At 73.9% G+C, this 55,476-nt stretch carries 54 protein-coding genes and 2 tRNA genes (1 of these 56 only partly in view); 30 read left to right on the plus strand and 26 right to left on the minus strand.

Going from position 1 to position 55,476, the window contains the following annotated elements; genetic code table 11:
• A protein-coding gene (locus G8D98_RS00520) for a hemolysin family protein (RefSeq protein WP_166097719.1) crosses the window boundary here: on the plus strand, positions 1 to 160 show its 3' end. It extends 1,133 nt beyond the left edge of the window; only the last 160 of its 1,293 coding nucleotides appear in the window; its start codon lies off the left edge, out of view; the stop codon is at positions 158 to 160.
• Entirely contained in the window at positions 157 to 1,086 is a 930-nt protein-coding gene (gene era, locus G8D98_RS00525; protein WP_166097721.1) for a GTPase Era, read from the plus strand. The genes G8D98_RS00520 and era overlap by 4 nt, the downstream gene beginning before the upstream one ends.
• Positions 1,087 to 1,105: 19 nt before the next feature.
• On the opposite strand, the gene G8D98_RS00530 is transcribed toward era, so the two are convergent.
• Together G8D98_RS00530 and G8D98_RS00535 are read right to left on the minus strand one after the other, a co-directional pair.
• A complete protein-coding gene (locus tag G8D98_RS00530; protein WP_166097723.1) occupies positions 1,106 to 1,792 on the minus strand; it encodes a helix-turn-helix transcriptional regulator in 687 nt (228 codons plus the stop codon).
• Entirely contained in the window at positions 1,789 to 2,475 is a 687-nt protein-coding gene (locus G8D98_RS00535) for a helix-turn-helix transcriptional regulator (protein ID WP_166097725.1), read from the minus strand. The genes G8D98_RS00530 and G8D98_RS00535 overlap by 4 nt, the downstream gene beginning before the upstream one ends.
• A 254-nt stretch (positions 2,476 to 2,729) precedes the next feature.
• On the opposite strand from G8D98_RS00535, the gene G8D98_RS00540 reads away from it, so the two are divergent.
• Positions 2,730 to 3,764 carry an aspartate-semialdehyde dehydrogenase gene (locus tag G8D98_RS00540; RefSeq protein WP_166097727.1) on the plus strand — a complete coding sequence of 345 codons (1,035 nt, stop codon included), beginning with the start codon at positions 2,730 to 2,732 and terminating at the stop codon, positions 3,762 to 3,764.
• 30 nt (positions 3,765 to 3,794) lie between these two features.
• On the opposite strand, the gene G8D98_RS00545 is transcribed toward G8D98_RS00540, so the two are convergent.
• A complete protein-coding gene (locus G8D98_RS00545; protein ID WP_205859659.1) occupies positions 3,795 to 4,748 on the minus strand; it encodes a GNAT family N-acetyltransferase in 954 nt (317 codons plus the stop codon).
• A gap of 231 nt (positions 4,749 to 4,979) precedes the next feature.
• On the opposite strand from G8D98_RS00545, the gene leuA reads away from it, so the two are divergent.
• Positions 4,980 to 6,722 carry a 2-isopropylmalate synthase gene (gene leuA / locus G8D98_RS00550; RefSeq protein ID WP_166097732.1) on the plus strand — a complete coding sequence of 581 codons (1,743 nt, stop codon included), beginning with the start codon at positions 4,980 to 4,982 and terminating at the stop codon, positions 6,720 to 6,722.
• Between the two features lie 6 nt (positions 6,723 to 6,728).
• Entirely contained in the window at positions 6,729 to 7,595 is an 867-nt protein-coding gene (locus G8D98_RS00555) for a PfkB family carbohydrate kinase (protein ID WP_166097734.1), read from the plus strand.
• Positions 7,596 to 7,603: 8 nt separating this feature from the next.
• Here the strand turns inward: G8D98_RS00555 and G8D98_RS00560 are convergent, their stop codons facing one another.
• A complete protein-coding gene (locus G8D98_RS00560) occupies positions 7,604 to 8,230 on the minus strand; it encodes an alpha-ketoglutarate-dependent dioxygenase AlkB (RefSeq protein ID WP_166097737.1) in 627 nt (208 codons plus the stop codon).
• 117 nt (positions 8,231 to 8,347) lie between these two features.
• Between G8D98_RS00560 and ctlX the strand changes: the two genes are divergently transcribed.
• The 4 genes from ctlX to G8D98_RS00580 all read left to right on the plus strand — a co-directional run bounded on the left by ctlX (position 8,348) and on the right by G8D98_RS00580 (position 11,588).
• Positions 8,348 to 9,310 (plus strand): citrulline utilization hydrolase CtlX, encoded by a 963-nt coding sequence (gene ctlX, locus G8D98_RS00565; RefSeq protein ID WP_205859660.1) that lies wholly within the window; start codon positions 8,348 to 8,350, stop codon positions 9,308 to 9,310.
• Between the two features lie 93 nt (positions 9,311 to 9,403).
• On the plus strand, positions 9,404 to 10,129 hold the full coding sequence (recO, locus tag G8D98_RS00570) for a DNA repair protein RecO (protein WP_166097739.1): 726 nt from the start codon (positions 9,404 to 9,406) through the stop codon (positions 10,127 to 10,129).
• The gene (locus tag G8D98_RS00575; protein ID WP_166097742.1) at positions 10,126 to 10,935 is read left to right on the plus strand and encodes an isoprenyl transferase; all 810 of its coding nucleotides are present in this window, start codon (positions 10,126 to 10,128) and stop codon (positions 10,933 to 10,935) included. Before recO ends, G8D98_RS00575 begins: the two co-directional genes overlap by 4 nt.
• On the plus strand, positions 10,932 to 11,588 hold the full coding sequence (locus G8D98_RS00580) for a maleylpyruvate isomerase N-terminal domain-containing protein (protein ID WP_166097745.1): 657 nt from the start codon (positions 10,932 to 10,934) through the stop codon (positions 11,586 to 11,588). The genes G8D98_RS00575 and G8D98_RS00580 overlap by 4 nt, the downstream gene beginning before the upstream one ends.
• Here G8D98_RS00580 and G8D98_RS00585 read toward each other — a convergent pair.
• The 5 genes from G8D98_RS00585 to G8D98_RS00605 all read right to left on the minus strand — a co-directional run bounded on the left by G8D98_RS00585 (position 11,575) and on the right by G8D98_RS00605 (position 15,120).
• Entirely contained in the window at positions 11,575 to 11,985 is a 411-nt protein-coding gene (locus G8D98_RS00585; protein WP_166097747.1) for a Fur family transcriptional regulator, read from the minus strand. The two genes, G8D98_RS00580 and G8D98_RS00585, sit on opposite strands and share 14 nt — an antisense overlap.
• Positions 11,982 to 12,968, minus strand: a complete 987-nt coding sequence (locus tag G8D98_RS00590) for a metal ABC transporter permease (protein ID WP_166097749.1) — start codon at positions 12,966 to 12,968, stop codon at positions 11,982 to 11,984. Before G8D98_RS00590 ends, G8D98_RS00585 begins: the two co-directional genes overlap by 4 nt.
• Positions 12,965 to 13,762, minus strand: a complete 798-nt coding sequence (locus tag G8D98_RS00595) for a metal ABC transporter ATP-binding protein (protein ID WP_166098827.1) — start codon at positions 13,760 to 13,762, stop codon at positions 12,965 to 12,967. Before G8D98_RS00595 ends, G8D98_RS00590 begins: the two co-directional genes overlap by 4 nt.
• Positions 13,759 to 14,700 (minus strand): metal ABC transporter substrate-binding protein, encoded by a 942-nt coding sequence (locus G8D98_RS00600; RefSeq protein ID WP_166097752.1) that lies wholly within the window; start codon positions 14,698 to 14,700, stop codon positions 13,759 to 13,761. Before G8D98_RS00600 ends, G8D98_RS00595 begins: the two co-directional genes overlap by 4 nt.
• Before the next feature lie 63 nt (positions 14,701 to 14,763).
• A complete protein-coding gene (locus tag G8D98_RS00605; RefSeq protein WP_308788807.1) occupies positions 14,764 to 15,120 on the minus strand; it encodes a DUF6703 family protein in 357 nt (118 codons plus the stop codon).
• Between G8D98_RS00605 and G8D98_RS00610 the strand changes: the two genes are divergently transcribed.
• Both G8D98_RS00610 and G8D98_RS00615 read left to right on the plus strand, forming a co-directional pair.
• Positions 15,119 to 16,525 carry a glycine--tRNA ligase gene (locus G8D98_RS00610; RefSeq protein ID WP_166097758.1) on the plus strand — a complete coding sequence of 469 codons (1,407 nt, stop codon included), beginning with the start codon at positions 15,119 to 15,121 and terminating at the stop codon, positions 16,523 to 16,525. The two genes, G8D98_RS00605 and G8D98_RS00610, sit on opposite strands and share 2 nt — an antisense overlap.
• 57 nt (positions 16,526 to 16,582) lie before the next feature.
• Positions 16,583 to 17,923 (plus strand): hemolysin family protein, encoded by a 1,341-nt coding sequence (locus G8D98_RS00615; protein ID WP_166097762.1) that lies wholly within the window; start codon positions 16,583 to 16,585, stop codon positions 17,921 to 17,923.
• Here the strand turns inward: G8D98_RS00615 and G8D98_RS00620 are convergent.
• Positions 17,920 to 20,193: a hypothetical protein gene (locus tag G8D98_RS00620; protein ID WP_166097764.1), complete on the minus strand. Its 2,274-nt coding sequence runs from the start codon at positions 20,191 to 20,193 to the stop codon at positions 17,920 to 17,922. The two genes, G8D98_RS00615 and G8D98_RS00620, sit on opposite strands and share 4 nt — an antisense overlap.
• A 79-nt stretch (positions 20,194 to 20,272) precedes the next feature.
• Positions 20,273 to 21,106: a sulfurtransferase gene (locus G8D98_RS00625; RefSeq protein WP_166097767.1), complete on the minus strand. Its 834-nt coding sequence runs from the start codon at positions 21,104 to 21,106 to the stop codon at positions 20,273 to 20,275.
• A gap of 42 nt (positions 21,107 to 21,148) precedes the next feature.
• Here G8D98_RS00625 and G8D98_RS00630 point away from each other — a divergent pair, with 42 nt between their 5' ends.
• The 7 genes from G8D98_RS00630 to G8D98_RS00660 all read left to right on the plus strand — a co-directional run bounded on the left by G8D98_RS00630 (position 21,149) and on the right by G8D98_RS00660 (position 27,443).
• On the plus strand, positions 21,149 to 21,898 hold the full coding sequence (locus G8D98_RS00630) for an alpha/beta fold hydrolase (RefSeq protein WP_166097769.1): 750 nt from the start codon (positions 21,149 to 21,151) through the stop codon (positions 21,896 to 21,898).
• A 14-nt stretch (positions 21,899 to 21,912) separates the two neighbouring features.
• Positions 21,913 to 23,124, plus strand: coding sequence for a tRNA dihydrouridine synthase DusB (gene dusB / locus G8D98_RS00635; protein ID WP_166097771.1), 1,212 nt, complete (start codon positions 21,913 to 21,915; stop codon positions 23,122 to 23,124).
• A gap of 92 nt (positions 23,125 to 23,216) precedes the next feature.
• Positions 23,217 to 23,531: a YdeI/OmpD-associated family protein gene (locus G8D98_RS00640; RefSeq protein WP_166097774.1), complete on the plus strand. Its 315-nt coding sequence runs from the start codon at positions 23,217 to 23,219 to the stop codon at positions 23,529 to 23,531.
• Positions 23,532 to 23,541: 10 nt separating this feature from the next.
• A complete protein-coding gene (locus tag G8D98_RS00645; protein ID WP_166097777.1) occupies positions 23,542 to 24,783 on the plus strand; it encodes a deoxyguanosinetriphosphate triphosphohydrolase in 1,242 nt (413 codons plus the stop codon).
• Positions 24,784 to 24,826: 43 nt separating this feature from the next.
• Positions 24,827 to 26,764: a DNA primase gene (gene dnaG, locus G8D98_RS00650; protein WP_166097780.1), complete on the plus strand. Its 1,938-nt coding sequence runs from the start codon at positions 24,827 to 24,829 to the stop codon at positions 26,762 to 26,764.
• A complete protein-coding gene (locus G8D98_RS00655; protein WP_166097783.1) occupies positions 26,761 to 27,291 on the plus strand; it encodes a hypothetical protein in 531 nt (176 codons plus the stop codon). The genes dnaG and G8D98_RS00655 overlap by 4 nt, the downstream gene beginning before the upstream one ends.
• 79 nt (positions 27,292 to 27,370) lie before the next feature.
• Positions 27,371 to 27,443: transfer RNA gene (locus tag G8D98_RS00660), tRNA-Asn, on the plus strand.
• A gap of 86 nt (positions 27,444 to 27,529) precedes the next feature.
• Here the strand turns inward: G8D98_RS00660 and G8D98_RS00665 are convergent.
• The 4 genes from G8D98_RS00665 to G8D98_RS00680 all read right to left on the minus strand — a co-directional run bounded on the left by G8D98_RS00665 (position 27,530) and on the right by G8D98_RS00680 (position 30,857).
• Positions 27,530 to 28,471: an amino acid ABC transporter permease gene (locus tag G8D98_RS00665; RefSeq protein WP_166097786.1), complete on the minus strand. Its 942-nt coding sequence runs from the start codon at positions 28,469 to 28,471 to the stop codon at positions 27,530 to 27,532.
• Complete coding sequence (locus G8D98_RS00670) at positions 28,468 to 29,133, minus strand: amino acid ABC transporter permease (protein WP_166097788.1); 666 nt, start codon at positions 29,131 to 29,133, stop codon at positions 28,468 to 28,470. The genes G8D98_RS00665 and G8D98_RS00670 overlap by 4 nt, the downstream gene beginning before the upstream one ends.
• 88 nt (positions 29,134 to 29,221) lie before the next feature.
• Positions 29,222 to 30,052: a glutamate ABC transporter substrate-binding protein gene (locus tag G8D98_RS00675; RefSeq protein WP_166097790.1), complete on the minus strand. Its 831-nt coding sequence runs from the start codon at positions 30,050 to 30,052 to the stop codon at positions 29,222 to 29,224.
• A gap of 64 nt (positions 30,053 to 30,116) precedes the next feature.
• Positions 30,117 to 30,857: an amino acid ABC transporter ATP-binding protein gene (locus tag G8D98_RS00680; protein WP_166097792.1), complete on the minus strand. Its 741-nt coding sequence runs from the start codon at positions 30,855 to 30,857 to the stop codon at positions 30,117 to 30,119.
• A 250-nt stretch (positions 30,858 to 31,107) separates the two neighbouring features.
• Between G8D98_RS00680 and G8D98_RS00685 the strand changes: the two genes are divergently transcribed.
• Positions 31,108 to 32,514, plus strand: a complete 1,407-nt coding sequence (locus G8D98_RS00685; protein WP_229661718.1) for an NAD(P)/FAD-dependent oxidoreductase — start codon at positions 31,108 to 31,110, stop codon at positions 32,512 to 32,514.
• A gap of 33 nt (positions 32,515 to 32,547) precedes the next feature.
• Here G8D98_RS00685 and G8D98_RS00690 read toward each other — a convergent pair whose 3' ends face one another.
• Positions 32,548 to 33,279 carry an ion channel gene (locus G8D98_RS00690; protein WP_166097795.1) on the minus strand — a complete coding sequence of 244 codons (732 nt, stop codon included), beginning with the start codon at positions 33,277 to 33,279 and terminating at the stop codon, positions 32,548 to 32,550.
• A gap of 344 nt (positions 33,280 to 33,623) precedes the next feature.
• Between G8D98_RS00690 and G8D98_RS00695 the strand changes: the two genes are divergently transcribed.
• The 4 genes from G8D98_RS00695 to G8D98_RS00710 all read left to right on the plus strand — a co-directional run bounded on the left by G8D98_RS00695 (position 33,624) and on the right by G8D98_RS00710 (position 38,858).
• On the plus strand, positions 33,624 to 34,760 hold the full coding sequence (locus G8D98_RS00695) for an amidohydrolase family protein (protein ID WP_166097798.1): 1,137 nt from the start codon (positions 33,624 to 33,626) through the stop codon (positions 34,758 to 34,760).
• Between the two features lie 175 nt (positions 34,761 to 34,935).
• Positions 34,936 to 36,978, plus strand: a complete 2,043-nt coding sequence (locus G8D98_RS15390) for a glycosyltransferase (RefSeq protein ID WP_166097800.1) — start codon at positions 34,936 to 34,938, stop codon at positions 36,976 to 36,978.
• A gap of 54 nt (positions 36,979 to 37,032) precedes the next feature.
• Complete coding sequence (locus G8D98_RS00705; protein WP_166097803.1) at positions 37,033 to 38,160, plus strand: sensor histidine kinase; 1,128 nt, start codon at positions 37,033 to 37,035, stop codon at positions 38,158 to 38,160.
• Positions 38,157 to 38,858, plus strand: coding sequence for a response regulator transcription factor (locus tag G8D98_RS00710; protein WP_166097806.1), 702 nt, complete (start codon positions 38,157 to 38,159; stop codon positions 38,856 to 38,858). Before G8D98_RS00705 ends, G8D98_RS00710 begins: the two co-directional genes overlap by 4 nt.
• A gap of 110 nt (positions 38,859 to 38,968) precedes the next feature.
• Here G8D98_RS00710 and G8D98_RS00715 read toward each other — a convergent pair.
• Positions 38,969 to 39,045: transfer RNA gene (locus G8D98_RS00715), tRNA-Ile, on the minus strand.
• Between the two features lie 134 nt (positions 39,046 to 39,179).
• Between G8D98_RS00715 and G8D98_RS00720 the strand changes: the two genes are divergently transcribed.
• Positions 39,180 to 39,749, plus strand: coding sequence for a PepSY domain-containing protein (locus tag G8D98_RS00720; RefSeq protein WP_166097809.1), 570 nt, complete (start codon positions 39,180 to 39,182; stop codon positions 39,747 to 39,749).
• A 186-nt stretch (positions 39,750 to 39,935) separates the two neighbouring features.
• Positions 39,936 to 40,451 carry a DUF3145 domain-containing protein gene (locus tag G8D98_RS00725; protein ID WP_166097811.1) on the plus strand — a complete coding sequence of 172 codons (516 nt, stop codon included), beginning with the start codon at positions 39,936 to 39,938 and terminating at the stop codon, positions 40,449 to 40,451.
• Positions 40,452 to 40,490: 39 nt separating this feature from the next.
• Here G8D98_RS00725 and fabF read toward each other — a convergent pair whose 3' ends face one another.
• The 6 genes from fabF to argG all read right to left on the minus strand — a co-directional run bounded on the left by fabF (position 40,491) and on the right by argG (position 46,866).
• Positions 40,491 to 41,732: a beta-ketoacyl-ACP synthase II gene (fabF, locus tag G8D98_RS00730; RefSeq protein ID WP_166097814.1), complete on the minus strand. Its 1,242-nt coding sequence runs from the start codon at positions 41,730 to 41,732 to the stop codon at positions 40,491 to 40,493.
• 114 nt (positions 41,733 to 41,846) lie between these two features.
• A complete protein-coding gene (locus tag G8D98_RS00735; RefSeq protein WP_166097816.1) occupies positions 41,847 to 42,092 on the minus strand; it encodes an acyl carrier protein in 246 nt (81 codons plus the stop codon).
• Between the two features lie 71 nt (positions 42,093 to 42,163).
• On the minus strand, positions 42,164 to 43,180 hold the full coding sequence (locus G8D98_RS00740) for a beta-ketoacyl-ACP synthase III (RefSeq protein WP_166097818.1): 1,017 nt from the start codon (positions 43,178 to 43,180) through the stop codon (positions 42,164 to 42,166).
• A complete protein-coding gene (locus G8D98_RS00745; protein WP_166097821.1) occupies positions 43,177 to 44,091 on the minus strand; it encodes an ACP S-malonyltransferase in 915 nt (304 codons plus the stop codon). The genes G8D98_RS00740 and G8D98_RS00745 overlap by 4 nt, the downstream gene beginning before the upstream one ends.
• 91 nt (positions 44,092 to 44,182) lie before the next feature.
• The gene (locus G8D98_RS00750; protein WP_229661717.1) at positions 44,183 to 45,370 is read right to left on the minus strand and encodes a PucR family transcriptional regulator; all 1,188 of its coding nucleotides are present in this window, start codon (positions 45,368 to 45,370) and stop codon (positions 44,183 to 44,185) included.
• A gap of 68 nt (positions 45,371 to 45,438) precedes the next feature.
• Positions 45,439 to 46,866, minus strand: a complete 1,428-nt coding sequence (gene argG, locus G8D98_RS00755; protein ID WP_166097824.1) for an argininosuccinate synthase — start codon at positions 46,864 to 46,866, stop codon at positions 45,439 to 45,441.
• Positions 46,867 to 47,065: 199 nt separating this feature from the next.
• Here argG and G8D98_RS00760 point away from each other — a divergent pair, with 199 nt between their 5' ends.
• Entirely contained in the window at positions 47,066 to 48,220 is a 1,155-nt protein-coding gene (locus G8D98_RS00760) for a glycerophosphodiester phosphodiesterase (RefSeq protein ID WP_166097828.1), read from the plus strand.
• A gap of 20 nt (positions 48,221 to 48,240) precedes the next feature.
• Here the strand turns inward: G8D98_RS00760 and G8D98_RS00765 are convergent, their stop codons facing one another.
• The 3 genes from G8D98_RS00765 to fdhD all read right to left on the minus strand — a co-directional run bounded on the left by G8D98_RS00765 (position 48,241) and on the right by fdhD (position 52,288).
• A complete protein-coding gene (locus G8D98_RS00765) occupies positions 48,241 to 48,543 on the minus strand; it encodes a thiamine-binding protein (protein ID WP_166097830.1) in 303 nt (100 codons plus the stop codon).
• A gap of 4 nt (positions 48,544 to 48,547) precedes the next feature.
• A complete protein-coding gene (gene aceE, locus G8D98_RS00770; protein WP_166097833.1) occupies positions 48,548 to 51,334 on the minus strand; it encodes a pyruvate dehydrogenase (acetyl-transferring), homodimeric type in 2,787 nt (928 codons plus the stop codon).
• A gap of 117 nt (positions 51,335 to 51,451) precedes the next feature.
• Positions 51,452 to 52,288 carry a formate dehydrogenase accessory sulfurtransferase FdhD gene (fdhD, locus tag G8D98_RS00775; protein WP_166097836.1) on the minus strand — a complete coding sequence of 279 codons (837 nt, stop codon included), beginning with the start codon at positions 52,286 to 52,288 and terminating at the stop codon, positions 51,452 to 51,454.
• A gap of 71 nt (positions 52,289 to 52,359) precedes the next feature.
• Between fdhD and G8D98_RS00780 the strand changes: the two genes are divergently transcribed.
• The 4 genes from G8D98_RS00780 (at position 52,360) to G8D98_RS00795 (ending at position 55,409) form a co-directional block, all read left to right on the plus strand.
• The gene (locus tag G8D98_RS00780) at positions 52,360 to 52,881 is read left to right on the plus strand and encodes a PH domain-containing protein (protein ID WP_166097838.1); all 522 of its coding nucleotides are present in this window, start codon (positions 52,360 to 52,362) and stop codon (positions 52,879 to 52,881) included.
• Positions 52,878 to 54,377 carry a PH domain-containing protein gene (locus tag G8D98_RS00785; RefSeq protein WP_166097840.1) on the plus strand — a complete coding sequence of 500 codons (1,500 nt, stop codon included), beginning with the start codon at positions 52,878 to 52,880 and terminating at the stop codon, positions 54,375 to 54,377. Before G8D98_RS00780 ends, G8D98_RS00785 begins: the two co-directional genes overlap by 4 nt.
• 37 nt (positions 54,378 to 54,414) lie before the next feature.
• Positions 54,415 to 54,855 (plus strand): DUF3052 domain-containing protein, encoded by a 441-nt coding sequence (locus tag G8D98_RS00790; protein ID WP_166097843.1) that lies wholly within the window; start codon positions 54,415 to 54,417, stop codon positions 54,853 to 54,855.
• A 74-nt stretch (positions 54,856 to 54,929) separates the two neighbouring features.
• On the plus strand, positions 54,930 to 55,409 hold the full coding sequence (locus tag G8D98_RS00795) for a peroxiredoxin (protein ID WP_166097845.1): 480 nt from the start codon (positions 54,930 to 54,932) through the stop codon (positions 55,407 to 55,409).
• Positions 55,410 to 55,476: the final 67 nt, after the last annotated feature.

Raw genomic sequence — 55,476 nt, forward strand, 5'->3', positions numbered from 1 at the left:
CGGGATGGTGCCCATCGTCGGCTCCTCGTGCGAGGTGGCCGGCCTGCGGCTGACCGCCGAGCGGATGTCCGGGCGCCGCCACCGGGTCGCCACCGTCGTCGTCGAGCGGGTGGCGCCGCCGACGCCCGCCGACCCCGAGCTCGAGGAGACCCTGGGATGAGCGCTCCGCCCACCGCCGGCTACGTCGCCGGCTTCGCCTGCCTCGTGGGCCGGCCGAACGCCGGGAAGTCCACCCTGACCAACGCCCTCGTCGGCCGCAAGGTCGCCATCACCTCGAGCAAGCCGCAGACGACCCGGCACACGATCCGCGGCATCGTGACCACCGAGAGCAGCCAGCTCGTGCTCGTCGACACCCCCGGGCTGCACCGGCCCCGCACGCTGCTCGGTGAGCGGCTCAACGACCTCGTGCGCGAGACCCTGCTCGAGGTCGACGTCGTCGGCTTCTGCCTCCCGGCCGACCAACGGGTCGGGCCGGGGGACCAGTTCATCGCCGCCGAGCTGGCCGAGCTGCGGCGCAGCCGCCGGCGGCCGGTGGTCGCGATCGCCACGAAGTCCGACACCGTCGAGCGCGGCCGGCTCGCCGAGCACCTCATCGCCGTCGACCGGCTCGGGGACTGGGACGACATCGTGCCGTGCTCGGCCACCCGCGGCGAGCAGGTCGACGACGTCGCCCGGATCCTCGCCGGCCACCTGCCGCCCTCGCCGGGGCCGCTCTACCCGGACGGTGAGCTCACCGACGAGCCGGAGGCCGTCCTCGTCGCCGAGCTGGTCCGCGAGGCCGCGCTCGAGGGGGTGCGCGACGAGCTGCCGCACAGCCTGGCCGTGGTCGTCGAGGAGATGGTCCCCCGGGAGGGGCGGCCGGCGCAGGACCCGCTGCTCGACGTGCGCGTGCACGTCTTCGTCGAGCGCGACAGCCAGAAGGCCATCGTCATCGGCCGCGGCGGCTCTCGGCTGCGTGAGGTCGGCTCCACGGCCCGGCGCGGCATCGAGGCCCTGCTCGGCCAGCGGGTCCATCTCGACCTGCACGTCAAGGTGGCCAAGGACTGGCAGCGCGACCCCAAGCAGCTGCAGCGCCTCGGCTTCTGAGGCGGCCGCGCCCCGCCCGTCAGTAGCTGCCGCCGCCGATGAGCGCGATGGCGTGGCCGCGGCCTCGGGCCCCGAGCCGGCGGGTGACCTCGGCGACGTCGGCGGACACGGTGCGCTCGGAGACCCCGAGGGTCCGGGCGATCTCGCGGTCGGTCGCGCCGTCGGTGAGCAGGAAGGCCACCTCGACCATCCGCCGGCTGAACCGGGGCTGCTCCCCGGGGCCGTGGACCGGGGTGGCCCCCGCCCACACCCGCTCGTAGCAGGTGACCGCGGCGGCGGCGACGTGCGGGACGGTGCTGACGAAGACCTGGCCCTCGAGGCTGTGCCCCCGGGGGGCGCCGACGAACACCGTGCGGCCGTCGACGACGAGCAGCGGGGCGACGACGGGCGCGACCCGCAGCCGTGGGTGGTGGCTGGCGAGCAGGGGGAGGCGCTCGAGGCTCGCCGGCGAGGTCACGTACCGGCCGTCGACACCGCGACGCGCCGCGACGGCCGCGAGCCCGCGCCCGGCCCGCACCTCGCTCCACGTCGGCGTGTGGGTCAGGTGCCAGACACTGGCCTGCACCGAGCCCGTGAGAGCGCCGAGGCCCGCGCTGAGGGACTCCTTGACCGTGCCCAGCGCCCGGAAGCGGTCGTCCCCGGCGACGACGAGCCCGTGGGCCCACCGGAAGAAGTCCCGCGGGTCGGCGAAGCGTTCGGCGGTCACCTCCCGACCCCGACGAGCAGCGCGATGGCGTGGCCGCGACCGCGGGCCTGGAGCCAGTCGATGACGGTGCGGACCTCGGCCGAGACGGTGCGCCGGCTGATCCCGAGCTCCGCGGCGATCTCCCGGTCGCCGGCGCCGTCGGCGAGGCGGAGCGCCACCTCGTAGGTGCGACGCTCCAGCACCGGGCGGTCGGTGGCCTCCTGCCACGGTCGAGCGGCCCGCCAGCACTCCTCGAACACCGCGGTGGCCGCCGCGAGGATGACGGGGTCCTGGCTGGCCCACACCGAGCCGGACACCCTCGTGCCCTCGGGGCCGGAGAGGAAGACGTGGGAGCCGTCGGTGAGCAGCATCGGGCCCGGGACGGGGCCGACGCGCATCGCGGGGACCGCCGTCGTGACGAGTGGGCAGGAGTCCACGCACAGGGGCGCGTAGAGGTCGCGGTGGGTCACCGCGTCGTGCTCGAGCCCGGCCGCCACCGCCGCCCCGCGGCGCAGGGCCCGCAGGCTCATCCGGTTCTGCATGTTCCACACCGAGTGCCGGACCTGTTCGGCGCGCCGTCGGAAGTGGTCGTCCGCGAGCCGGTGGGGGCCGAGGGGCGTCAGCCGCGGGTCGCCCCGGAGCATCAAGGTGGCGACGTCGTCGAAGAAGGCGCCCGGCGACGTGCGGACGTCCTCGGCGCCCATCCCCACCGCACCTCCCTCGGCGACCCGTTGCGAGTTCTCGCAAACCCGCTGGCACCCCCGGTGGTGCCGCTCCCACAGTAATGGGGCGACGACCGCCACCCGTGGTGGGTCGTCGCACCACGATGGGCCTCCGGGGCGGAGAGCAGGCGTGGTCGGGAGCACCATCCAGGGGTGGGGGTGCCCCGGCCACGCCACCGCGGGACCGCATCGTGGGCCCGGCGGCCGGCGGTGGACCGGCTCCCTAGACTGCTCCCATGCGAGTCGGAGTGTTCGGAGCCACCGGTCAGGTGGGCAGCGTCATGCGTACCCTCCTGCACGAGCGGAGCCTCCCGGTCGAGGAGGTGCGCTACTTCGCCTCCGCGCGCTCGGCGGGCTCGACGCTGCCGTGGGACGGCCGCGCCGTCACCGTCGAGGACACCGCCACGGCGGACTTCTCCGGCCTGGACCTGGCCCTCTTCTCCGCCGGAGGCGCCACCTCGACGCAGTGGGCGCCCCGGGTGGCCGAGGCCGGAGCCGTCGTCGTCGACAACTCCAGCGCCTGGCGCCGCGACCCGCAGGTCCCACTCGTCGTCGCGGAGGTCAACCCCGAGGACCTCGAGGACATCCCCCGGGGGATCGTCGCCAACCCCAACTGCACGACGATGGCCGCGATGCCGGTCCTGAAGCCGCTGCACGACCTCGCCGGGCTGCGGCGCCTCCAGGTGGCCAGCTACCAGGCGGTCTCGGGTTCCGGCGGCAAGGGGCTCACCGAGCTGGACGACCAGCTGCGCTCCGGCTACGCCGCCGGGGACCCGCGAGCCCTCGCACTGGACGGCGCGGCGCTCGAGCTGGCGGCGCCACAGGTGTACGCCGCGCCGGTGGCCTTCAACGTCGTGCCGCTGGCCGGATCGCTTGTCGACGACGGCACGCTCGAGACCGACGAGGAGCAGAAGCTGCGGCACGAGTCGCGCAAGATCCTCCACCTGCCGGACCTGCCGGTCGCCGGGACCTGCGTGCGGGTGCCGGTCTTCACCGGGCACAGCCTCGCCATCCACGCCGAGTTCGAGCAGGACATCTCGCCCGACGAGGCGGTCGCCGCGCTCGTGCAGGCACCCGGTGTCGTCGTGACGAACGTGCCGAACCCGCTGCAGGCGGCCGGTCGCGACGAGGTGTTCGTCGGTCGCGTGCGGCCCGACCAGTCCGCGCCCGAGGGCAAGGGGCTGGCCCTCTTCGTCGTCGGCGACAACCTGCGCAAGGGCGCCGCCCTCAACGCGGTCCAGGTCGCCGAGGAGATCGCCAGGCGCCGCTGAGCCCGAGGGTGGCGTGGTCGCTACGGCGGCCTACGCCGGGGCCGCTGCGTGGTCGTGACCGTGGCCGCGCACGAGGTGCACCCACGTCGCCGAGACGCGCATCCCGACCTTGCGGTACAGGTCCAGCGCGCCGGTGCGGCTGTCGGTCGACAGCTCGCTGCGCACCGCCCCGTGCTCGCGGGCGTTGCGGAAGCCGTCGGCGAGCAGCGCCTGGGCCAGCCCGCGCCCGCGGTGCGCCCGGGCGACCGCCACCTGGTCGACGAACCCGGCTCCCCGCTCGTCGACCACGGTGAAGCACGCCCCCACGACGACGCCGCCGGTCTCGACGACCCGCAGGTTCCACGGCGCGAAGCCGGGCCGCAGCACGACCCCGGGCGCCCACTCCTCGAACGGCTCGCGCTCCCGGTCGGCCCACTCGCCGAAGGCCGTCTCGATGACGTCGTGCGCGGCCCGGTGGTCGGCCTCGCCGCGGGCGGTGCGCATCCGGTAGCCCGGCGGGAGCGGCCGGTCGGCCACCTCCACCCCCGGGGGCAGCTCGAGCACCCAGGACGTGTGGCCCGGCCGGTAGCCCCGCGCCTCGAGCAGCCGCTGGGCCGAGGACCCTGCGGGCACCGTCTGGCCGACCGAGGGCGCGCCGGCCGCGTGCGAGCGCTCCTCGGCCCACCCCGCGAGCCACGTGCCGACGCCGGCGCCGCGGTGGCCCGGGTGCACCGCCGCCTCGGCGCGCCACCCGCCGCGCGAGACCTCGGCGGCACCGACGAGCCGTCCGTCCCGCAGGACACCGACGGTGTCCGTCGCGAGGTCCATGCTCGGGCGGGACCAGTCGGCCTCGATGTCCGCGCGTTCCATCGCGACGAGACCGCTGTCCTCCAGCTGCGCGAGCGAGTAGACCTCGAACGCGGGGTCGAGGTCCTCGTGGGTCAGCGGCCGGGCGGCGCAGCCCGCCGGGAGGCGCCCGGCGAGGGCGTGGACGAGAGCGCTCACGCCGCCAGCATGGCCGACGGCCGCCCGGCGCCGCACCCGCATTCCGGCCGGGCGCCCGTCCCGCCCCGTGGACGGGTGTCGACGGATCGCACGGTGCGTGGCATGCTGCACCCGTGCGAACCTCGCGCCTCCTGCTTCGCTGCCGCGACGGGGCCTGACACGGCCGCCCCTCGTCGCGGAGTCCCTGCTGCACCCGGTCGGACACCAGCAGACGAGGAGAGAGCGAAGCAGATGATCCACCCCCAGCAGCCCTCGGGCATGCCGACGGCGAAGTACGTCCCCTTCCAGGAGCAGATCCGGGTCGAGCTCCCGGACCGCACCTGGCCCGACCGCGTCATGACCGCGGCCCCGCGATGGTGCGCGGTGGACCTGCGCGACGGGAACCAGGCCCTCATCGACCCGATGGACTCCGAGCGCAAGATGCGGATGTTCAAGTTCCTGGTGAAGATGGGCTACAAGGAGATCGAGGTCGGCTTCCCGAGCGCCAGCCAGACCGACTTCGACTTCGTGCGCGAGCTCGTCGAGGGTGGGCACATCCCCGACGACGTGACCATCCAGGTGCTCACCCAGAGCCGCGACCACCTCGTCGAGCGGACCTTCGACGCCATCCGGGGGGCCAAGCAGGCGATCGTGCACTTCTACAACTCGACCTCGGTCCTGCAGCGCCGGGTCGTGTTCGGGATGAGCGAGGACGGCATCGTCGACATCGCCCTCCAGGCCGCCCGGCTGTGCCGCAAGCTCGAGGAGACCGTCCCGGAGACGACCGTCTACTACGAGTACTCCCCGGAGTCCTACACCGGCACCGAGCTGGAGTTCGCGGTACGGATCTGCAACGAGGTCATCGACGTCATCGACCCGACCCCGGACCACAAGATGATCGTCAACCTCCCGGCGACCGTCGAGATGGCCACGCCCAACGTCTACGCCGACTCCATCGAGTGGATGGTGCGCCACCTGCAGCGGCGCGACTCGCTCGTGGTCAGCCTCCACCCGCACAACGACCGCGGCGAGGGCGTCGCGGCCGCCGAGCTGGGCTACCTCGCCGGTGCCGACCGGATCGAGGGCTGCCTGTTCGGCAACGGCGAGCGCACGGGGAACGTGTGCCTCGTGACCCTGGGGATGAACCTCTTCAGCCAGGGCATCGACCCCCAGGTCGACTTCTCCGACATGGCCGAGATCCGGCGCACCGTCGAGTACTGCAACCAGCTGCCCGTCCACGAGCGGCACCCGTGGGGCGGCGACCTCGTCTACACGGCCTTCTCCGGCTCCCACCAGGACGCCATCAAGAAGGGGCTGGACGACATGGAGCGCCGCGCCACGAGCGCGGGGACGGGTATCGACGACCTCGACTGGGGGGTGCCGTACCTGCCGATCGACCCACACGACATCGGGCGCTCCTACGAGGCCGTCGTCCGGGTCAACAGCCAGTCGGGCAAGGGCGGGGTCTCCTACCTGCTCAAGGCCGAGCACGGCCTGGACCTGCCCCGCCGGCTGCAGGTCGAGTTCAGCCACGTCGTCCAGGCGCGCACCGACAGCGAGGGAGGCGAGCTGACCGGCGACCAGATCTGGGCGATGTTCGCCGACGAGTACCTGCACAACGAGGACCCCGCCGCCCGGTGGGGCCGCCTCGCGCCGGTCCGCTCGACGATCACCGGGTCCGACGACGGCGCGGACGTCATCGACTCGGTCGTGCTCGTCGAGGGCGTCGAGACCGAGATCCACGGCCGCGGCAACGGCCCGATCGACGCCTTCACCGCGGCGCTCGCGACCCTCGGCGTCGACGTGCGGGTGCTCGACTACCACGAGCACGCGCTCTCCGCCGGTGGTGACGCCCGGGCCGCCGCCTACGTCGAGTGCGCGGTGGGCGACCGAGTCCTGTGGGGGGTCGGGCTGCACGAGTCGATCGTCAAGGCCTCGCTGCGCGCCATCCTCTCCGCCGTCAACCGCGCCGAGCGCGGGACGCTGGTGGGCTGAGCGCGGGTGCCCGGACAGGCGCTCGCGTGCGGCCTGGCGACGGTCGACGTCGTCCAGGTCGTCGAGGCCGTCCCCGAGCCCGACGAGAAGGTCCTCGCCCGCGCGAGCACCGTCGCGGCCGGCGGGCCGGCGTGCGTCGCGGCGATGGCGTGTGCCGCGCTCGGTGTCCCGACCCGCTTCGTCGGCGCCGTCGGCAGCGGCCCGCTCTCGGCCGTCGTCCTGGCGGACCTCGCGGCCCACGGCGTCGCCGTCACCGACGTCGCCCCGCCCGGCCTGCGCCCCCCGGTGGCGAGCGTCCTGGTCACCGAGGCGACGGGTGAGCGGGCGGTCGTCTCACAGGGCGCTGCGGGTGTCACCGGCTACGACCCGGTGTCGGACGCCCGAGCCGGGCTGCTCCTGGACGGGGTCGGCGCGGTCCTCGTCGACGGCCACCACCTGCCGATCGCCCTCGAGGTCGCCCGGGCCGCCACCGCGCGGCACATCCCCGTCCTGCTCGACGGGGGGTCCTGGAAGCCCGGGCTGGAGGAGCTGCTGGCGCTGGTCGACGTCGCCGTGACCTCGGCGGCCTTCGCGCTGCCGGGCGGGGGCGGGCTCGAGGGGCTGCTCGCGGCGGGGCCGGGCTGGGTGGCGGCCTCCGACGGGGCCGGGCCGGTGCGCTGGTGCGCGGCCGACGGCGGCCGGGGGCAGGTCGAGGTGCCCTCCGTCGAGGTCGTCGACACCCTCGGCGCGGGCGACGTCCTGCACGGTGCCCTGCTCGCGCAGGTCGCCCGGGACGGCACGGGCGACCTGCCGGGTGCGCTGGCCGCAGCGGTGAGCGTCGCGAGCGGGTCGGTGACCCACCCGGGTCCGCTCGGCTGGGCCGAGGCCAGGTAACGCCGCGGTCAGCGCACGCCGCGCACCCGGAACTGGATGCTGATCCGCGGCCCGGCCGGGCGAGCGGTCTTGGGCACACAGTGGTCCCACGTGCGCTGGCAGGACCCGCCCATGACGAGCAGGTCGCCGTGCCCGGCCGGGAAGCGCAGCGACCGCCCGCCCTCGCGCGGGCGCAGGAGGAGGTCGCGCGGGGCGCCGACCGAGAGGATCGCGACCATCGTGTCCTGGTCGCGGCTGCGCCCGATCCGGTCGCCGTGCCAGGCCACGGAGTCGGCGCCGTCCCGGTAGAGGCACAGCCCGGCGGTGACGAACGGCTCGCCGAGCTCCACGGCGTAGTGGTCGCCGAGCACCTGACGGCACTGCTCGAGGGCCTCGTGGGGAAGGGGCTCGCCCTCGCCGTAGAACGACAGCAGCCGCGGGACGTCGACGACGGAGTCGTACATCTGCCGACGCTCGGCGTGCCAGGGGACCTCGCGGCGCAGGGCGGCGAAGAGGTCGTCGGCGCCGCCGACCCAGCCGGGACGCTGGTCGACCCAGGCGCCCCGGGTGAGCTCGGTACGCGAGACGGCGCCGCCGAGCGGCCGGACCTCGATCCCGTCGGCGAGGTCGAGCAGCGAGCCCTGGAGCGCGGCCATGCACCGAGGGTACGAGAGATTCGAACACCTGTCCAGAACCTTGCCGCACGGGGCCCGGTGTGGGGTGTCGGGCCCCGGAGAACCTAGGCTGTCGCCGCCCCCACCGGAAGGAGAGCCGTGAGCGTCCAGGCACCCTCCGCGGTCGTCATGATCCGCCCGCGGCACTTCACCCCGAACCCCGAGACCGCCCTCGACAACGCCTTCCAGACCGTCGTGCGGCCCGAACGCGCCGGCGAGGTGGCGGCCGCGGCCTACGACGAGGTCACCCGGGTCGCCGAGCGGCTGGCCCAGGAGGGCGTCACCGTCCACCTCTTCGACGACGACGACCCGACGCGGGCCGACAGCGTCTTCCCGAACAACTGGTTCTCGACGCATGCCGGCGGGCGGATCGCGGTGTACCCGATGTACGCCCCGAGCCGCCGCACCGAGCGCCGGGCCGACGTCGTCGAGCTGCTCAAGAGCCAGTACCGGGTCCAGGACGTCGTCGACTACTCCGGGCTCGAGTACGACGGCCAGTACCTCGAGGGCACCGGGGCGATGGTGCTCGACCACGTCGTCCGGGTCGCCTACACGGCCCGCTCGAACCGGGCCGACCCGATCGTCCTCGAGCGCTTCTGCACCCAGTTCGGCTACGAGCCGATGGTCTTCGACGCGACCGAGGACGACGGGACGGCGGTCTACCACACGAACGTGCTCATGTGCATCGGCACCTCGTTCGCCCTCGTCGGGCTCGAGATGATCCGTGACGAGCGGCGTCGGGCACAGGTCGCCGAGTCCCTCGCCGAACCCGGACGGGAGGTGCTGGCGCTGACGAGCGCGCAGGTGCGCGACTTCGCCGGCAACGCCATCGAGCTGCGCACCCCGAGCGGGCGGGTCCTGGCCCTCTCGACCCGGGCGGCGGCGAGCCTGACCCCCGAGCAGCGGGCCGTCATCGAGCAGACCTGCCGCATCGTGCCTCTCGAGGTCCCGACGATCGAGCACGCCGGCGGGTCGCTGCGCTGCATGGTCGCCGGAGTCCACCTGACCCGCCGGCCCGTGCTCGCGCCCGTGGTGGCCGAGGAGGCCGTGCTCGGGGGGTGACCGACCGGCGTGGGGGAGAGCACCGCCTCGTGGCCACGACGTCACCCGGCGGGGCGGCGCGCCGATGTCACCGCCAGCACCGACAATGGACCGGTGCCCCTCTACCGCGACGAGGCCATCGTCCTGCGCACCCACAAGCTGGGTGAGGCCGACCGCATCGTCACGCTGCTCTCCCGGCGCCTCGGCAAGCTGCGCGTCGTCGGCAAGGGCGTCCGGCGCACGAGGTCCCGCTTCGGGGCACGCCTCGAGCCGGGGATGCACATCGACGTGCAGTGCTACGAGGGGCGCAGCCTCGACACGGTGACCCAGGTCGAGACCCTCGACCCGTGGGGCGAGCTCGTCGCCCGCGACTACCGGGCCTGGACGGCGACCACCGCCGTGCTCGAGACGTGCGAGCGGCTGACCGAGGAGCACGAGCCGGCTCTCCAGCAGTACCTCCTGCTCGCCGGTGCGCTGCGCAGCCTCGCCCATCGCGAGCACGAGCCCGGCCTCGTCCTCGACGCCTACCTCGTGCGGGCGCTCGCGGTCGGCGGCTATGCCCCGAGCTTCCACGACTGCGCCAAGTGCGGCGCCGCCGGCCCCCATCGAGCCTTCCACGTCGCCGCCGGGGGCGCGGTCTGCCCCGCCTGCCGGCCGCCGGGGTCCGCGGCGCCGGCCCCCGAGGCACTCCGGCTGCTCGCGGCGCTGCTCGCCGGCGACTGGGCCCTGGCCGACGCCTCCGAGGACCGTCACCGGCGTGAGGGCAGCGGCCTCGCGGCCGCCTTCCTCCAGTGGCATCTCGAACGGGGCATCCGCAGCCTCCGTATGGTGGAGCGGTGAGCGCGCCGACCCGCTACGAGCCGCCCTTCCCCCATCCGAGCGGGGCCCGTGCTCCCGTGGTCCCCCCGGCGCGGCTGCCGCGTCACGTCGCGGTCGTCATGGACGGCAACGGCCGCTGGGCCAACCAGCGGGGGCTTCCTCGCACCGCGGGGCACGAGGCGGGCGAGGCCGCCCTGCTCGACGTCGTCGCGGGCGCCATCGAGGTCGGGGTCACCCACCTGTCGGCGTACGCCTTCAGCACCGAGAACTGGAAGCGCAGCCCGGAGGAGGTGCGCTTCCTCATGGGCTTCAACCGCCAGGTCATCCGCCGCCGCCGCGACCAGCTGCACGCCTGGGGGGTCCGGATGCGGTGGGTGGGCCGCCGCCCGCGGCTGTGGCGCTCGGTGATCAGCGAGCTCGAGACCGCCCAGCGCCTGACGAGCGAGAACACCGGGCTCACCCTGTACTTCTGCGTCAACTACGGCGGGCGTGCCGAGATCGGGGACGCCGCTCGCCGGGTCGCCGAGGATGTCGCCCGCGGCCGGCTGCGGGCCTCCTCGGTCGACGAGCGCACGCTGGCGCGCTACCTCCAGGAGCCGGACATGCCCGACGTCGACCTGTTCGTGCGCTCCTCCGGTGAGCAGCGCACGAGCAACTTTCTGCTGTGGCAGAGCGCGTACGCCGAGATGGTCTTCCAGGACCGGCTGTGGCCCGACTACGACCGCCGCGACCTGTGGGCGGCGGTCGAGTCCTACGCCGACCGGGAACGTCGCTACGGCGGTGCCGTCGACTCGCCGGGGTCGGCCGCCGGCCGGGCGGGCCGGTGACCGGCACCCCGCTCGTCGCGGTCTTCCCCGAGGTCGTGGGCATCGCCGCCGAGCTCCTGCGCCGCCGCGAGGTGGCGCAGCGCTGGACGGCCGAGAGTGCGTGCCCGGGCATGACGGTCGGCGGCCTGGCACACCACCTCGCCGGGCAGGCCGGGCATGCGGTCGCGCTGCTGTCGGCCCCGGCGCATCCCGTCGAGCTGGTCGGCGTCCTCGACCACTACCGCCGGGCGGCGTGGGTCCAGGAGGGGCTAGAGGGTGGTGCGAACGTCGAGATCCGCGCGGCGGCCGATTCCCAGGCCGCCGGCGGGCCGCAGGCGCTCCATGCCCGGCTGGCCGCCGACCTCGCGGCGCTGCCGATGGTCATCGAGCCGGTCCTGCGGGGACGGCGCGTGCCCGACGCGGTGCACATCCCGTGGCAGGGATGGGCCCTGACGGCCGGGGACTTCCTGCTGACCCGCACCATGGAGGTGCTCGTCCACAGCGACGACCTGGCGGCCAGTGTCGGCGTGCCGGCGCCGACCTACCCGCACGAGGCGGCCGAGCCGGTCCTGGCCCTGCTCGCGGCGCTCGCGGCCCGCCGCCACGGCCAGACGGCGCTGCTGCGGGCGCTCGCGCGACCCCAGCGGGCGAGCGGCGAGGTCAGCGCCTTCTAGCGCAGTCGCCGCACAGGCCCTCGACCTCGACGGTGTGGCGCACCTGGACGAACCCGTGCTCGGCGGCCACGGCCTCGGCCCAGCGTTCCACGCTGTCGCCGGTGACCTCCACCGCCAGCCCGCAGCCGCGGCAGACCACGTGGTGGTGGTGGTCCTCGGTCGCGCACGCGCGGTAGACCGCCTCGCCGTCCTCGGTCCGGATGACGTCGACCTCGCCGTCGGCGGCCATCGCCTGGAGGTTGCGGTAGACGGTGGCCAGCCCGACACCGGCCCCGCCCTCGGCGAGCCGGGCGTGGATCTCCTGGGCCGAGCGGAACTCCGGGCTGTGCGAGAGCGCCTCGGCGATGGCCGTCCGCTGCCGGGTGGGGCGGCGCGTCGTGGGGAGCTGCCCGGTCATCGCTGGACGACCTCCTCGTGCCGTCCGTGCTCGTCGTAGTGGCCCTCGTGGGCGGCGTGCCGGTGCCCGTCGTGGAGGTAGTCGACGTGGTCGTCGTGCTCGACCGCCTCGTGGCCACACCGCGGGCCGTGCTCGTGGTCGTGGCGCTCGGCACGGCGGTGCGCGGCGCGGCGGGCGCGGGCGGCGAGGCCGGCGAGGCCCGTGACCGCGAGGAAGAGCGCGATCGCCATGAGCACGATCGTGCCGCCGGAGGGCGTCTCGGCCCAGTACGACACGAGCACCCCGCCGACGCTGGAGAGGACGCCGAGGAGGACCGCCCAGCGCACGCTCGAGCCGAAGCTGCGCGCCAGGACCTGCGCGGTCGCGTTGGGGATGATCATCAGGGCGCTGATGAGCAGGAGGCCGACCACGCGCATGGAGACCACGACGGTGACGGCCGTGAGGACGGCCAGGACGAGGTTGTAGGCCATCACCGGCATGCCGGCGGCCCGGGCGTACTCCTCGTCGTTGGCGACGGCGAAGAAGCGCGGGCGCAGCAGCAGCGTCACGGCGAGGACGACGACGGTGAGCGCCGCGAGCACCACGAGGTCACCGGCGTTGGTCGTGAGGATGGCGCCGAAGAGGTAGGCGGTGAGGTTGGCCGGGCTGCTCGCGGTGCTGCGGGCGATGAGCACGACGCCCAGGGCGATGCCCCCGTAGAACATCACCGCGAGCGCGACGTCGCCGCTCGTGCGGCCCGAGGCGCGGATCAGCTCGATGGCCACCCCGGCGAACACCGCCGCGACGAGGGCCGTGAGCACCGGCGCCTGGCCGGTGAGGATGCCGACGGCGACGCCGGCGAGCGCGACGTGGCCCATCCCGTCGCCGATGAGCGACATCCGGCGCTGGACGAGGAAGGTGCCGACCAGGGGAGCGGCCACCCCGGCGAGCAGCGCCGCGACGAGCGCCTGACGCATGAAGGTCAGCTCGAGCATCTCGGTCACGAGCGGGCCTCCGGGCGGTCGAAGGGTCCGCCGACCGGTGCGGGGGGCCGGGGCCGGTCGGTGTGGTCGTACGTCGAGCCGGGCGCGTGCGCGGCGACGTGGGCCGCGTAGGCGGCCGTGGGTCCGTCGAAGTCGACGTGACCGCTGTCCATGCACACGATGCGCGTCACGACGTCGCGCAGGGCGGCCAGCTCGTGGGTGACGACGAGCATCGAGGTGCCGCGTGCGGCGAGCCCTCGCAGGGTCTCGGCGAGGGCGACCTGGCTCGCCCGGTCCACGCCCGCCGTCGGCTCGTCCATGACGAGCAGCTCGGGCTGGCCGGCGAGGGCACGGGCGATGAGGACGCGCCGCTGCTGGCCGCCGGAGAGCGAGGCGACCTCCTCGCCGGCCCGGTCGGCCAGCCCGACCGCCCGGATCGAGGCCGCGACGATCTCGCGGTCCTCCCGGCTCGCCGGGCGCCACCACGGCCGGTGCGGGAGACGCCCGACGGCGACGATCTCGGTGACGGTCGCCCGCACCGACGTCGAGAGCGAGTGCCGCTGGGGCACGTACCCGATGCGGGTGTGCTCGCGGAAGTGCTCGCGCGGGGTCCCGAGCAGCAGCACCTGGCCCCCCTGGTGCTCGGTGAGCCCGAGCAGCCCCTTGACGAGCGTCGACTTCCCCGAGCCGTTGGGCCCGAGCAGGGCGACGACCTCGCCGGGACGGATAGTCAGGTCGACACCGGAGACGACCGAGCGGTCGCCGTACCCGAAGGACGCCGACCGCAGGTCGATGAGCGAGGGGGCCGCGCTCAGTGGCACTGCTGCCCCTGCTCGAGGGTCGTCAGGTTGCTGCGCATCACCTCAAGGTAGTTGCTGCCCTGGGTCTCGTCGGTGATTCCCTCGATCGGGTCGAGCACCGCGACGCTCGCGCCCGTCTCGCGGGCGAGCGTCTCGGCGAGGTCGGGGGAGACGAGGGTCTCGCTGTAGACGGTGGTCACGCCGTGCTCCTCGATGTGGGCGGCGAGCTCGCGCAGCGTGGCGGCGTCCGGCTCGACGTCGGGGCTCAGCCCGGCGATGCCCTCCTGGGAGAGCCCGTACCGCTCGGCGAGGTAGCCGAAGGCGGCGTGCCCGGTGACCAGGTCCGTGCTCGCGCAGTCGGCCAGGCCGGTGCGGTACTCCTCGTCGAGGGTCTTCAGGTCGGCCACGGTGGCCTCGGCGTTGGCGCGGTAGTCCTGCGCGTTGTCCGGGTCCTCGGTGGCGAACCGCTCACCGATGGCCGTGACGACCTGCTCGAAGCGCACCGGGTCGAGCCAGAAGTGCGGGTCCTGGCCCTCCTTGTGCTCCTCCTCGGCGCCCTCCTCGCCGTGGTCGTGCCCCTCCGCCGGGGCCGCGAGGTCGAGGTCGGCCTCCGGGCTGACGTCGAAGCCGGCCTCCTGCGCCTCGCTGGAGACCGCGTCGTCGACCGCGGGCTGGAAGCCGGCGAGGTAGACGACGACGTCGGCGGAGGCCATCTCGGTCACGTCCTTGGGGGTGAGCTCGAGGTCGTGCGGCTCGGCACCCGGCTTGGTCAGCGAGGTGACCTCGACGTGGTCGCCTCCCACCTGCTCGGAGGCCCACTGCAGCGGGTAGAACGCCGCGGCGACGGCCAGGCCGCCGTCCCGCTCGGCGGACGCGTCGTCACCGGAGGTGCTGCCGCAGCCGGCGAGGGCGAGGAGGGAGACGGTCGCGAGGGCGGGGAGGGCTCGTTTCATGACAACCATTCTCAACAGTAATGAGAACCGTTGTCAAATTCATGAGCAGGCCGGCGGGGGCGGTCAGCCGCGGGGGACGGCCTGGGTGACGAGGACGGCGACCATGAGGGCGACGACGGCCAGGCGCATGAGCCGCTCGGCCCCGGACAGCCGCGGCCAGGCGAGAGCGAGGATCCACGCGAGGACGAGGACGACGACGCCGATGAGCAGCCATCCCGGTGCCGGCAGGAGGACGCCCGCGACGACGAGCGCGAGGACGAGGAGGAAGGGCAGCGCGCGGGGCAGGCCGTCCAGCCACCGCACGGCGGGCAGGCTGGCGCGCTCGAAGGACTGACGCAGGCTCGACACGGCGGCCAGCCTACGGGCCGGCGGACAACCGGTTCGGAGGGGTGGCGCCCGGCTGTATAGCCTTGCGCGCATGGCAGCCCCCACCTCCGTCGTCGACACCGTCGTCTCCCTCGCCAAGCGGCGCGGGTTCGTCTTCCCGTGCGGCGAGATCTACGGCGGGACGCGCTCGGCGTGGGACTACGGACCGCTCGGGGTCGAGCTCAAGGAGAACATCAAGCGCCAGTGGTGGAGGTCGATGGTCACCGCGCGCGAGGACGTCGTCGGGCTCGACTCCTCGATCATCCTGCCGCGTCAGACCTGGGTGGCCTCGGGCCACGTCGGGGAGTTCACCGACCCGCTCACCGAGTGCCAGTCCTGCCACCGCCGCTTCCGGGTCGACCACATGCAGGAGGCCGTCGCGGACCGGGAGGCGCGCAAGGGCACCGAGGTCGACCCGGACACCATCCCCCTCGGCGAGATCGCCTGCCCGCACTGCGGCACCCGTGGCCAGTGGACCGAGCCGCGGGAGTTCAACATGATGCTCAAGACCTACCTCGGGGTCATCGAGGACGAGTCGGGCCTGCACTACCTGCGCCCCGAGACCGCCCAGGGCATCTTCATCAACTTCCTCAACGTCATGCAGGCCTCGCGCAGGAAGCCGCCGTTCGGCATCGCCCAGACCGGCAAGAGCTTCCGCAACGAGATCACCCCGGGCAACTTCATCTTCCGGACCCGTGAGTTCGAGCAGATGGAGATGGAGTTCTTCGTCAAGCCCGGCGAGGACGAGGAGTGGCACCAGTACTGGATCGAGGAGCGGACCCGCTGGTACACCGACCTCGGGATCGACCCGGCGAACCTGCGCCACTACGAGCACCCGCAGGAGAAGCTCTCGCACTACAGCAAGCGCACCGTCGACATCGAGTACCGGTTCGGCTTCGCGGGGAGCGAGTGGGGCGAGCTCGAGGGCATCGCCAACCGCACCGACTTCGACCTGACGACGCACAGCACGCACTCGGGCACCGACCTGGTCTACTTCGACCAGGCATCGGGGGAGCGGTACACCCCGTACGTCATCGAGCCCGCGGCCGGTCTCTCGCGCAGCCTGATGACCTTCCTCGTCGACGCCTACACCGAGGACGAGGCGCCGAACACCAAGGGCGGCGTCGACAAGCGCACGGTGCTGCGCCTCGACCCGCGGCTGGCCCCGGTCAAGGCCGCGGTGCTCCCGCTCTCGCGCAACGCCGACCTCTCACCGAAGGCCAAGGACCTCGCGACCAGCCTGCGCCGGCACTGGAACGTCGACTTCGACGACGCCGGGGCGATCGGGCGGCGCTACCGCCGCCAGGACGAGATCGGCACGCCGCTGTGCATTACCGTCGACTTCGACACCCTCGAGGACCAGGCGGTGACCGTGCGCGAGCGCGACGCGATGACCCAGGAGCGGGTCGCGCTCGACCAGGTCGAGAGCTACCTCGCCGCCCGCCTCGTCGGCTGCTGAGCGCCCCGCGGGGGCGCGGGACTTGCCCGCCGGGGGCTCGTGGCCTTCGATGAGGGGGTGGATGAGGCCCTGCTGCGTGACGTCGTCCTCGTCGTGGTCTTCGTGCTCGTCGGCGGCGTCTTCGCCGGCACCGAGATCGCGCTGGTGTCGCTGCGGGCCAGCCAGCTCGACCAGCTCGAACGGCGCGGTCCCAGAGGCGCACGGGTCGCGGCCGTGGCCCGCGACCCCAACCGGTTCCTCGCCGCGGTGCAGATCGGGGTCACCCTCGCCGGCTTCCTCTCGGCCGCCTTCGGGGCCTCGACGATCGCGCCGCACCTCGTCCCGGTCCTCGTGCGCTGGGGCCTGGCACAGGGGGCCGCCGAGGCCGTCTCGCTCGTCGTCCTGACCCTGCTCGTCGCCTACCTCTCGCTCGTCCTCGGTGAGCTGGCGCCCAAGCGGGTCGCCCTGCAGCGGGCGTCCGGGGTGGCCCTCGCCGTCGCCCCCGTCCTCGACCGGTTCGCCGTCCTCATGCGGCCGGTCATCTGGCTGCTGTCGGTCTCCACCGACGCGGTGGTCCGCCTGCTCGGCGCCGACCCGCGGGCGACGGGGGAGGAGATGTCGGGGGAGGAGCTGCGCCAGCTCCTGCTCACCCACGAGGCCATCCCGCTCGAGCGTCGCACGGTGCTCGGCGAGGTGTTCACCGCCTCCGAGCGCTCGCTCGCCGAGGTGATGACCCCCCGGCACGACGTCGTCTTCCTCTCCGCCCGGCTCGAGGCACCCGCCGCGCTCGCGCAGGTGGCCGACCGTCCCTTCTCCCGCTACCCGGTGACCGGGGAGGACTTCGACGACGTGCGGGGTGTCGTGCACGTGCGTGACCTCTACGAGGCGTGCGTGCGGCTGCCGGGGAAGCAGGCCGGTGCCGACGGCGCCGAGGCCCGGGTCGGGCCGCGTCCCGGCCGCACCCCACGGGTGGGCGACGTCATGCGCCCCGTCCTCGCCCTGCCCTCGACGAACGCGCTGCTGCCCTCGCTCTCGACCCTCCGGCGAGAGGGGGCCCAGCTCGCCCTCGTCGTCGACGAGTACGGCGGCACGGACGGCATCGTGACCCTCGAGGACCTGCTCGAAGAGCTCGTCGGCGAGATCCGCGACGAGCGCGACGACGTCGGGGGCCGTGCGGTCCTGGCAGACGCGGGAGGCGGGGCGGTCGTCGACGCCGGCCTCAACCTCGAGGACCTGCAGGAGGCCACGGGTCTCGCGCTCCCGGACACCGGCGCCTACGAGACGGTCGGTGGCTACGTCCTGGCCCGCCTCGGACGGGTGGCCGAGGTCGGTGACGTCGTCCCGGCCCCCGGGGCGAGCCTCGAGGTGCTCGAGGTCGACGGGCGGCACATCGAACGGGTCCGGGTGCGGCGGCGCTAGTCGTCCGGGCCGTCCCGGCCCCACACCTCCTCGGCGTCCTCGACCCGCCCGGCCCGGTCGAGGGCCCGAGCCAGCGCCCCGGCGACCGCCACCCGCTCCTCGGCCATGCCGGCGGCCCGTAGCTGCTCGAGGGAGTCGCGCAGGAGCGGCTCGGCCTGCTCGAGCCGGTCGGCCTCGGCGAGCACGACCCCGCGTTCGGCGCGCAGGACGAGCTCGAACTCCCCGCCGACGAGCGCCTCGGCGCGGGTGAGGCGCTCGAGGGCCTCGTCGGTACGTCCGGCGTCGGCGAGCACGTGGGCCCCCTCACGCAGGATGTCGGGCTCGAGCTCCTCGGCGTCGAAGGCGTCGTCGTCGGCCTCGCCGGACGGGCGCGCCGCGGCGAGCCGCTCGACGTCGGCGAGGACGGCGTCGAGAGCGGCCAGCCCCCCGTCGACGTCGCCGGCCGCGGCCCGCACCGCTGCCCGCGAGCGCAGCGCCTCGAGGAGCACGGGCACGGTCGAGCTGCGCCGGGCGAGCGCCACGGCGGCGTCGAGCTCGGTGGCTGCGGTGGCGAGGTCCTCACCGTCCCAGGCCGCCGTCCCGGCCCGGTACCGGGCGTGGCTCGCCTCCTCGAGGCGGTCGGTCTGCTCGAACGCCTCGGCGGCCGAGGTGAAGGCCTCCCGGGCCTGCGGCCACGCCCCCAGGGCGAGCGCGGCGTTGCCGAGGGCCCAGGTGGTGGGGCCGAGCAGCTCCGGCACGTGCTCACGCACGACGGGCGCGGCAGCGGCCAGCAGCTCGGCCGCCTCGGGCGCGCGCCCCTGCTCCAGCCAGGACAGGCCCAGGTGGCGCTGCGCGACCGCGAGGGCCACCGGGTCGCGCAGCCGCACGGCCAGGGCCAGCGCGTCGGCCGCCCGCGGCTCGAGGGCGCCCCACTCCGCACGCTCGACGAGCAGGTCGCACCAGGCGAAGAGCACCGCCATCCGCGACCCGTCGGGCACGTCGCGGACAGCGGCGGCGCGCGCGTAGAGAGCACCGGCGGCCCGGTGGTCGCCGCGGGCCCGGGCCACCCGGGCCCGCAGGTCGAGCACCTGGACCCCGAGCACCGGGTGCTCGCCCGCCAGCCGCTCGGCCTCGTCGAGGAGGCGGTGGCCGGCCTCGCCCTCGCGGGCGAACGTCGGGGGCGCCGCGTCGAGCAGGCACAGCGCCTGGCGGACCGGCTGCCCGAGCCGTTCGTGCTCCTGCGCCGCCCGCAGCAGCTGCTCGGCGGCGTCGGCAGGCCGGGTGGAGAGGGCGTACCAGCGGCGGCTCAGGGCGGCGGTCTCGGCCCAGCCGTGGGCCACCAGGTCCTCGACGGCGGCGAGCGCGCGCTCGCGGGCCCGGTCGACCTCGGGCGCACCCTCGCCGAACCGCGCGGACGCCTCGCGCACGTCGAGCACCGCGAGCTCGCACCGCCCGTGGGCCACCCCCTCCTCGTCCTCGCCGCGCTCGGCGGCGCTCACCGCCTCCTCGAGCCGCAGCCGCTCACGCACCGGGTCACGCAGCAGGTGGACCGAGCTGCGGTCGAGCAGCGCCGCGGCCGCCCAGTGCCCGGGGGCCGAGAGCAGCGACAGGGCCGCCTCACGGGTCTCGAGCCACCCGCGCAGCAGCCGCTCGAGCGCCGGGTCGACCTCGAGGCGCCAGTCCCGTGCCCGGGCGGCGAGCTCGGCCACCTCCGCGGCGGAGGCCGGGGGCCGCAGCATCGAGTCGCCGGCGGGCGGGAGCGGCAGGCGGGTCGGCGGGAGGGTCGGCTCGGAGGCCACACCGGTGTCGTCGTGTGCGGCCACGAGGGCGCGGGCCGCCTCCTGCGGGTCGCCGTTGGCGTGCTCGCCCGCGAGCGAGCGGGCCGTCGCCTCCAGGTGGGTGAGCGCCGTCGCGGCGTCCTCGTGGCCGACCCGCTCCGGCAGCATCCCGAGCCGCCGTGCGTGTCGGAGAACCCAGGCTGCCGTGGCGGCGAACCACATCCGGTCCTCGGGGTCCTCGAGCGTGGCCACCCGGTCAACGCGTGGCAGGAGCAGGTCGAGCGCGCGGTCGGTGTTCCCGATCCGGACGAGCGTGCGCAGACAGGCGGCCGTGCCCTGGGCGCCGCGGGGGGAGTGCAGGAGGACGGGAGCGGCGCCGCGGACGGCCTCGACGGCCGCGTCGAGGTCGCCGGCACGTGCCCGTGCCTCGCCACCTCGGGCCAGCTCGGCCGCCTCGGCCACCGCGGTCGCGTCCGCCTCGACCTGGGGACCGGGCCCTGCTGCCTCGCTCATGACCCCGATGGAACCAGACGGCGGCGGCCGTTGCGCGCCGGGGGCCGCTCGTGGTCGAGGTCGGCGCGCCCCGGCCCGCTCAGCCCGGGTCCGCGCCGGTGGCCACGGGCCGGGCCGGGTCCGCGACCCACTCGCTCCAGGACCCGACGTAGGGCACGGCGGCGATCCGGACGGTGTCCAGGGCGAGCGCCATCTGCGCGGCCGTGACCCCCGAGCCGCAGCTCGTCCCCACGGCCGTGTCGCGGTGGACGCCGGCGGCCGCGGCCCGCTCCCGGATGCGCTCCGGGGGCAGGAAGGTGCCGTCGGCAGCGAGCATCTCGGCCATCGGCAGGTTGAGCGAGCCGGGCACGTGGCCGCCGACCGGGTCGAGGGGCTCGTGCTCGCCGCGGTAGCGGTCACCGGCACGCACGTCGAGCAGCACGCCGTGCCGGGCCATGTCCGCCGCCCCCGCGGCATCGAGCACCGGGAGAGACCCGGGCCGTACCGAGATCTCGCCCCGCGGCGGCGAGGGGACCTCGCGCGTCACCGGCCCGCCGGCTCGCTGCCACGCGGCGAGACCCCCGTCGAGCACCCGCACCGCGGCGTGCCCCGCCCAGCGCAGGACCCACCAGGCGCGGGCGGCCGACAGCGAGGTGCGCTGGTCGTAGACGACGACCTCGTCCCCGGAGCAGACCCCGCAGGCCCGCAGCGCGTCCTCGAGCACCTGCGGGTCGGGCAGCGGGTGTCGTCCGCCCGGCCCCGGCGGGCCGGAGAGGGCGGTGTCGAGATCGAGGAACGGTGCGTCGGGCAGGTGCCCCGCGGCGTACAGCTCGGCGCCCGGGGTGCCGGTGAGGGACCACTGGACGTCGAGGACGCGGACCTCGTCGCGGGCGAGGGCCGTCGCGAGGTCGTCTGCGGTGATGAGCGCGCGCACCCCGCCATCCAACCACCGCCGTGGGGGAGGGAGGATGGCGGCGTGCCCCGACGCGTGCGGCTCGTCCTCCTCCACGGCTCGCAGGTCAACCGCGCCGTGTGGACCCGCTACGCGGGGCTGCTCGGTCCACACGTCGAGCTCGTGGCTCCCGACCTGCCGGCGCACGGCGCGCGCCGGGGGGAGCCGTTCACCTGGGAGGGGGCCCTCCAGGCGGTGACGACGGCCGTCGGCGAGCCCGACGGGACCCCGGTCGTCCTCGCCGGGCACAGCCTCGGGGGCTACCTCGCCCTCGCCTGGGCCGGGCGCCATCCCCACCGGCTCGCCGGGCTCGCCCTGCTCGGGGCGTCCGCCGTGCCCACCGGCCCCGGGGCCCTCCTGTACCGCGTGCTGGCCCGCGTGGAGCACCGGCTGGGCGCGGACCGGATGGCCCGCGGGGTCGACCGCGAGCTCGCGGCGCTGCTGCCGTCCGCGGTCGCTGCCGCCGTCAAGGACGCGGGCTACGGGTTCGACGGCATCCCGGACGCGTGGTCGGCCGTCATGCGCGAGTGCCGCCCCGAGCTGCTCACCGAGGTCACGGCGCCGGTGCTCCTCGTCAACGGCCAGCTCGACCAGCTGCGCATCGACGCCCGTCGCTTCCGGCGGGCCGCCCGCTCGGCCCCGTGGGTGCGGGTCGTCACCGTCCCCCGGGGGCTGCACGTGTTCCCGCTGACCCACCCGGCCGAGACGGTGGCGGCGCTGTGGGAGCTGCTCGCCTGGGCCCGCAGATTCGCGCCCGCGGCCCCGCCCGCGTGATGATGGTCCGCGCCATGACCCTCGCCGCCCCCTCGAACACCCCGGTGCTGCCTGCGCTGCGCCTCGGGCGCCACGTCGTGCAGTCACCGGTCGTCCTCGCGCCGATGGCGGGCATCACCAACCGCGCCTTCCGCCGGCTGTGCCGCGAGTACGGCACCGCCGGTCTCGAGGCGGGTGGTGCGTCCGGGGCAAGCAGCCTCTACGTCGCGGAGATGGTGACCTCCCGGGCGCTCCTCGAGCGCTCGCCCGAGACGCTGCGGCTCATCTCGCACGACCCGGGGGAACACCCGCGGTCGGTGCAGCTGTACTCCGTCGACCCGGTCACCGCGGGGCTGGCCGCCCGGATGCTCGTCTCCGAGGACCTCGCCGACCACATCGACCTCAACTTCGGCTGCCCGGTGCCGAAGGTGACGCGCAAGGGCGGGGGCGCCGCGCTGCCGTGGAAGACCGAGCTCTTCCGCGGGATCGTCGCGGCCGTCGTGCGGGAGGCCTCGGCGTCCGAGGTCCCGGTCACCGTGAAGATGCGCGTCGGCATCGACGACGAGCACCACACCTACCTCGAGGCGGGGCGGGTCGCCGAGGCCGAGGGGGCCGCCGCGGTCGCCCTCCACGGCCGCACCGCGGCGCAGGCGTACTCGGGGCAGGCGGACTGGGAGGCGGTCGCGCGGCTCAAGGAGGCGGTGACGAGCATCCCGGTGCTCGGCAACGGCGACATCTGGTCGGCCGAGGACGCCCTCGCGATGGTCCGGCGCACCGGCTGCGACGGGGTCGTCGTCGGGCGCGGCTGCCTCGGGCGGCCGTGGCTGTTCACCGACCTCGCGGCGGCGTTCGCCGGCTCCCCGGTGCGGGTGCGCCCGGGGCTGCGTGAGGTGACGGCGGTGCTGCGCCGGCACGCCGAGTACCTCGTCGACTTCTACGACGGCGACGAGCTGCGTGGCGCACGGGACATCCGCAAGCACATCGCGTGGTACCTCAAGGGCTTCCCGGCGGGGTCGAGCGTGCGCAGCGCGCTCGCGCTCGTCGACTCGCTCGAGGCGCTGGACCGGCTCATCGCGGGGATGGACCTCGACGCCCCCTGGCCGGGCGCGCCCGCCGAGGGGCCGCGCGGCCGGGCCGGCTCACCCCGGGTCGTCGCCCTGCCGGAGAACTGGCTGCGCAGCCGTGAGCTCGACGAGGCGCAGGCCGCCGCCGTCGCCCAGGCCGAGCTGTCCGTCTCCGGCGGCTGACGCGCGCGGCGGGCGGCCCTGGCCCCGCCGCAGCACCGCTGTCGGTGGGTCGCGGCACGATGCCCCCATGAGCACGTCGACGGGAACGCCGGGTGGCACCCCGCAGAAGCCCGCCGTCTTCTTCGCCGACGCAGCCGAGTTCGGGCGCTGGATCGACTCGCGCGCCGAGCGGGTCGACCAGGACGCCCGCCGCGGCCGCCTTCTGGGACGCCGCCACCCCCAGCTACCGCAAGATCGTCGTCCACTGGGTCCACGACGCCAAGCAGGAGGCCACCCGGGCCAAGCGGCTGCACGAGCTCGTCGTCGACTCCGCGGCCGGCCGGCTGGTGAAGTTCCAGCGCTACGGCAACCCGCCCGCCTGGCTCGCCCGCGCGGCCGCGGCGGCCGCCGCGGCCCGCGGGTCGTAGGCTCCACGGCGTGACGTACGCGGCGGCCGACCGGGAGCGCTGGGTCGCCGAGGACCCCGCCCTCAAGCGGTCCGACCGCGACGAGTTCGCCCGTGACCGGGCCCGGGTGCTGCACTCGGCGGCGCTGCGCCGGCTCTCGGCCAAGACCCAGGTCGTCGCGCCGTCCTCGGACGACTTCGTCCGCAACCGGCTCACCCACACCCTCGAGGTCGCCCAGATCGGGCGCGAGCTCGGGGCCGCGCTCGGCTGCAACGCCGACGTCGTCGACACCGCATGCCTCGCCCACGACCTCGGCCACCCGCCCTTCGGGCACAACGGGGAGGCGGCCCTGGACGCCGTCGCCGCCGGCATCGGCGGCTTCGAGGGCAACGCGCAGACCCTGCGCCTGCTCACCCGGCTCGAGGCCAAGCGCACCCACCCCGACGGGCGCCCGGCGGGGCTCAACCTCACCCGCGCCAGCCTCGACGCGGCGACGAAGTACCCGTGGCACCGTGGCGGCTCGCCGACCCCGAGCACGAAGTTCGGCGTCTACGAGGACGACCTGGAGGTCTTCGCCTGGCTGCGCGCCGGAGCGCCTGCGGGTCGGCGCGCCTTCGAGGCCGAGGTCATGGACTGGGCCGACGACGTCGCCTACTGCGTCCACGACGTCGAGGACGCCGTGGCCTCCGGGTGGCTGGACCCCCGCCGGCTGCGTGACCCCGTCGACGTCGACGCCGTCCTCGAGGTCGCCGGGCGGGTCTACGAGCCGGGGCTGGGCACCGACGAGCTCGGGGCGGCGCTGGAGCGCGTCCTCGCCTCCGGTGCGGTGCCCCGCGAGCACGACGGGTCCCGGCGGGCCCTCGCGGCGCTCAAGGACATGACCTCCCGCCTCATCGGCCGCTTCGCCGTCGCCGTCGAGACGGCCACCCGCGAGGCCTACGGGGACGCCGCGCTCGGCCGCCACGAGGCCGCGCTCGTCGTCCCCGGGTCGGCCCGCGCGGAGACGGTCGTGCTCAAGGCGGTCGCCGCCCACTTCGTCATGCTCGCCGCCGAGCGGGTGGCGGTCTACGAGGAGCAGCGGGAGGTGGTCGCGGGGCTCGTCGCCGCCTACACCGACGACCCCTCGCGGCTCGACCCCGACGTGCGGGCCGACCACGCCGCCGCTCGTGACGACGCCGCCGCGCTGCGGGTCGTCGTCGACCAGGTCGCCTCGCTCACCGACGTCCGGGCCCACGCCCTGCACCGGCGCTGGTCCCTCCGGCCCGCGCGCTGACGGCCGCACGACCTAGACTCTCGCCACGACGGAGGGAGGTCGGGTGCCGGGTCTGATCAGGTCCGAGGACATCGCCACGGTCAAGGAGCGCTCCTCGATCGAGGACGTCGTCCGCGACCACGTGACGCTGCGCCCGGCCGGCGTCGGCTCGCTCAAGGGCCTGTGCCCGTTCCACGACGAGAAGACCCCGAGCTTCACCATCCGCCCGGCCGTCGGTAGCTACCACTGCTTCGGCTGCGGCGAGGGCGGCGACGTCATCAGCTTCGTCCAGAAGGTCGAGCACCTCACCTTCACCGAGGCCGTCGAGCGGCTCGCCGCCAAGGCGGGCATGGAGCTGCGCTACGAGGAGGGCGGCGGCCCGCGCGAGGGCGGGGTGTCCCTGGGCCGGCGCTCCCGGCTCGTCGAGGCCCACCGGGTCGCCGAGGAGTACTACACGGCGACCCTCCTGGACCGCACCCGCGGGGACGCCCGGGTGGGCCGGGACTTCCTGCGCGAGCGGGGCTTCGACTCCGCGGCGGTCGAGCGCTTCGGGGTGGGTTTCGCCCCGGCCGACGGCGACGCGCTGACCCGGCACCTGCTCGAGCGTGGGTTCACCGACGACGAGCTGACCACCGGTGGCCTCACCGGCCGCGGCAGCCGGGGCCTCTACGACCGCTTCCGGGGGCGGCTGGTGTGGCCCATCCGCGACACGACCGGCGACACCGTCGGGTTCGGCGCCCGCCGGCTCTTCGAGCAGGACCGGATCGCCGCGAAGTACCTCAACACCTCCGAGACGCCGATCTACAAGAAGGCCCACGTGCTCTACGGCCTCGACCTGGCCAAGAAGGCGATCGCCGGCGACCGACGCGCGGTCGTCGTCGAGGGCTACACCGACGTCATGGCGGCCCACCTCTCCGGCGTCGAGGGGGCCGTGGCCACCTGCGGGACGGCGTTCGGTGTCGAGCACATCAAGATCCTCAGGCGGATCATGCGCGACGAGGCCGACCTCGCACCGGCCCGGGTCGTCTTCACCTTCGACGGCGACGCCGCCGGGCAGAAGGCCGCGATGAAGGCGTTCGGCGAGGACCAGCGCTGGGCCGCGCAGTCCTTCGTCGCCGTCGCTCCCGACGGTATGGACCCCTGCGAGCTGCGGCTGGCCAGGGGCGACGCGGCCGTCGCCGCGCTCGTCGACGACGCCGTCCCGATGTTCGAGTTCGCCGTGCGCACGACCATCGCGCGCTTCGACCTGGAGACCGCCGAGGGGCGCGTGCAGGCGATGAAGGCCGTCGCGCCGATCATCGGCTCCATCCGCGACCAGAGCCTGCGCCCGGAGTACACCCGCACGGTCTCGGGGTGGCTCGGCCTCGAGGTCGAGCAGCTCGCGGAGGCCGTGCGGCGGGCGCCGAAGCTCGCACCCCCCGGCGAGCACGAGCGTCGGGCGACCGGCACCGACGAGGTGCCCGAGCCGGACCCGGGGGAGGCCGGGACCGCGGTGCCGCGCCCGGACCTGCGCGACCCCGTCGTCGCCGCCGAGCGCCAGCTGCTCCAGGCGCTCATCCAGCACCCGGGGCGGTTCCCGGACTCCACGCTCGACACCCTGGAGCCCGACGTGCTCACCGCGCCGGCGCACCGGGCGGTGCTCGACGGCATCCGGATCGCCGCGACCGGCGGCCACCGGGCCGGGTCGACCGCGGCGTGGGTGGCGGCCGTGGGGGAGGCGGCACCGGTCGCGGTCAAGCCGCTCGTCGCCGAGCTGTCGGTCGCGCCGCTGCCCGTGCGCTACGACCCCTCGACCGGCCTGCCCCCGCAGCGTTACCTCGACAGCCTCGTCGTCGGCGTGCGCGACGCGCACCTCGGGCGGCGGATCGCCGACGCCATGGCCTCGCTGCGCCGCGTCGAGAACGACCCGGGGTCGGCCCGGGAGGCCGTACACGAGCACCGCACGACCCTGCAGGCGCTCGAGATCGAACGCGTGCGGCTGCGGCAGGCGGCGACGACATGAGGCTGCTCTGGACCGGGCTGCGTCGCCCCGCGGTGCCGGGCCCGGTCGTGGCGGCCATCGGCCCGAGCGCCGGTGAGCGGCTGCTGGCCTGGGGGGCGGCCGCCGACGGGCGCGTCGTCGTCGCCGGGCGGCACGCGCTGCACGCGGTGGCTCCCGGGCCGGACGACGGGCTGGCCCTGGTGCTCTCGCGACCATGGCACCTCGTCGACGCGGGCACCATGAGTGCCGAGGGGCGTCTCGAGGTCACCTGGGTCGACGGCGAGGCGCCGCTGCGGGTCACCCTCGAGACCGCCGGCTCCCTCCCGGAGACGTTGCGCGAGCGGGTCCAGGCCTCCGTCGTGCTCACCGAGGCGCTCGACCTCGGGGTGCGCCGCACGGCACGGGTCGTCGTGCGGCGCGACCTCGCCTCGGGCGCCCTGCTCAGCCAGGCCGTGCTCGGCCCGGGGGTGCGCTCGAGCGACCCGGGCGTCGCCGAGCAGGTGCGCGCCGGCCTCCGGCGGGTCCGCGAGGAGGTCGGGCTCGAGTGACCCCTCGGGCCCGATTTCTGCCCAGCCCCGCGGGGTTGGTATCGTGGCTGCGCCGCTGCGGCGATCCCGCGGCGGCCCTTCCCCTGTAGCTCAACTGGCAGAGCATTCGGCTGTTAACCGGAGGGTTGTTGGTTCGAGTCCAACCGGGGGAGCGGATCGAAGGGCCCCTGAGCTGCGCACGCGGCTCAGGGGCCCTTCGCTCGTGCCCGCGACGCCCGTACCGCCCGGCCGGGGCTGTTCACTCGACGGGCTCGGCCGGTGTCTGCACGGGGTTCCCTGCGACGCTCGAGCTCGCGACCGCGCCGGTCCCGCCAGCGGCGCTCGGCATGGTGGTGGTCGTCGCCCCGACGACGGCGCGGCGGCGGCGCTTCATCCGGCCCTCGACGTAGCCCGCCACCTTGGTCAACGAGTAGTTGATGACGATGTAGATCACCGCGACGACGAGGTAGGCGGGGACAGTGTTGGCGTAGGCCGAGCCGAGGGTCTTCCCGCCCTGGGTGAGCAGCTCGGGATAGAGCACCACGGTGCCGAGCGCGGTGTCCTTGAGGACGACGACGAGCTGGCCGATGAGGGCCGGCAGCATGGCCCGCAGCGCCTGCGGCAGCTGGACGATCCGCAGTGTCTGGCCAGGGCTGAGCCCGATCGAGAGCCCCGCCTCCGACTGTCCCTTGGGCAGGGAGTGGACCCCGGAGCGGACGAGCTCGGCGATGACCGACCCGTTGTAGAGCGTGAGGCCGACGACGACCGCGGCGAGGGGGGCGTAGTCGCTGGGCAGCCAGCTGGCCGTCGCGAAGAAGCCGAAGAAGAAGAAGACCATCATGAGCAGGACGGGCACGGCGCGGAAGAACTCCACGACGGCCCCGCTGGCCCACCGCACCCAGGCCAGGTGCGAGAGGCGGCCCATCCCGAAGGCGAGGCCGTACACGCCTGCGAGGACCATCGAGACCAACGCCGCCTTGATGGTCGCCCACAGGCCCGGGAGGATGTAGGCCGTCCAGACGTCCGCCTCGGTGACGTAGGGGCTCCACAGGTACCCCTCGAGCTGGTTTGCCTCCTTCATCCTCCCGTAGACGACCCACGCGGTGAGCGCGACGAGGACGAGCCCGACGCCGGTGAGGATGTTGTGGCGCAGGCGGGCCCGCGGCCCTGGTGCGTCGAACAGGACGCTCTCGGTGCTCATCGCTGCACCGCCAGCCGGCGCGAGTAGTGGGTGATCGCGATCCCCAGCGGCAGGGTGAGGATGACGAAGCCCAGCGCGAAGAGGAGGAACGTCGGCAGGCTTGCTCCCTCGTTCTCGGTGACCTCGGCGAGCGTGCCGGCCGACTCGGCCGTCCCGAGGATGACCGCGGCCACCGTCGTGTTCTTGATGAGCGCGATGAGCGTCGAGCCCAGGGGCGCGATGGCGCCACGGAACGCCTGGGGCAGGAGGACCTCGCGCATCGACTGCCCGAAGGTCAGCCCGATCGAGCGGGCTGCCTCGGCCTGCCCGGCCGGGATGGTGTTGACGCCGCTGCGGACCGCCTCGCAGACGAAGGCCGCGTGGTAGACCGACAGCATGACCACGGCCCACCAGTAGGCGTTGCGGGAGGCGCTCTCCGAGAACGGCAGGTGGAGGATGTAGGTGAGGCCGAGGATGCTGAAGACCATGAGCAGCGTCAGCGGGGTGTTGCGCACGATGTTGACGTACAGCGAGCCGAGCAGCCGTAGCACGCCGACGGGCGAGACCCGGAAGACGGCGACGACCGTCCCGAGGACGAGCGCGCCGACCGCCGAGAGCGCAGAGAGCTGGATGGTCACCCAGAAGGCGCCGATCACGTCGTAGTTGCGGAGGATGTCGACCATCACCTCACCTCTCGGTCGGGGCCGGGTCCGGTCGCGGTGACACCGCCCACCCGGGGGTGGGCGGCGTCACCGGCGACGGGTCGAAGGGTCAGGAGCAGGCGTCCGGGGTGGGCGGGTTGCCCGCCGGCGGCTCGTAGCCCGCAGGCCCGAGGTTGTCGTCGACGATGGTCTGCCAGTCGCCGTCGTCGATCATCTTGGTGATCGCGTCGGTCACCTGCTGGCACAGCTCGGTGTCGCCCTTCTTCAGACCGATGCCGTAGCGCTCCTCGGAGAACGGCGCGCCGACGACCTTGAGCTTGCCCTCGTACTGGTCCTGCGCGGCGTAGCCGGCGAGGATGGTGTCGTCCGTGGTCAGCGCGTCGATGGCGCCGGAGACGAGAGCGGCGACGCACTCGGAGTAGGTGCCGAACTCCTGGAGGTTGACCCCGGGCACCTCCTCGCTGACGTTCTGGGCCGACGTCGATCCGGTGACCGAGCACAGCTTCTTGCCCTCGAGGCTGTCCGGCCCGGTGATCGAGTCGTCGTCGGAGCGCACGAGGAGGTCCTGGCCGGCGACGAAGTACGGCCCGGCGAAGGAGACGCTCTCCTTGCGCTCGTCGGTGATCGAGTACGTCGCGACGACGAGGTCGACCTGGCCGGTGGAGATCAGCGTCTCGCGCTGGGAGCTCGGCGCCTGCACCCACTCGATGTCGCTCTCGTCGTGGCCGAGCTCGCCGGCGACGTAGGTCGCGACGTCGACGTCCATGCCGGTGTAGTCGTTGCCCTGCTTCAGGCCCAGGCCCGGCTGGTCGAACTTGATGCCGATCTTGATGCCGTCGCCGCCACTCCCGCCGTCGCCACTGTCGTCGGAGCCGCAGGCGCTCGCGGTGAGCGCGAGGGCCGCCGCGGTGGCGACGAGCCCGATCCGGGTGCTCTTCATCGGTGTTCCTCCTGGTGTTTCGTCGACTCGTGGTCGTCGGCTGGCCCGGTCGGCCCTCCGGGGGTCAGTGGGTGAGGATCTTCCCGAGGAAGTCCTTGGCGCGCTCGCTACGGGGGTTGGTGAAGAACTCCTCGGGGGTGGCCTCCTCGACGACCTGCCCGTCGGAGAGGAAGACCACCCGGTTGGCCGCCTTGCGGGCGAACCCCATCTCGTGGGTGACGACGATCATCGTCATGCCCGAGCGGGCGAGCTCGACCATGACGTCGAGCACCTCGGTGATCATCTCGGGGTCGAGCGCCGAGGTCGGCTCGTCGAAGAGCATGACCTTGGGGTCCATCGCGAGCGAGCGGGCGATCGCGACACGCTGCTGCTGCCCGCCGGAGAGCTGGGCGGGGTACTTGTGCGCCTGGTGCCCGACGCCGACCCGCTCCAGCAGCTCCATGGCGCGCCGGTCGGCCTCGGCCTTGCGCATCCCGCGCACCTTGGTCGGGCCGAGGGTGACGTTCTCGAGGATCGTCTTGTGGGCGAAGAGGTTGAAGGACTGGAAGACCATGCCGACGTCCGCGCGCAGCGCCGCGAGCTCCTTGCCCTCCTCGGGCAGCTCCTTGCCGTCGATCGTGATCGAGCCGGACTCGAAGGTCTCGAGGCGGTTGATGGTGCGGCACAGGGTCGACTTGCCCGACCCGGACGGGCCGATGAGGATGACCACCTCGCCCCGGCCGACGGTGAGGTTGACGTCCTTGAGCACGTGGAGGTCGCCGAAGTGCTTGTTGACGTCGCGCAGGACGACGAGGGGCTCGCTCATGGTGGGAGAACCTAGCGGCGCGGTGCGCGCTGGGGGCAGTACCGGGGGAGGCATCGGCAGGGATCGTGACCGTTCCGAGACCTCACCCCGGGGGCCGGGTCGGCCCCGGACGGTGCCCCTGGTCATCTGCGGATCGGGTGGCTCGAGAGGCATGACCGTTCGCGAACCGTAGGGGTCAGGCGGCGACGGGTGCGGAAATGAGATGAACGGGGCCTCGCGTGGCCGATGCCCCTCGGGCATGATGAACGTCATGCCCGCCCTCGCGTCCGCTGTCCGCGCCTCGCTGGCCGACGCGGTCCCGGACGTCTTCTGGACCGACCGCCCCGAGCTGCTCCCGCCGGCCCGGCCGGCGCTGACCGGGCACGGGCACCGCGCGGACCTCGTCGTCGTCGGCGGCGGGTTCACCGGGCTGTGGGCCGCGGTGCAGGCCAAGGAGCGCGACCCGGCGCGCGAGGTCCTCCTCCTCGAGCGGGGTCGCCTCGCGGTGGCGGCCTCCGGGCGCAACGGGGGCTTCGTCTCGCCCTCGCTCACCCATGGGCTCGCCCAGGGCGTCGCCTGCTGGCCGGAGGAGGTGGCCACCCTCGAGCGGCTCGGGGCCGAGAACATGGCCGGGCTCGCCCAGGCGGTCGAGCGCTACGGCATCGACTGCGACCTGCACGTCCCCGGCGAGCTGACCCTCGCCCTCGACGAGCACCAGGTCTGCGCGGTGCGCGAGGCGTACTCCCTCCACCGCGACCACGGGGTGGAGGCCCGGCTGCTGTCGGCGCAGGAGGCGCGGGCCCGGGTGGACTCGCCGCGCTACCTCGCCGGGATGCTCGACCCGACCGTCGGCCTGGTCGACCCGGCGCGTCTCGTGTGGGGGCTCGCCGAGGCCGCGGAGCGGCTCGGGGTGCGTGTGCACGAGGACACGGCGGTGACGGCGTTCGACGAGGACGGCGACGGCGTGCGAGTGGCCACCGAGTGGGGCAGCGTGCGCGGCCGCCGGGTCGTCGTCGGCACCGGTGCCTTCCGCGGGCCGCTGCGCCGGCTCGGCTGGTACACGCTGCCGGTGTACGACCACGTCCTGATGTCCGAGCCGCTGACGGCCGCGCAGCTGGCCGCCGTCGGCTGGGAGGGGCGCGAGGGGCTGACGGATGCGGGCAACCAGTTCCACTACTACCGGCGCACCCTCGATGACCGGGTCCTCTTCGGCGGGTACGACGCCAACTACCACTTCCCGGGACGGATCGACCCGCGGCTGGAGCAGTCCTCGTCGCACGAGCTGCTCGCCGCGCACTTCCAGGCGATCTTCCCGCAGCTCGAGGGGGTCCGCTTCACCCACCGCTGGGCCGGCGTCATCGACACCACCTCGCGCTTCACCCCGGTCTTCGGCACGGCGCTCGGCGGCCGGGTCGCCTACGCGGTCGGCTACACCGGGCTCGGGGTGGCCTCGACGCGGTTCGGCGCCCGCGTGGCCCTCGACCTCGCCGACGGCCAGGACAGCGAGGCCACCCGGCTCGCGATGGTCCGCCGCAAGCCGCTGCCCTTCCCGCCCGAGCCGCTGCGCTCGCTCGGCGTCCGCGCGACCCGGGCCAGCCTCGCCGCCGAGGACCGCACCGGACGGCGCAACCTGTGGCTGCGGGCCATGGACGCGGTCGGCATCGGCTTCGACAGCTGAGCCCTCGCCGGAGCCGGGTGCCGTCGCGCTCGCTCACCCCCGGCCGCGGAGCTCCTCGACGGTCTCCTGGAGGTGGGCGATCTGCGCGGCGAGCTGCTGGACGTCGTGCTCGCTCGCGGTGCGGGCGGTGTCCTCGATCTCCTGGACGCGGTCGATGAGCCAGCTGGCGAAGGTCGCCGTGATGACGCCGATGAGGGCGATGCCGGCGAGCATCAGGGCGGCCGCGACGAGGCGCCCTTCGGTCGTCACGGGGTAGAGGTCGCCGTACCCCACGGTCGTGGCGGTCGTGGCGGTCCACCACAGCGCGTCCCCGAACCGGGTGATCGTCGCGTCCGGGTGGCCGCGCTCGGCGTCGAGGATGGCCAGGCTCGCCACGAAGAGCACCATCACCGCGGCACCCCCGACGTAGACCGAGACCTTCCCCCGCAGCGAGCCGCCCGCCTTGCGGTTGAGGACGCCGAGGAGCGTCACGAGCCGCAGGAGCCGCAGTGGGCGCAGCAGTGGCAGGACGACGACGGCCAGGTCGAGCAGGTTGGCCCGCACGAAGGCGAGCCGGTGGTGGGCGAGCCGGAGGCGGACGAGGTAGTCGACGGCGAACATCGTCCACGCCACCCAGGAGAGCACCTCGGTGACCGTGACCCAGGTGGAGGACAGCTGCGGGTCGAGGATCGGCCAGGCGTAGGCGAGGAGGAAGACGAGCGCGGCGATCGTCAACGGCCACTCGCCGGCCCGTTCCCACTGCTCCCGCCGGGCGTCGTCACTCATGGCGGCCATGCTGTCACGGCAGCGGGGCCGCTCGGTGGGGTGCTCGGGGCCGTGGCCGCGGCGGCCGCCGCGGTAGTGCCGGACCGTGGGGCACACCGCCCGCACGGGCACGCTGCGGGCTTCTCCCGTACTCCCGGGGGACTACCGGCTGCCTCCTCCGGGCGGATGGCCGCCGTCCGCGTGCCGTCCACAGTGGCGAGGTAGCTCACCAACCCAAGGGACCCTCGGTGCCGACAGCAGCCCTCGCCCTCTCCCGGTCGCACCCGGGCGGACGAGCGCAGTCGGCCACCGCGCCGCTCGTCCTCGTCGGCGCCGAGGCCCACGACGAAGGAGGACAGCCAGCCATGAAAGCAACCAGAGAGAGCGGGCAGCGCAGGGTGCTGGGACGTCGCGGTTTTGTCACCGGCGCGGCAGCACTCGGCGCCGGGCTCTCGGCGACCGTCCTCGCGTCATGCTCGGGCGACCAGGGGGACTCCGACATCTCGCGTCGTGACCAGGACCTGAGGTTCATCGGCACCGAGGAGACCTTCTCGACTCCCGAGCTGTTGGCGCTGAACTCGATCAACGAGGACCACGTCGCGTTCCTCGAGGAGATGGGTCTGTCGGACCTCGGTGAGCGCCGCGTCGGTGACATGGACCAGGGGGGACTCGACGTCCAGATCCTGTCCGCGCACACGCCGTCCGTGCAGAACGTCCCGGGCCGAGAGGGCATCGACTTCGCCCGTCGTCTCAACCGGCAGCTCGTCGACGGGCCGATGGCACGTTACCCGGGCCGCTTCCAGGCGTTCGCGACGTTGCCCCTGCGCAGCCCGGAGGCGGCCGCGGACGAGCTGGAGCGAACGGTCCGGGAGGACGGCTTCCTGGGCGCACTCACCAACGGGCACATCGCCACGAAGTACCTCGACCACCCCACGTTCGAGCCCGTCCTCGCGCGGGCCGAGGCACTCGGAGTGCCCATCTACCTCCACCCCGGCTACCCGGCCGACGACATCTTCCAGATCTACTACAGCACGACCCGCTCGGAGTACACCCAGGAGTACCAGGACTACATCTTCAGCGGGTCCGGCTACGGCTGGCACCAGGAGGTGCTGGTCCAGTGCATCCGGATGATCGCGTACGGGGTCTTCGACAGGTTCCCCAACCTGCAGATCATCATCGGACACATGGGCGAGGGTCTTCCCTTCTACTACGAGCGGATCGCCGGGGACATGGGCGCGCCGACCGAGAACTCGCTCGAGCGGCCTTTCGAGCAGTACTTCCAGGACAACTTCTGGTTCACCACGAGTGCCTTCTTCCAGGACGAGCTGCTCCACCTCCTGCTGAAGTACGTCAGCGTGGATCGCGTGATGTTCGGGACCGACTATCCCTTCGCGGGCATCAAGGAAGGAACCGACTGGTTCCGGGCGGTCGACCTCCCGCGGGAGGACAAGGAGAAGATCGCCTTCCGCAACGCCGAGGAGCTGTTCGGCATCACGGTCTGACGCATCGGCGTCCGGCGCTGCGGTACTCCCAGGCGAGTAGCAGCGACCTCCCGGGGGTGGACGCGCACGTCGACGGGACGAGAAACCCTGACGAGTACCACTCGACCTTCCGGAGGCCCCTCGTGTCCACCCATCTGACGTCCGCGCTGACCCCGGCGCCCCAGGAGGTATCGCGGTGCTCGTGATCGCCGTCGCCCTCGCTGCCGCCGGGGCGTGCTGTTTCGCCGGCACCGTGCTCCTCCAGCACCGCACCGTCCGGCAGGCGGTCCCCGGCCGCGAGGTCCACGCGCTGGGCCCGGCCGCCGTCCGGACGATCCTGCGCACACCGCTCTGGTACGCCGGGATCGGGCTGGCCGGGCTGGGCGCCGTCCTGCACGCCCTCGCGCTGACCATGGCGCCTCTGGCCGTGGTGCAGCCGATCGGGGTGCTCACTCTCGTGCTGACGGTGCTGTGGGCGGGAACCAGGCCCACACCCGCCGTACTCCTCGCACTGCTGACGAGCGTGGCCGGGGTGGCGTCCTTCGTCGCCGTGGCGGCCTCGACCGTCGGCGCTGACCTCCCCGCCCCCGACCTCGGGTCGGCGCAGTGGGCCCTGCTCGGCGCGGGCGCGCTGGCCGTCGTGGCCCGGTGCACCCGGGGGAGGGCCCGCTGCCTGTTCCTCGCGCTCGCGACCGCCGTGCTGTTCGGGTTCACCTCGGCGCTCGTGCGGGCAGCGGTCACGGCGCAGCTGTCCGGTGTGCTGACGGCTGTCGCTCTCGTGGAGTCGGTGACGGCGGTCCTTGCCGGCATGTGGCTGCTGCACCAGGCCTACGCGAACGGGCCCGCCCCGGTCGTGGCGGGCGCGACCACGCTGGTCGACCCGCTGACCGCAGTGCTCATCGGCATCTTCGCCTACGGCGAGATGACCTCCGGCCGGCTCCTCGACCTGGCGGTGCCAGGAGGAGTGGCCATCGCCGGGCTCGTGCTCCTGTCCCGTCACGTACCGTCCACCACGTCGGTGGCGCGGGCTCCCGCCAGGGGCCCCGAGGGCCCACTGCGCATCGTGGTGGCCGCCGACACCTACCCCCCGGACGTCAACGGAGCGGCGAACTTCGCCGACCGGCTGGCATCCGGGCTGTCCGGTCGCGGGCACGACGTGCACGTCATCTGCCCGTCGACCAGCGATGAGTCCTCCAGCGAACGCGTCGGCGGGGTGACAGTCCACCGCATCGGCTCGAGGCGGACGCCCTTCCACCCGACGTTCCGCATCTGCCTCCCCTGGCGTACGGCACGCGCCGTTCCGGCGTTGCTCGAGGAGATCGACCCCGATGTGGTCCACACCCAGGCTCACTTCCTCATCGGCCGGAGCGCGGTCCGCGCCGGGACGGCAGCCGGCATCCCGGTGGTGGCCACCAACCACTTCATGCCGGAGAACCTGCTCGGCTACGCGCCGCTGCCGCCACTCGCCGGTCGCCTCCTCACCCGGTGGGCGTGGCAGGACCTGGCACGGGTCTTCGGCCGGGCGACGGTCTGCACCACCCCGACGCGGCGTGCCGCCGAGCTGCTCGAGCGCAACGGCCTGAACCGCCCCGTGATGGCGATCTCGTGTGGGATCGACCGTGCGCACTATGCCGGCGGAGGCGAGGTCGACGGCCCACCGATCGTCCTGTTCGTGGGCAGGCTGAGCGCCGAGAAGAACGTCAACGAGCTCCTCGAGGCGGCCGCCGTGCTGCCACCGCACGCGCGGGTCGAGATCGTCGGCGACGGCTCCGAACGACCCCGGCTCGAGGCCCTGGCGGAGGACCTGGGCATCACCGAGCGGGTGCGGTTCCTCGGCCTCGTCCCGGACGAGGAGCTGGTTCGTGCCTACCGACGTTGCACCGTGTTCTGCATGCCGGGGACTGCCGAGCTGCAGAGCCTCGTGACCATGGAGGCGATGGCGGCCGGCAAGCCGGTCGTGGCCGCCGACGCGATGGCACTTCCACATCTGGTGCGTCCCGGACGCAACGGCTGGCTCTATCCCCCCGGCGACGTCCGCGAGCTGGCCGACCGGATCGCCCAGGTCCTCGCCGACGAACCCACGAGGAGGGCGATGGGCCAGGAGAGCCTCCGGCTGATCTCGGCCCACGACCTGGGGGCGACGCTTGGAGAGTTCGAAAGGGTCTACGCCGATGTCACGCATGTCACCGCGCCGCCGCGTCCCCGTGTCGAAGGCCGGCTGCCGCACCCGACGTCCTGACGGTGCAGGTCTCGCCACGCACCCACCGTCACCGTCGATGATGATGGACCCGTCATGCCGATCCGTCCGCGCATCTCGCGCGTCGAGCTCGCCGCAGTCGCCACTGCCGCGGCGGTGACGATCGGTGCGTTGCTCGTCGACCCGGAGGTGCAGAACGGGCGGCAGCTCCCGGGCGTCGCGGCGGCGGTCGTCGCCGCAGCCGTTCTCATCGTCCTCGGTCGCTTCGACAGGGCGACCGTCGTGGCGATCGGTCTGCTCGACAGTGCCACTCTCGCCTGGACCTCGGGCCCGATCGCGCTGCGACCGTTGCTCGCCGTGGCTCTGTTCCGTCTCGTGTACCGGAACGACACCCGCTCGGCGATCTGGTTCGCGTCGCTCGTGGCGACCGTTGTCTCCGGTGTCGGGGCGCAGGTCGACACCGACCCGTTCTGGTCGGAGTGGGCCGTCGACGAGGCAGTTCTGCTGTTTCCGATCGCCGCCGCCGACGCTCGTCGCTCGAACCTGCGGCGTCGGGCGGAGGCGGTGGAACGCCAGGTCGCCGAGCGGCTCCAGGCCGAACGGCTGAGCATCGCCTACGACCTGCACGACGTCGTCGCCCACTCGCTGTCGGCGATCACCGTCCAGTCCGGCGTGGCCGCGCACGTCTTCGAGCGCGACCCGTCCGCGGCCTACTCCGCGCTCGTCGAGATCAACGACGCGGGACGGCGGTCACTCGACGAGCTCAGGTCCCTTCTCGGGCTGCTCCGGTCCGACGAAGCCGGTCCGCTGCGCCCGTTGTCGCCGGCCACCACGCTCGGCGAGGTGGCCACCGCCGCGGCCGGGGACACGATGGAGGTCGAGGTGGTCGAGAGCGGGCACTACCCGCCGGGCGAAGCGGAGAGCACCGTCGTCACGGTGCACCGGATCGTCCACGAGTGCCTGGTCAACGTCAGCCGCCACGCCGGCGACGTCCCGGCCACCGTCCGGGTGCGCCACACCGATGCCGGGGTGCACGTCACCGTGTCGAACGGCGTCGCGGACCCGGCACACGTCGCGGCGCGGGGCACCGGGCTCGGGCTGCGTGCGATCCGCGAGCGAGCCGAGCTCCTCGGTGGCACCGTCGATGCAGGACCTACCGACGACGGTGGGTTCGAGGTGCGCGCCTTCGTGCCCTACCAGCTGGCCGAGAGGAACCGGGGATGAGCACCGGACGCGACGCCCCAGGCCCCCCGAGCCGCGACACCCGCGTGCTGCTCGTCGACGACCAAGAGCTCGTGCGTCGTGGGTTCGCGGCACTGCTCGCCAACGAGCCCGGCATCGAGGTCGTCGGGGAGGCGGTCGACGGCGCCCAGGCGGTCTCCGAGACGCGACGGACACGCCCGGACGTCGTTCTCATGGACATCCGGATGCCTCGGATGGACGGTTTGGCCGCAACGCGAGCGATCTGCGGTGACCCGCGACTCGCCGGCTCCAAGGTGCTCGTCCTGACGACGTTCGCGCTCGACGAGTACGTCTACGACGCGCTGAGGGCGGGGGCCTCCGGGTTCCTGCTCAAGGACACGCCGCCGCGGCTGCTGATCGAGGCGATCGCCGCCGCCACCGACGGCGACGTCCTCATCTCACCGGCGATGACCACACGGCTGGTCGCCGAGCTCGTCCGCCGTCCCGTCCTCCGCCCCGGGCGCCCGGGCCCGCTGGACGTCCTGAGCGAGCGGGAGCGGGAGGTGCTGGCCGAGGTCGCCCGCGGCAAGACCAACTCCGAGATCGGAGCGTCGCTGTACATGTCGCCTCTGACGGCGAAGACGCACGTCAGCCGCATCCGTACCAAGCTGCACGCCCGCGACCGTGCGCAGCTGGTCATCATCGGGTACGAGACCGGTCTCGTCAGCCCCGGCGAGTAGGCATGGCGTCCTCGGCCCTCGGCCGCCGCAGGAGGTCGAGCTGCCTCGCGTCCCTGTCGACCACCCCGGCCACGAGCATCGGCGGCGGGGACGTGACCTGCGGAAACGTCTGGTGGGGCGTGTCGGGCTTGAACCGACGACCGACGGATTATGAGTCCGCTGCTCTGACCGACTGAGCTAACGCCCCGGCGCCGTGGCGGGCGGCCACGGGCCCGGCGAGCCTATCGCCGAGCCACAGCCGCGCCCGACCCTGGCGACAGGTGTCGCACAGTGCCGCCGGCGAACGTGGAGGTCAGCAGTCCCCACGACGAAGGAGCACCCATGGACCGCCAGACCAAGACTCTCGCCATCGGAGGCGTCGGCATCGCCGCGGCGGTTGCGCTCGGCCTGACCGGCGCGACCCTGGCCGGGGCGAGCGACAGCACGACGACGACGACGTCCGCGAGCGCCTCGGCGACGCCGGGCACCGGGTCGACCCAGAGCGACGGCACCGACGGCACCGGCACCCTGCCCGGTGGGGGCGAGGCCGGGGGAGGAGCGCAGGGCGGAATGCCCGGCGGGGACATGATGGACGAGGGTGGCACGCTGAGCGCCGAGGCCGCGAGCAAGGCGGTCACCGCGGCCGAGGGAGCCGTCGACGGCGGGACCGTCACCTCCGTGCGGGCACTGTCCGACGGCACCTACCAGGTGACCGTGACGAGCGACGACGGACGGGTCGAGGTGCTCGTCTCCGCCGACTTCGAGGTCACCGGCACCGAGGAGGACGCGGGCGGCCCCGGCGGGATGCCCGGCGGCGACGGCGGCCAGACCCAGGACGGCACCGGCTCGAGCGACCCGAGCGACGCCAACGGCACGAGCAGCACCGACGGCACCACGACCTCGACCGTCTGAGTCCGCGGCCGAGCGGCGCACCCGCACCTGTGATCGACGTGGTCACTGGTGCGGGTGCGTCGTGTGGTGCACAATGTGACGGACAACGGCACGTACGCGTGCCCGCACACGCACCGGCAGCACGACCGGCCTCACCACGAGCGACGGCGTTGGGGAAGACGTCCACCGCACGTGAAGGAGACCAGGATGTCTGTCGCGATGCCGCGCACGCCCACGCGCGGAGTGGTCTACGTCCACTCCGCCCCCAAGGCGCTGTGCCCGCACGTGGTCTGGGCGGTCGAGGGAGTCCTCGGCGCCCCCGTCGCCGTGCACTGGACCGACCAGCCGGCCGCGCCGGGGATGGTGCGCACCGAGCTCAGCTGGGCCGGGGAGTCCGGTACCGGCGCCCGCCTGGCCTCCGCGCTGCGCGGCTGGGACCACCTGCGCTACGAGGTCACCGAGGAGCCCAGCCCGGGCTGTGACGGCTCACGCTGGTCGCACACCCCCCGCCTCGGCATCCACCACACGTGGACCTCGGCCAACGGCGACGCCGTCGTCAACGAGGACCGCCTGCGCGAGGTCGTCGTGCTCGCCCAGGGCAGCCCGGAGGCAATGGAGGAGATGATCGAGGAGCTGCTCGGCCTGGAGTGGGACGCCGAGCTCGAGCCCTTCCGCTACGCCGGGGAGGGCGCGCCCGTCCGCTGGCTGCACAAGGTCGGCTGAGGCGTCGCCGCGGCGACGCCACGCCCCGGCGACGGCCGCTCAGACGCTCGTGATGACCAGGGCCACGTTGTGCCCGCCGAAGCCGAAGGAGTTGTTCAGCGCCGCGACGTCGCCCTCGGGCAGGGAGCGGTGCTCGCCGCGGATGACGTCGAGGTCGATCTTCGGGTCGAGGTCCTCGAGGTTCGTCGTCGCCGGTGCCACCCGGTGGTGCACCGAGAGGACCGTGAACAGCCCCTCGAGCGCGCCGGCGGCCCCGAGCAGGTGACCCGTCATCGACTTCGTCGCGCTGACCGGCATCCCGTCGGCGGCGGCGCCGAACGCGCGTCGCACGGCGTTGGCCTCCGCGACGTCCCCGACGGGGGTCGAGGTGGCGTGCGCGTTGATGTGGACGATGTCCCGGTCGCTCAGCCCCGCCCGCTCGACGGCCTCACGCATCGCCCGGCTCGCACCGGCGCCCTCCGGCTCGGGGGCGGTGATGTGGTGGGCGTCGGCCGACATCCCGATCGAGGCGAACTCGGCGTAGATGCGGGCGCCGCGGGCCTTGGCGTGCTCGTACTCCTCGAGCACCATGACCGCCGCGCCCTCGGCCATGACGAACCCGTCGCGCCCGGTGTCGTAGGGCCGCGACGCCCCGGCGGGGTCGTCGTTGCGCGTCGAGAGGGCCTGCATCTGGGAGAAGCCGGCGAACGGCAGCGGGTGGATGGCCGCCTCGGTGCCCCCGGCGACGACGACGTCGGCCCGGCCCTGACGGATCATCTCGTACCCGGTGCCCATCGACTCCGCGCCCGACGCGCACGCGGAGACGGTGCTGTGGGCACCGGCCCGGGCGCCGAGCTGGAGGGAGACGTTGCCGGCGGCCGTGTTCGGCATGAGCATCGGCACGGCGAGGGGGAAGACCCGGCGGGGCCCCTTCTCGCGCAGGATGTCCCACTGGTCGAGCAGGGTCCACACCCCGCCGATCCCGGTGCCGACGGCCACGCCGAGCCGCTCCGGCTCGACCTCGGGGGCACCGGCGTCCTCCATCGCGGCGCGCGCCGCGATGACCGCGTACTGGGCGCTGGGGTCCATCCGGCGGATCTCGACCTTGGTCAGCACCTCGGAGGGATGCTGGGCGATGGTGCACGCGAAGTGCACGGGCAGCTCGTAGCGCTCGAGCCACTCCGCGGGCAGGGGCTTGGCCCCCGACCGGCCGGCGAGGATGCCCTCCCAGGTCTCGGCGATGGTTCCGCCGAGCGGGGTGGTGGCACCGAGTCCGGTGACGACGACGCGACGCTCGCTCATTGCTGCTCCTTGGGTGAGGGGGCGAAAGCCCGACCTCGTCTGCCGTCCGCCGGTCCGGCGGACGCGCGCGGCGGGTCGCCGCGGTGGCAGACGAGGTCGGGGAGGGGGAGTGGGTCAGCCCTGGTTGCTCTGGATGTACCCCACGGCGTCACCGACCGTCGCGAGGTTCTTGACCTCGTCGTCGGGGATGCGCACGCCGAACTTCTCCTCCGCGTTGACGACGATGGTCATCATCGAGAGGGAGTCGATGTCGAGGTCGTCGGTGAAGGACTTGTCCATCTGGACCTCGGCCGGGTCCAGCCCGGTCTCCTCGTTGACGATCTCCGCGAGGCCGCTGAGGATCTCCTGCTGGTCTGCCATGTGCTGCTCTCCTTCACTCGTGGATCGGTGGTTGCTCGGCCCGGGTGACCCGTGGGCCCACGGGGGACTGGTCAGGGGATGACGACGACCTGGGCGGCGTAGGACAGCCCCGCCCCGAAGCCGATCTGCAGGGCGAGCCCGCCGCTCGGCACCTCACCGTGGCGCACCATCCGCTCCATCGCCAGCGGGATGGACGCCGAGGAGGTGTTGCCCGTGTAGGCGATGTCGCGGGCGATCGGGATGTCCGCCGGCATGTGCAGCTGCTTGGCCATGGCGTCGATGATCCGCACGTTGGCCTGGTGCGGGATGAACGCGTCGAGCTGGTCGGCGGTGATGCCGGCGGCGTCGAGCGCCTTCTGGGCCACCGGGGCCATGCCCCACACCGCCCACCGGAAGACGGTCTGGCCCGCCATCCCGATCGTCGGCCAGCCGAGGTCCTTCTCGTGGACCTCGATCCAGCTGTCCTTCTGGGCGATGACGTCCCACTGCGCACCGTCCGAGCCCCACACCGTGGGGCCGATGCCCGGGGTCGCGGACCGTGAGACGACGGCCGCGCCGGCGCCGTCGGCGAAGATGAACGCGGTGCCGCGGTCGTCCTTGTCGGTGAAGTCCGAGAGCCGCTCGACGCCGACGACGAGGACGTTGCTCGCGTCGCCCCCGCGGACCATGTCCGAGGCCAGGGCGATGCCGTGGCAGTAGCCCGCACACGCCGCGGAGATGTCGAAGGCCGCACCCTTGGTGCCGAGCCGCTCGGCGACCATCGGCGCCGCGGCCGGCGTCTGGTAGGGCCAGCTGACGGTCGCGACGATGACGACGTCGAGCTCGGCGGCCTCGACCCCGGCCATCTGGAGGGCCTGGCGCGCGGCGAGCTCGGACATGTCGACGACCGACTCGCCCTCGCCGGCCCAGCGGCGCTCGATGATGCCCGAGCGCTCGCGGATCCACTCGTCGGAGGAGTTGATCCGCTCGACGAGCTCGGCGTTCGGCACGACGCGGCGCGGCCGGTAGCCACCGACCCCGGAGATCCGGGCGTGGGTGACCTCCGGCGTGCGCAGGCGGTCGGCGAAACCCTTGGATGTGGCGGTCATGCGGAGTGCTCCTCGATGAGGGTGCGTGCGGCGTCGAGCTGGTCGGGGGTGCTCAGGGCGAGCAGCTCGACACCCTTGAGTCCGCGCTTGGCGAGCCCGACGAGCGTACCTGCCGGAGGCAGCTCGAGGACGGCCGTGACCCCGAGCTCGGCGAGCCGCTCCATGCACAGGTCCCAGCGCACCGGGTGGGAGACCTGCGCGACGAGCCGGTCGAGCACCTCGCGCCCGCCGGCGACGACCCGGCCGTCGCGGTTGGACACCAGGGGCACCACGGGGTCGGCGGGGGAGAGGTCGCCCGCGGCCCGGGCCAAGGCGTCGACGGCCGGGGCCATGTAGCGGGTGTGGAAGGCGCCGGCCACCTTCAGGGGCACGACACGCGTGCGCGCCGGCGGCTCGGCGGCCAGGGCGGCGAGGGCCTCGAGGTCCCCGGCCGCGACCACCTGGCCCGCGCCGTTGACGTTGGCGGGGGTCAGCCCGCGGGTCTCGATGGCCGCGAGCACGGCCTGCGGGTCACCGCCGAGGACGGCGCTCATCCCGGTGGGCTCGGTGGCGCTCGCCTGGGCCATCGCCCGTCCGCGGAGCGCGACGAGGGCCATGGCGTCCGGCTCGGGCAGGACGCCGGCGGCCGCCGCCGCGGTGAACTCACCGACGGAGTGCCCGGCCAGTGCCCCGGCACGGTCCGCGCCGCCGAGCGCACGCAGGGCGAGCAGCCCGGCGCCGACGAGCAGCGGCTGGGCGACCGCGGTGTCCTTGATCGTCTCCTCGTCCGAGACCGTGCCGTGCGCCTCGAGGTCGACGCCGGCGGCCTCGGAGAGGGCGGCGAGGTGCTCGTGCGCTCCGGGCAGCTCGAGCCACGGGGAGAGGAAGCCGGGGGCCTGGGCGCCCTGGCCGGGACAGACGATGGCGATCACGCTCCCCAGCGTGCTGCCTCGGCGGCGGTCGTGGCGCATCGAGGGGGGACGAATGTCGGCGTCCGGCTTTGTGGGGTTCCTACAACCCCGGTCAGCCCCGCAGGGGCGCGCGCGGTGCCGGCCCGAGCCGGTGGAAGGCCAGTGCCAGGCGGACCGTCTGGGCGTCGTGCGGGTCGGTCAGGTCGTAGCCGGTGCTGCGGGCGATGCCCGCGAGCCGGTAGCGGATGGTGTTGGGGTGGACGATGAGCGCTCGGGCGGTGCCCTCGACCCCGAGACCGCCGTCGAGCCAGGCGGCGGCGGTCTCGAGCAGCGACCCGCCGCTGGCCTCCTGCAGCGGTCGCACGATGCGCGCCTCGAGGGCGTTGCGCGCCGGGAGGTCGCCGACGAGGGCGCGCTCGGCGACGAGGTCGTCGGCCCGCACCGGACGAGGTGCCCCCGGCCAGGCGGCGGCGGCGGTGTGTCCGGAGATCGCCGCCCGGGCCGCGCGCCCCGCGGCGAACAGGTGGGGGACGGGTGGCCCGACGACGAGCGGACCCTCGCCGAGGTGCGGCTCGAGGGTGCCGGCGAGGGCCATCGCGTCCTCGACGTCACCGCCGAGGCACACGATCCGCGGCCCGTGGATGGCGACGAGCAGGGGCGTGCGCTGGCGCCGGGCGGTGCGGTGCAGGGCGTCGAGCACCGGCCCGGTGGGCCCGGCGGGGGTGGAGCCGACGACGACGGCGACGGCGCTCACGGCGCCCCAGCCGAGGGCGGCCGCCCGCGAGTGCATCGCGTCGTCGGCCTCGCCGCGGATGACGGCGTCGACGACGAGCGACTCGAGCCGGGCGTCCCAGGCGCCGCGGGCCTCGGCCGCCTCGGCGTAGACCTCGGCCGCCGCGAACGCCACCTCGCGGCTGTAGCGCAGGACGGCGTCGCGGGCGTGCGCGCCCTCGCCGGGGGCGGCGAGCCCGGAGATGTCGCGCTCGACGACGGTGATGACCGTGCGGATGAGGTCGAGGGTCTGGGCCAGGCTGATCGAACGGGTCAGCTCCCGCGGAGCGGTGCCGAAGACGTCCGCGGTGACGGCGGGTCGCTCCTGCTCCCCGCCGAGCCACTGCACGAAGCTCGTGATGCCGGCCTGCGCGACGAGACCGACCCAGGAGCGGTCCTCGGCCGACAGGGCGCGGAACCAGCCGTGGTCGGCCTCCATCTGGCGCACCGCGGCCGCCCCGAGGTCACCCGCGGCCCGGGTGACCCGCTCGCGGGTGGCGGCGGTGGGGTCGGCGGCGGGCGGTGGCATGGGCGCAGTCTATTTGTGCGCCCCGGACAACGAGCCGACCCCGGTCCGCGGCGGCCGGCCGACCGGGCTCAGTCGGTGCCCAGCTCCATCGCGGCCCGGTCCAGTGCGTCCTCCTCGTCACCCTCGACCCCCGGGTTGTCGGTGATCCGGTCGTAGCCGCCGGAGGGCAGTGCCCCGAAGAGGGTGCCGTTCTCGACGAGCAGCTGCCCCTGGTCGACCGGCTGGCCGGCGTAGAGCTCGAGCTTGGCCCGGCTGTCGGCGATGTCGAGGTTGCGCATCGTCAGCTGTCCGATGCGGTCCTGCGGGCCGAAGGCGGCATGCTCGACCCGCTCCATGGACAGCCGGTCGGGGTGGTAGCTGAAGTTCTTCCCGCGGGTGTCGAGGATCGTGTAGTCCTCGCCACGCCGCAGCCGCAGGGTGACCTCGCCGGTGACGACGGAGGCGATCCAGCGCTGGATGGACTCGCGCAGCATGAGGCTCTGCGGGTCGAGCCACCGGCCCTCGTAGAGCAGCCGGCCGAGGCGGCGGCCCTCCTGGTGGTAGCTCGCGATGGTGTCCTCGTTGTGGACCGCGTTGAGCAGCCGCTCGTAGGCGATGTGGAGCAGCGCCATCCCGGGGGCCTCGTAGACCCCACGCGACTTGGCCTCGATGATCCGGTTCTCGATCTGGTCCGACATCCCCAGGCCGTGCCGGCCGCCGACGGCGTTGGCCTCGCGCACCAGCGCCACCGGGTCGAGCTCGCGGCCGTTGACCGCCACCGGGCGGCCCTCGACGAAGGAGACCGTGACGTCCTCGGGCTCGATGGCGACCTCGGGGTCCCAGAAGCGCACGCCCATGATGGGCTCGACGACCTCGAGGGACTCCTCGAGGTGCTCGAGGGTCTTGGCCTCGTGGGTGGCGCCCCAGATGTTGGCGTCGGTGGAGTAGGCCTTCTCCTGGCTGTCGCGGTAGGGCAGGTCGCGTTCGGTGAGCCAGGCGCTCATCTCGTGGCGGCCCCCGAGCTCGGTGACGAAGTCGGCGTCCAGCCATGGCTTGTACACCCGCAGGTCGGGGTTGGCGAGCAGCCCGTAGCGGTAGAAGCGCTCGATGTCGTTGCCCTTGAAGGTCGAGCCGTCTCCCCAGATCTGCACGTCGTCGGCCTGCATGGCGCGCACGAGCAGGGTCCCGGTGACCGCGCGGCCGAGCGGGGTGGTGTTGAAGTACGTCCGGCCACCGCTGCGGATGTGGAACGCGCCGCACGCGATCGCCGAGAGGCCCTCCTCGACGAGCGCCGCGCGGCAGTCCACGAGCCGGGCCACCTCGGCGCCGTACTGGAAGGCCCGCCCGGGCACGGTCTCGATCTCGGGCTCGTCGTACTGCCCGAGGTCGGCGGTGTACGTGCAGGGCACCGCGCCCTTCTCGCGCATCCAGGCGACCGCGACGGAGGTGTCGAGGCCTCCGGAGAAGGCGATGCCGACGCGCTCGCCGACGGGGAGGGAGGTGAGGACCTTGGACATGGTGCAAGACTATACGTGACCCTGCATATTCCCCAACCGCCGGGGGCCGAACCTGTCGGGACGCCGCCGCACGCACGCGGCCGTGACCGGCGCCTGACTCGGGGCTGACCCCCTGTCCTCCTCGGCGTGGTCGTGTCGTCGGCCAACCGTCACGCCCGGGTCGGCCGGCGTTCCCGGGACCCTCCCTAGCGTCACGGACATGTCGACCACCATCCACCGCACCCGCGCGGTCCTCGCCCTCCTCGCCCTCGCCGGCCTCGTGCTGCTCCCCTCCGCCCCCGCCGCCGAGCGCCCGGCGTCGACGGCCGCGGCGTCGGCCCACCACCCGGGCCCGCGGACCTCGGTCACCGTCTACGCGCACCGCGGTGCCTCGGGGTACCGCCCCGAGCACACCCGGGGTGCCTACGAGCTCGCGGCGGCGCTGGGCGCCGACTACCTCGAGCCCGACCTCGTCATGACCAGGGACGGCGTGCTCGTCGACCGCCACGAGCCCGAGATCAGCGGGACCACCGACGTCGCGGCGCACCCCGAGTTCGCCGGGCGCCGGACGACCAAGATGCTCGACGGCCGCCCCGTCACCGGCTGGTTCGTCGAGGACTTCACCCTCGCCGAGCTGCGGACCCTCAGGGCCGTCGAGCGCCTCCCCGAGCTGCGGCAGCACAACACCCTCTACGACGGGCTCTGGCAGGTGCCCACGTTCGAGGAGACGCTGCGGTGGCGGGCCGAGCTCTCCCGACGCGAGGGCCGCACCATCGGCATCATCCCGGAGATCAAGCACTCGACCTACCTGCACGCCCAGGGGCTGGACCCCGAGCGGGCGCTCGTCCGGCTCGTCACGCGCTACGGGCTCAACCACCGCGGAGCACCGCTGTGGGTCCAGAGCTTCGAGTGGACCAGCCTGCAGCGGCTGCGCACCCGGCTCGGCTACCGGGCCGACCTCGTCTTCCTCGCCAGCGGCTCCGGCGGCCCCTACGACCTCGCCGCCGCGGGCCACCCGCGCAGCTACGCCGAGCTGCTCGAGCCGGCCTCGCTGCGGCGGCTCGCCCGGGTCGTCGACGGCGTCGCCCCCACCAAGGAGCTCGTCATCCCGCGCACCGCCACCGGCGCACTCGGCAGCCCCACGACGCTCGTCCGGGACGCCCACCGGGCCGGCCTGGAGGTGACGATCTGGACGATGCGTGCCGAGAACGAGTTCCTCCCGAGCGACCTGCGCGTCGGCCTCGACCCCGCTGCGTACGGCAGGGCGTTCGCCGAGGACCTCGCCTACCTGCGTGCCGGCGTCGACGGGATGTTCTGCGACCAGCCGGACATCTGCGTCCAGGCACGCGAGATGGCCCGCCGGGCTGCCGCCTGAGCGGCGGTCACCCGCGTGGGTCAGCCCTCGCCGAGGACCTCGTCGATCCGGCGCACCTTGGAGGTGAGCATCCCGGTGTGCCCGGGCCGGATGTCGGCCTTGACGACGAGCGAGACACGCGGGTGGTGGGCGGTCATCGCCTCGGTGCACTGCTTGAGCACCCCGAAGACCTCGTCCCACTCGCCCTCGATGTTCGTGAACATCGCGTTCGTCTCGTGCGGCAGGCCGGACGAGCGCACGATGCGCACCGCCTCGGCGACCGCGGCCGCGTAGGAGCCGCTCTCGTCCGGGCTGCCGGGCGCGATGCTGAACGCGACGATCACGAGCTCACTCCGACCCGCCCTCGGTGCTGCCGGACTCACCCGCGGTGACGTCCTGGAGCCGGTAGCGCTCGGCGGCCTGCTCCGGCACCGACGCGTCGACCTCCCCGCGGTCGGCGAGCACCTGCAGGGCGCGCACCGCCATCGAGGGGCCGTCGATGTGGAAGAAGCGCCGGGCTGCGGGGCGGGTGTCGGAGAAGCCGAACCCGTCGGCGCCCAGGGAGGCGAAGTCGCCGGGGACCCACTGGGCGATCTGGTCCTGGACGGCGCGCATGTAGTCCGACACGGCGATCACCGGCCCCTTGCGGTCCTGGAGCTTCGCGGTGACCCACGGGGTGCGGCGCTCCTCCTGCGGGTGGAGGAAGGCCGCCTCGTCGCAGCGCATCGCCTCGCGCCGCAGCTCGTTCCACGAGGTGACCGACCAGACGTCGGCGGCGACGCCCCAGTCGGTGCGCAGCAGCTCGCGGGCCTCGAGCGCCCAGGGCATCGCGACCCCGGACGCGAGCAGCTGCACCCGCGGGGAGTCCTCGCCGAGGCCCTCCCCGGCGCCCTCGGCGAGCAGGTACATCCCCTTGAGGAGACCCTCGCGGTCGAGGTCGGCCGGCTCGGCCGGCTGCGGCATCGGCTCGTTGTACACCGTGAGGTAGTAGATGACGTTGCGGTCGTCGTCGGTGAGCGACTCGTCGGTGCCGTACATCCGGTGCAGCCCGTCCTGGACGATGTGCGCCAGCTCGTAGGCGTAGGCCGGGTCGTAGTGCACGACGGCCGGGTTGGTCGAGGCGAGCAGCGGGCTGTGGCCGTCGGCGTGCTGCAGGCCCTCGCCGGTGAGCGTCGTGCGACCGGCGGTGGCGCCGATGAGGAAGCCACGGCTCATCTGGTCGGCGGCCGCCCAGATCGAGTCGCCGGTGCGCTGGAACCCGAACATCGAGTAGAAGAGGTAGACGGGGATCATCGGCTCGCCGTGCGTCGCGTACGACGTCCCCGAGGCGGTGAACGCCGCGAGCGAGCCGCCCTCGTTGATGCCGAGGTGGAGGATCTGCCCGTCGACCGCCTCGCGGTAGGCGAGCATGAGCTCGGCGTCGACCGGGGTGTAGCGCTGCCCGTGCGGGTTGTAGATCTTGATCGTCGAGAAGAAGCTGTCCATCCCGAAGGTGCGCGCCTCGTCCGGGATGATCGGCACGATCCGCTTGCCGAACTCCTTGTCGCGCATGAGGTCCTTCAGGAGGCGGACGAACGCCATCGTCGTCGCCACCTCCTGCTTGCCCGAGCCCTTCTTGACCTGGGCGTAGGCGGACTCCTCGGGCAGGTGCACCGGGACGTGGCGGGTCCTGCGCTCCGGCAGCCCGCCGCCGAGCTTCTCGCGCCGCTCCATCGCGTAGGCGATGACCTCGTCGTCGGCACCGGGGTGGTAGTACGGCGCGTTGTACGGGTCCTGCTCGAGCTGCTCGTCGCTCACCGGGATGTCGAGGGAGCCACGGAAGGACTTCAGGTCCTCGAGGGTGAACTTCTTCATCTGGTGGGTCGCGTTGCGCCCGGCGAACGCCGTGCCGAGGCCGTAGCCCTTGATCGTCTTGGCGAGGATGACCGTCGGCTGCCCGGTGTGGCTCGTCGCCGCCTTGTACGCCGCGTACACCTTGCGGTAGTCGTGGCCGCCGCGCTTGAGCTTCCACCAGATGTCGTCGTCGGACCAGTCCGCGACGAGCTTGCGGGTGCGCGGGTCCCGGTTGAAGAAGTGCTCGCGCACGTAGGCGCCGTCGTTGGCCCGGAAGGTCTGGTAGTCGCCGTCGGAGGTGGAGTTCATCAGGTGGACGAGCGCGCCGTCGCCGTCGGCCGCGAGCAGCGGGTCCCACCCGCGGCCCCACACGACCTTGATGACGTTCCAGCCGGCGCCGCGGAAGAAGGCCTCGAGCTCCTGGACGATCTTGCCGTTGCCCCGGACCGGGCCGTCGAGCCGCTGGAGGTTGCAGTTGACGACGAAGGTGAGGTTGTCCAGCTCCTGCTCGGCGGCGATCTGCAGCACGCCGCGGGACTCCGGCTCGTCCATCTCACCGTCGCCGAGGAAGGCCCAGGTGTGCTGCTCGCTCGTGTCCTTGACCCCCCGGTTGTGCAGGTACCGGTCGAACTGCGCCTGGTAGATCGCGTTCATCGGCCCGAGACCCATGGAGACCGTCGGGAACTCCCAGAAGTCGGGCATGAGGCGCGGGTGGGGGTAGCTCGGCAGCCCGAGCGCGCGGCCGTCGACGAGGTGGCTGTGCTCCTGGCGGAAACCGTCGAGCCGCTCGGGCCCGATCCGCCCCTCGAGGAAGGCGCGGGCGTACATCCCGGGGGAGGCGTGGCCCTGGAAGAAGACGTGGTCACCGCCGCCGGGGTGGTCCTTGCCCCGGAAGAAGTGGTTCATCCCGACCTCGTAGAGAGTCGCCGCGGACGCGTACGTCGAGATGTGGCCGCCGACGCCGATGCCGGGCCGCTGGGCGCGGTGGACGACCATCGCGGCGTTCCAGCGCAGGAAGGCGCGGAAGCGGCGCTCGACGTCCTCGTCGCCGGGGAACCACGGCTCCTGCTCGGGGCCGATGGTGTTGACGTAGTCGGTCGTCGTCAGCGACGGGACCCCGACCTGCATCGCGCGGGCCCGCTCGAGCAGCCGCAGCATGAGGTAGCGGGCGCGCATCCGGCCCGGACCGTCGATGACCGAGTCGAGGCTGGCGAGCCACTCCTCGGTCTCGCTGGGGTCGATGTCCGGCAGGTGTGTCGGGATGCCGTTGAGGATGGGGCCGACGTCTTCGTGGAAAGCCACGCGCTCGTCCTTTCACCGGTCGCTGACCGCGCCCCGGTCGGGGGCCGGCCCCACCATCTTTCACCCCAGCCCGGGTCGCGTCACCACCCGGGCCCGCGCGAGGGGCCCCGGCGAGCCTCAGCCGGGGGTACGGACCCGGTCGGGGCGGCTGTAGAGCGAGAAGCTGCGGCCGCGGGTGAACGCCGCGAGGGTCAGGCCCGAGGCGACGGCGAGCTCGACCGCCAGCGAAGTCGGCGCGCCGACCGCGACGAGCGCCGGCACGCCGGCGACGGCGGCCTTCTGGACGAGCTCGAAGCTGGCGCGGGCACTCACGACGAGCACGGTGCCCGACAGCGGCAGCGGCCGCTCCCGGGCGCAGGCGCCGACCACCTTGTCGACGGCGTTGTGCCGGCCGACGTCCTCGCGCACGACGAGCAGCTCGCCCGCCGCCGTCGCGAGCCCGGCCGCGTGCACGCCGCCGGTGCGCTCGAACGCCGGCTGCCGCGTGCGCAGCAGGTCCGGCAGCCCGGCGAGGACTGTGCCGTCCAGGCTCACCGGGTCGGCGCCGACGTCGAAGCGGCTCACGGTGCGCACGGCGTCGAGGGACGCCGCCCCGCACACCCCGCACGCGCTCGACATCGTCTCCGTGCGCTCGCGCGCGGGCCGGAGCAGCTCGACGCCGGGCGCGAGGGCCGCCTCGACGACGTTGAACGTCGGCGAGCCGTCGGGCCCGACGTCGGTGCAGTGCATCATCGTCGCGACGTCCGCCGCCGCAGCGAGCATGCCCTCGGTGAGCAGGTGGCCGAGGGCGAGGTCGAAGTCGTCGCCGGGGGTGCGCATCGTCGTCGTCACCGGCCGGCCGCCGACCCGCAGCTCGAGCGGCTCCTCGACGGCGACGGTGTCCGGGCGGGCCACCACGGCGCCCCGCTCCACGTCCACCCGGGTCCGGGGCACCCGGGTCGTCACCCGTCCCATGACGGCATCCAAACACACCGCCGGCTCGGGGCGGCCCTGGTGCGCCGCCGGGCTGCGGCAGACTGGGCGGCATGTCCGTCCCGGTCGCCCCGCCCGAGCCCGACGACGCCCCGGGGGTGACCCTGCGGGGCGGTGGCCTGGCCTGGCGACCGGTCGCCCCGCAGCTCGCGACCGCCCGCACGGTGCCGCTGTTGGCGGCCCTCGCCGTGGCGCTGCTGGCCTGCGTGGTCGTGGCCCTGCTCGTGACGCCGTGGGTGTGGCTGGGCGTGCCCCTGCTGCTCGCGGCGGGGGGCTGGGCGGTGTGGCTCGTGCGCCGCCAGGTGTCGGCGATCAGCTGGGTCGAGCTCGAGGAGGAGATCGTCATCCGCAAGGGCCGGCTCTTCCGCAGCCTCGTCAGCGTGCCCTACGGCCGGTTGCAGTACGTCGACATCCAGTCCGGTCCGCTCGCGCGGGCGCTCGGCATCGCCTCGTGCGAGATCCACACGGCCTCGCCGGAGAGCGGCGGGTCGCTGCCCGGTCTGCCCACCGCCGAGGCCGAGGCGCTGCGTGCCAGGCTCGCGGCCCGGGGCGAGACGCAACGGGCCGGGTTGTGACGCAGCCCGACACCGAGGGCGGCTGGCAGCGGCTGCACCCGCTCTCCCCGCTGTTGCGCGGGGGCGTGGTCCTCCTCGCGGTCCTCGGCTACCTCGTCAGCCAGCTCGTCGACGAGGTCCTCGGGTCCTTCGACGCCGGGGGGTACGTCCCCGGCGGCGACGCCGGACCGCAGGAGGAGTGGGCCTGGCGGGCCTACCCGCTGCTCGCCCTCGCCGTCCTCGTCCTCGTCATCGCCGCGGTGGCCGGGGCGAGCTGGGTCAGCTGGCGCTTCAGCCGCTTCCGGGTCGCCGACGGCCAGGTCGAGCTGCGTACGGGGGTCCTCTTCCGCCAGCACCGCCAGGTGCCGCTCGAGCGGGTCCAGGCGGTCGAGACCACCCGCCCCCTGCTCGCGCGGGCCGTCGGGCTCAGCCAGGTCGTCGTCCAGTCCGCGGGCGGTTCCGACTCCCACCTCACCCTCGCCTTCCTCGGAGCCGAGCGGGCCGAGCGGGTCCGGGCGCACCTGCTCGAGCTCGCCGGGCGCTCCGACGAGGGCGCCCCCGCGCAGCGCCTGCCGGGGGCGGCCGAGGAGGTCGAGGGGGCCGAGCCGCTCGTCGCCGTGCCCAACGGGCGGCTGTTCGTCGCGACGATCCTCCACGGGTCGACGCTCGTCCTCGGGGTGGTCCTCGTGGTCGGCGGGTTCGCGCTCGGCGTCGGGCGGGTCGGCCTCGAGGTGCTCGCGGCGGCGCCGGCGCTCATCCCCGTCGTCCTCGGGCTCGGGGTCAGCCGGGTCAAGGAGCTGCTCGTCCACGGCAACTTCTCGCTCGCCCGCTCGCGCACGTCGCTGCGGGTGCGCCACGGCCTCACCGACCTGCGGGTGGCCAGCGTGCCGCTGCACCGGGTCCAGGCCGTCGAGGTGCTCCAGCCGCTGTGGTGGCGGCCGTGGGGATGGTGGCGGGTGCGGGTGAACGTCGCGGGGGTCCAGGGGGAGGGCGGCGACGACGAGGAGACCACGCTGCTGCCGGTCGGCACCCTCGCCGAGGCCCTCACCGTGCTCGGCGCGCTCGGTGCGCATCCCGAGGACCCCGTGCTGCACGAGGCGCTCACCGGGACGGGCGGCGAGAGCGGCTGGACCGGACCACCGCGGGTCGCGCGCTGGCTGGACCCCTGGTCCTGGCGGCGGGCCGGCTACGCGCTGGCCGCCCATGCCGTCTACCTGCGCGCCGGGCGGTTCACGCGGCACGCGCTCGTCGTGCCGCACGCTCGCGTGCAGTCCCTCGCCCTCGACCAGGGGCCGCTGCAGGGGCGGCTCGCCCTGGCGAGCGTGCGCGTCGTCTCCACCCCCGGGCCGGTCGGCCCGCAGGTGCAGCATCTCGCCGTGGCCGACGCCGAGCGCCTGCTGGCGCGGGTCGCCGAACGTGCCCGGGTCGCGCGCCGCCGCGTGCCCGACCCGGCCCCCGCGCTGACGCGCCGTCCTGAGCCGCCTCTTGCACCCGGTGGCGCACCGTTGGTGGACTAGGCCCACCCGTATCGACGAACGTGAGAGGTTGGACCGCGTGAACACCCCGACGCCACCCCCGGTGGACCCCGGGTCGACCGTCCCCGGAGCCGTGGAGCGGCTCGGGTTCGCCCATGACCAGGTCGTCCAGGAGTTCGGCTACGACAGCGACGTCGACGAGGCCTTCCGCGAGGCCGTCGAGAGCGCCTGTGGAGCACCGACCGAGGACGAGGAGTACACGGGGGCGGCCGACGCGGTCCTGCTGTGGTTCCGCGCCGAGGACGGCGACCTCGGCGACGCGCTCGTCGACATGGTCGGGGTGCTCGACGAGGGAGGCTTCGTCGTCCTGCTCACCCCGCGCGCCGACGAGGAGGTCGACCCGAGCGAGATCGACGAGGCCGCGGTGACCGCCGGGCTGCACCTCGCGGGGACGTTCAACGCCTCGCCGCAGTGGCGGGCGCACAAGCTCGTCTCGCCGCGGGGTAACGGCCGACGCTGACGCATCGCCCCGGCTCCCACGGGGTAGGGGAGTCTCGAGTGCCGTCGATGCCTCGCACCTGTCAGGATGTGGCCATGACCCCCGCCCCGAGCCCCCTCGCCGTCGGTGACCCCGCGCCGGACTTCACGCTGCGGGACCAGAACGGCGCCGACGTCACCCTCTCGGAGCTGACGGCGAGCAAGAACGTCGTGATCGTGTTCTACCCGTGGGCGTTCTCGGGGATCTGCACCGGGGAACTCGACGAGATCCGCGACCACCTCGAGCGGTACGTCGGGGAGGACCTGCAGGTCGTGTGCATCTCGTGCGACGCGGTCTTCAGCCTGCGGGCCTGGGCCGACATCCAGGGCTACTTCTTCCCGCTGCTCTCGGACGCCTGGCCGCACGGGGAGGTCGCCCGGGCCTACGGGGTGCTCAACGAGACCACCGGTGCGGCGCAGCGCGGCACCTTCCTCGTCGGGCGCGACGGCCGGGTCGCCTGGACCCTCGTCAACGGCCCGGGGGAGGCCCGCGACTTCTCGGCCATCCCCTCGGCCGTCGAGGAGCTCGTCGGCTGAGCGCGCCGGTCGCCCGGCCCGGTCCGGGCGACCTGCCACAATGTCGGCGGTCGGCCGCGGCAGGTGG

The organism is Phycicoccus endophyticus (assembly GCF_011326735.1).
Taxonomy (GTDB): domain Bacteria; phylum Actinomycetota; class Actinomycetes; order Actinomycetales; family Dermatophilaceae; genus Phycicoccus; species Phycicoccus endophyticus.

Coding starts and splice junctions, on each gene's coding strand:
- G8D98_RS00605 (WP_308788807.1), bottom strand. CDS start 15,120: ATGCGCGCAAGGCTATACAGCCGGGCGCCACCCCTCCGAACCGGTTGT.
- G8D98_RS00795 (WP_166097845.1), top strand. CDS start 54,930: ATGACCCCCGCCCCGAGCCCCCTCGCCGTCGGTGACCCCGCGCCGGAC.
- G8D98_RS00560 (WP_166097737.1), bottom strand. CDS start 8,230: ATGGCCGCGCTCCAGGGCTCGCTGCTCGACCTCGCCGACGGGATCGAG.
- G8D98_RS00760 (WP_166097828.1), top strand. CDS start 47,066: ATGTCGACCACCATCCACCGCACCCGCGCGGTCCTCGCCCTCCTCGCC.
- G8D98_RS00680 (WP_166097792.1), bottom strand. CDS start 30,857: ATGAGCGAGCCCCTCGTCGTCCTGCGCGACGTCAACAAGCACTTCGGC.
- G8D98_RS00735 (WP_166097816.1), bottom strand. CDS start 42,092: ATGGCAGACCAGCAGGAGATCCTCAGCGGCCTCGCGGAGATCGTCAAC.
- G8D98_RS00690 (WP_166097795.1), bottom strand. CDS start 33,279: ATGAGTGACGACGCCCGGCGGGAGCAGTGGGAACGGGCCGGCGAGTGG.
- G8D98_RS00665 (WP_166097786.1), bottom strand. CDS start 28,471: ATGAGCACCGAGAGCGTCCTGTTCGACGCACCAGGGCCGCGGGCCCGC.
- era (WP_166097721.1), top strand. CDS start 157: ATGAGCGCTCCGCCCACCGCCGGCTACGTCGCCGGCTTCGCCTGCCTC.
- G8D98_RS00585 (WP_166097747.1), bottom strand. CDS start 11,985: ATGACCGGGCAGCTCCCCACGACGCGCCGCCCCACCCGGCAGCGGACG.
- dusB (WP_166097771.1), top strand. CDS start 21,913: ATGACCCTCGCCGCCCCCTCGAACACCCCGGTGCTGCCTGCGCTGCGC.
- G8D98_RS00685 (WP_229661718.1), top strand. CDS start 31,108: ATGCCCGCCCTCGCGTCCGCTGTCCGCGCCTCGCTGGCCGACGCGGTC.
- G8D98_RS00740 (WP_166097818.1), bottom strand. CDS start 43,180: ATGACCGCCACATCCAAGGGTTTCGCCGACCGCCTGCGCACGCCGGAG.
- leuA (WP_166097732.1), top strand. CDS start 4,980: ATGATCCACCCCCAGCAGCCCTCGGGCATGCCGACGGCGAAGTACGTC.
- G8D98_RS00750 (WP_229661717.1), bottom strand. CDS start 45,370: ATGCCACCGCCCGCCGCCGACCCCACCGCCGCCACCCGCGAGCGGGTC.
- fdhD (WP_166097836.1), bottom strand. CDS start 52,288: ATGGGACGGGTGACGACCCGGGTGCCCCGGACCCGGGTGGACGTGGAG.
- fabF (WP_166097814.1), bottom strand. CDS start 41,732: ATGAGCGAGCGTCGCGTCGTCGTCACCGGACTCGGTGCCACCACCCCG.
- G8D98_RS00710 (WP_166097806.1), top strand. CDS start 38,157: ATGAGCACCGGACGCGACGCCCCAGGCCCCCCGAGCCGCGACACCCGC.
- G8D98_RS00610 (WP_166097758.1), top strand. CDS start 15,119: ATGGCAGCCCCCACCTCCGTCGTCGACACCGTCGTCTCCCTCGCCAAG.
- G8D98_RS00720 (WP_166097809.1), top strand. CDS start 39,180: ATGGACCGCCAGACCAAGACTCTCGCCATCGGAGGCGTCGGCATCGCC.
- G8D98_RS00540 (WP_166097727.1), top strand. CDS start 2,730: ATGCGAGTCGGAGTGTTCGGAGCCACCGGTCAGGTGGGCAGCGTCATG.
- G8D98_RS00675 (WP_166097790.1), bottom strand. CDS start 30,052: ATGAAGAGCACCCGGATCGGGCTCGTCGCCACCGCGGCGGCCCTCGCG.
- G8D98_RS00600 (WP_166097752.1), bottom strand. CDS start 14,700: ATGAAACGAGCCCTCCCCGCCCTCGCGACCGTCTCCCTCCTCGCCCTC.
- G8D98_RS00655 (WP_166097783.1), top strand. CDS start 26,761: ATGAGGCTGCTCTGGACCGGGCTGCGTCGCCCCGCGGTGCCGGGCCCG.
- G8D98_RS00535 (WP_166097725.1), bottom strand. CDS start 2,475: ATGGGCGCCGAGGACGTCCGCACGTCGCCGGGCGCCTTCTTCGACGAC.
- G8D98_RS00780 (WP_166097838.1), top strand. CDS start 52,360: ATGTCCGTCCCGGTCGCCCCGCCCGAGCCCGACGACGCCCCGGGGGTG.
- argG (WP_166097824.1), bottom strand. CDS start 46,866: ATGTCCAAGGTCCTCACCTCCCTCCCCGTCGGCGAGCGCGTCGGCATC.
- G8D98_RS00670 (WP_166097788.1), bottom strand. CDS start 29,133: ATGGTCGACATCCTCCGCAACTACGACGTGATCGGCGCCTTCTGGGTG.
- G8D98_RS00705 (WP_166097803.1), top strand. CDS start 37,033: ATGCCGATCCGTCCGCGCATCTCGCGCGTCGAGCTCGCCGCAGTCGCC.
- G8D98_RS00620 (WP_166097764.1), bottom strand. CDS start 20,193: ATGAGCGAGGCAGCAGGGCCCGGTCCCCAGGTCGAGGCGGACGCGACC.
- G8D98_RS00695 (WP_166097798.1), top strand. CDS start 33,624: ATGAAAGCAACCAGAGAGAGCGGGCAGCGCAGGGTGCTGGGACGTCGC.
- G8D98_RS00725 (WP_166097811.1), top strand. CDS start 39,936: ATGTCTGTCGCGATGCCGCGCACGCCCACGCGCGGAGTGGTCTACGTC.